Consider the following 47,075-nt stretch of genomic DNA (forward strand, 5'->3'; position numbering starts at 1 on the left):
GCGCGCATGAGCTGGCGGCGGCTCGCGGCGGCGGCGAGGCGGGGGGCCGGGCGCGGCGCGGCGCCCGCGGCGAGGGGATAGTGCTCGGCGAAGATCACGGCGGCCGGGGCCCGCGGCGGCGGGGCGGCGATAGCGGCGGGCGCGAAGGCCTGCGGCCCGACCTCCGCGGCGGCGGGGAGGGCGGGGGCCTTGGCCGGCTCGCGGCAGAGCATGGAGGCGGCGCCGATCACCAGGGCGGTCACGAGGGTCGGCAGGAAGGGCAGCGACAGGCGCCCCTCGGGCGCGCCGGTGAAGCTGCTCTGAACGGAATCCCGCCTCGACATCCGGCCCGACTCCCCTGTGCGGTCTCGCACAGTCAGAATGGCGATCCGTTTGCGGCGGAAGCTGGGCCGACGGCTTTCCCGGATGTAACAAGTTTCGCAGCGTCGGGCGGCGATCGATCGGGGGATCGGCATCCCGACGGGCATGGCCCTTGCCTTGCCCGGCGGGATGCACAAGAACCGCCCAAAGACGGGCACCGATGACAGAGAGCAGCCTCACCGTCGCCGTGATCGACCCCAGCCGGGCACGGGCCGCCATCCTGGAGGAGGGCCTGCGCGCGGCCGGGATCGGCCGCGTCGTGGTGATCCCCGACACCGCCGACCTGCAGGAGCGCGTGGCCGCCCTCGCGCCGGACGTGGTGGTGATCCATCTCGAGAGCCCGAGCCGGGACATCCTGGAGCAGATGTCGGCCGTCACCCGCCACGCGGAGCGCCCGGTGGCGATGTTCGTCGACCGCTCGGACGCGGCGATGATGCAGGCGGCCGTCGATGCCGGGATCTCGGCCTACGTGGTGGACGGGCTGCGGGCGGAGCGCATCAAGCCGATCCTCGACATCGCCATCCTGCGCTTCAACGCCTTCGCCCGCCTCCAGCGCGAGCTGTCCGAGGCGAAGGGCGAGCTCGCCGACCGCAAGCTGATCGAGCGCGCCAAGGGCATCCTCATGAACCTCAAGGGCTTGTCCGAGGAGGAGGCCTACAAGCAGCTCCGCCGCAAGGCCATGAACGAGAAGCGCAAGATCGTCGACATCGCCCGCGCGATCGTCACCACCGCGGACCTGCTGGGGTGAGGGGCTTGGGACGATGAGGCTGCATCTCGGATACGTGCCCCTCTGCGACGCCGCCCCGGTGATCGTCGCGCACGAGCTGGGCTTCGCCCGCGCGGAGGGGCTCGACCTCGACCTCACGGCCGAGCCCTCCTGGGCGACCCTGCGCGACCGGCTCGCCCTCGGCCATCTCGACGCCGCCCACATGCTGGCGCCGCTGGCGCTGGCGAGCGCGCTCGGCCTGTCCGGCCCGCCCGCCCGCCTGCGGGTGCCCCTCTCGCTGAGCCTCAACGGCAACGCGATCACGCTGACCAGGGCCCTCTGGGCGGAGATGGCGCCCGACTCGGACGGTCTCGACGACGTCGCCCGCGCCTTCGCGGCAGCGGTGCGGGCGCGCCTCGCCGCGGGGCGCGGCGTGACGCTCGGCACCGTGCACCCCTTCTCCAGCCACACCTACCAGGTCCGGCTCTTCGCCGAGCGCGGCGGCCTCGACCCCGCCGCGATCCGCCTCGTGGCGGTGCCGCCCCAGCACAGCGTCGAGGCGCTCTCGCGGGGGCTCGTCGACGGGTTCTGCGCGGGCGCGCCCTGGAACGGCGTCGCGGTGGCGGCCGGGATCGGCCGGATCGCGGCGCTCGGCTGCGAGATCGCCCCCGATTCGCCCGAGAAGGTGCTCGCCGTCTCCGACCGCCTGGACGGGGCGACCCTGCCGCTCGTGCGGGCGGCGGCGCGGGCGGCCCTGTGGTGCGCGGAGGCCGGCAACCGGAGCGAGCTCGCCCATTGCCTGGCGCGCCGCTCCTATCTCGGCCTCGACGCCGAGCTGATCGCCCGGACGCTCGAGGGCGATATCGGCCTCGACGGCAGCCGGCGGCGCCACGCGCCGGGCTATCTCCGCCTCGGCGCCCCGGCCCTCGCGCCGGACCCGGACCATGTCCGCTGGCTCGTGGCGCAGATGGCGGCGGCCGGGCAGATCCCGCCGGGGCCGGACCTCCTGCCCGCCGCCCTCGCCCTCTATCGCGACGACCTCTTCGCGGATGCCCGCACGGGCACCTGACGGGCGCACGGAACGGTTGTAGGATTCCGCGAATCCGGCGGAACGGGCGCCGGGTTCCACCGTTATCCTTCGCCATGCCCGGATGCCGCAAACTCGAACCCGTTCCGACCTCCGCCATCCGTGGCGAACGGGTCGCTCTGGCCCGCTATGTCCGGGTCCGGGCCCGGCCGCCCCGCGCGGCCAACGACAACCGCCGCCTCGCGGCCCCGAACCTGTGGCACTGGGCCCTCCTCGTCGGCATCGCCCCCACGATCGGCATCGTCGCGGCGCTCTCGGTCCTGCTCTGAAAATCCGCTCCCGGCACCTCCACGCCTCCTGAGCCGAGGAGACCGGAAAAGCGTGGCCGGCTGCGCAGCACCGGCCGACCCGCGCCGGACAGGCCGCGACGCGCCGTTGCACCGCACCAGCCCACTGCCTGAATCCCGCCCATTCGCCTCATCTTTGTGCAGTGCACGGGCGTGCGGAGGCTGCGTCAGCCCGCACTTGCGGATTCGACAATTTCCAAGCTGCGACATGGGCTTGTGAGCCCTCGCCCCAGGCTGGCACGGAACCTGCTCTGAGGTTCGCGTCCGTCAACGGCGACGGGCAGCACCGTCAGCGAGGCTGCTGATCCGGTTCCTTCGCAGGCGGCGGCGCCGCGCGGGAAAACGGCTCAGCGGCTTTTTTGTTTGGCGGTCCGCCAACCCCTTCCCCCGAGGATCGAGACGCGTCGAGAGATGGTGACACTCCGGATGGATCCGGCGGGCGCCCCTGCTGCGCCCCGCGAACCGGCGCCCCGCGAGCGCCTGGTAGTGGTCGGCAACGGCATGGCCTCGCTGCGCTTCCTGGAGCGGCTGACCGAGGGCGCGCCCGGCCGTTACGACGTCACCTGCATCGGCGCCGAGCCGGTGGCCGCCTATAACCGCGTGCTGCTCTCCTCGCTGCTCGGCGGCGAGGTCGACGAGGCGGCCTGCGCCTTCCGCGACCTCGACTGGTACGCGAGCCACGGCATCCGCCTGATCACCGGCGCGCCGGTCACCGCCATCGACCGCGCGAGCGGCCTCGCTGTCGTCGGCGAGAGCCACGTCCTGCCCTTCGACAAGCTGGTGCTGGCCGTGGGCTCGACGCCGATCCGGCTGCCGAAGCCCGGCATGGACCTGCCCGGAATCATCACCTTCCGCGACCTCGCCGACGTGGCGGCGATCCGCAAGGCGGCCGTGGACCACGCGAAGGCCGTCGTCATCGGCGGCGGCCTGCTCGGACTGGAGGCGGCGGTCGGCCTCGCCCGGCTCGGCGTCGACACCACGCTGCTCCACGTCATGGACCGCCTGATGGAGCGCCAGCTCGACCACGAGGCCGCGGGCCTCGTGAAGCGGGCGATGGAGGCCCGCGGCGTCAAGGTCCTGCTCAAGGCCGACACCGCCGCCGTCGAGGGCGACGGCCGGGTCGAGCGCCTGCGCCTCGCCGACGGCACCGTCCTGCCGGCCGACCTCGTGGTGATGTCGGTGGGCGTGCGCCCCGCGGTGGCGCTGGCCCAGGCCGCAGGCCTCGCGACCGGCCGCGGCATCACGGTGGACGACCGCATGGCGACCTCGGACCCGCGCATCTTCGCGCTGGGCGAATGCGCCGAGCACCGCGGCCAGATCTACGGCCTCGTCGAGCCGGCCTACGAGCATGCCGACACGCTGGCCCGGCACCTGGCGGGCGAGGAGGCGCGCTACCAGGGCACCGCGCTCGCCACCAGCCTCAAGGTCTCGGGCCTGCCGGTCTTCTCCGCCGGAATCGTCGACACGCCAGAGGGCGCCGAGGCCATCGTGATGCGCGACCACGGCGCCGGCCTCTACCGCAAGCTTCTCGTCGCGGAGGGCCGCCTGATCGGCGCGGTCTTCGTCGGCGATATCGGCGAGCAGGCCTGGTGCAAGAGCCTGATCCGCACCGGCGAGCCCGTCGCCGAGCACATCGAAGACATCATGTTCGGGCGCCCCGCGCCCCGACCGCTGGCCGCGTGAAGGAGGCAGGCATGGCTGAAGACTTCAACGCCGAGCAGAGGCGCTACCTCGAAGGGTTCGCCTCCGGCATCAGCGCGGTCCGCCTGACGGGCGGCCTTGCGGCGGGCGGGGCGGCGAGCGCGCCCCCGGCCGAGCCCACCGGGCCGGACGCGATCCACATCAAGGCGCAGGACAAGACCGTCAAGGACGGCGGCAAGCTCTGCGACCAAGAGAAGTGGAAGCGCGCCGAGAGCCCCTTCGAGGGCCACAACCGGCTGATCGCCGAGGCCGCCACCGGCAAGCCGCCGAAGCCCGAGGACAATTTCCGCTGGCGCTACCACGGCCTGTTCTGGGTCGCCCCGAACCAGACCTCCTACATGTGCCGCCTGCGCATCCCCAACGGGATCCTGCACCACTGGCAGTTCGCCGGCATCGCCGACCTCGCCGATGCCCATGGCGGCGCCTACAGCCACGTCACCACCCGCGCCAACCTCCAGGTCCGCGAGATCGCGCCGGAGCACGGCCAGCCCTTCCTCGACGGGCTGACCGATCTCGGCCTCACCGCGCGGGGCTCGGGCGCCGACAACATCCGCAACGTCACCGGCTCGCCCACCGCCGGCATCGACGCGCAGGAACTGCTGGACACGCGCCCGCTTGCCCGCGCCTGGCACAACTGGATCATCAACGACCGCTCGCTCTACGGCCTGCCGCGCAAGTTCAACGTCGCCTTCGACGGCGGCGGCGTGATGCCGGTTCTGGAGGAGACCAACGACATCGGCTTCCAGGCGATCGAAGTGCTGGAGGGTGCCTCCGTCGCCCCCGGCATCTGGATGCGCCTCGTGCTCGGCGGCATCTCCGGCCACAGGGACCTCGCCCGCGACACCGGCGTGGTGCTGAGACCTGAGGATTGCAACGCGGTCGCCGACGCGATCATCCGCGTCTTCATCGAGAACGGCGACCGGACCAACCGCGCCAAGAGCCGGATGAAGTACGTCCTCGACGCCTGGGGCTTCGACACGTACCTCGCCGCCGTCGAGGAGAAGCTCGGCCGCAAGCTCGACCGGGTCGACCCTGCCCATGTCGCGCCGAGGAAGCCCACCGACCGGTTCAGCCATGTCGGCGTGCACGCCCAAGTCCAGCCCGGCCTGAACTGGGTCGGCGTGGTGCTCCCGGTCGGCAAGATGACCACCGACCAGATGCGGGCGCTGGCCAAGATCTCCGCCGAGTGCGGCGACGGCCAGATCCGCCTCACCGTCTGGCAGAACTTCATCTTCTCCGGCGTGCCGGACGCCAGGGTCGCCGAGGTGGAGGCCCGCGTGCTCGCCCTCGGCCTCTCCGTGAAGGCCGCCGGCATCCGCTCCGGCCTCGTGGCCTGCACCGGTGCCCGCGGCTGCAAGTTCGCCGCCTCCGACACCAAGGGCCACGCGATGATCATCGCCGACCATGTGGAACGGACGGTGACGGAGCTCGACGTGCCGGTGAACGTCCACCTCACCGGCTGCCACCACTCCTGCGCCCAGCACTACATCGGCGACATCGGGCTCATCGGCGCGAAGGTCGTCGTCTCGGAGGAGGGCGACACCGTCGAGGGCTACGACATCGTGGTCGGCGGCGGCTTCGCCGAGACCCCGAAGATCGGCACCGAGATCTGGAAGGCGGTGAAGGCCGAGGATTGCCCGGGCCGGGTGGAGGCGCTGCTGCGCGCCTATCTCGCCCGCCGCTCCGGGCCCGACGAGAGCTTCCAGGCCTTCACCAGCCGCATCGGCGCGGAGGCGCTCCGCGACGCCGCCGAGGAACAGCCCGCCCTGAAGGCCGCCGCATGACCCAGCACGTCTCTCCCCCGCTCGTCCTGATCCCCGAGACCGCGCCCTTCAACGAGGACCAGCGCGCCTGGCTGTCGGGCTATTTCGCGGCGCTGCTCGGCCCGGCCGTCGAGGGCGCCACCGCGCTCGCGCCGGGCGAGGGGCCCGCCACCGGTCCGAAGCTCGCCGACAACGACGACGCGCCCTGGCACGACCCCTCCATGCCGCTCAACGACCGCATGGACCTCGCCAAGGACAAGTCCGAGCCGCAGAAGCTGATGGCCGCCATGGCCCAGCAGGATTGCGGCCAGTGCGGCTACAACTGCGCCGACTACGCCAACGCCATCTTCCTCAAGAGCGAGGAGCGCCTGAATCTTTGCCAGCCCGGCGGCAAGGAGACCATGCGCATGCTCAAGAAGCTGGACGAGGAGTTCGGCGCCTCCGGCGGCGCGGCCCCCGCCAAGGCGGACGGCGCCGAGGCGCCGAAGAAGGAGATCGCGCTCGGCCCGCTCGGCTATTGCCGCGAGAACCCGGTCTACGCGACCTTCCTCTCCCGCCTCCGCCTCAACGATCCGGGCGGCGAGAAGGAGACCTGGCACATCGAGATCGACCTCAAGGACACGCCGATCGAGTACGCGGTCGGCGATTCGCTCGGCCTGTTCCCGGCCAACGCCCCCGCCCTGGTCGACGCGGTGATCGCGGAGCTGGGCTCCCGGCCCGAGCGCATCATCGGCGGCCGGACGCTGCGCGACGCGCTGCTCACCGACTACTCCCTGGGCGCGGCGCCGGACAACCTCTACCAGCTCCTCTCGCTCCTCACCTCGGGCGAGGCGCGCCGGAAGGCGCAGGCGCTCTCGGCCGGCGAGGACCCGGACGGCGACGCGCAATATCTCGACGTGCTCGGCGCGCTGCACAAGTTCCCCGGCGCGCGGCCCGATGCCGAGGTCTTCCTCGAAGCCCTCGACGAGTTGCAGCCGCGGCTCTACTCGATCTCGTCCTCGCCGAAGATGGATGTCGGCAAGGTCTCGCTCACCGTCGACGCGGTCCGCTACAATCACCGCTCGCGGCTGCGCCTCGGCGTCGCCTCGACCCATCTGGGCGAGCGCCTGCCCGAGCAGACCAAGGTCAAGATCTACCTCCAGAAGGCGCACGGCTTCGCGCTGCCGGAGGATCTCTCGAAGGACGTGATCATGTGCGGCCCCGGCACCGGCATCGCGCCGTTCCGGGCCTTCCTGCGGGAGCGCGCCGCCACCAAGGCGCCGGGCCGCAACTGGCTGTTCTACGGCCACCAGCGCCAGGCCTCGGACTTCTTCTACAAGGACGAGCTGAACGGGCTGAAGGATGCGCGTGTCCTCAACCGCCTGTCGCTCGCCTGGTCGCGCGACGGCAAGGAGAAGACCTACGTCCAGGACCGCATGCGCGAGAACGGCGCCGAGCTGTGGAAGTGGCTCGAAGGCGGCGCCCATTTCTACGTCTGCGGCGATGCCAAGCGCATGGCCAAGGACGTGGAGCGCGCGATCATCGACGTCGCCGCGCAATACGGCGCCAAGAACCCGGACGAGGCGGTGGCCTATCTCGCCGCGCTGAAGAAGGCCGGGCGGTATCAGGCCGACGTGTACTGAGCCACGGCAGACTCTCCTCCCCCTTGCGGAGAGGAGCCGGAGGTGGGGGTCGCGCAGGATCGAGCGTCGCGGTGCCTCCTGCACCACCCCCACCCCTGCCCCTCCCCGCAAGGGGGAGGGGATCGGCGGCCCGACTCTTGCTGCCGCCCTCCGAAACCCACGCCCGCGAGGAACCTGCCATGACCGCGCACGTGCCCGAGCAGACCGTCCGCACCACCTGCCCCTATTGCGGGGTCGGCTGCGGCGTGCTCGCCACGCCGGACGGCCAGGGCGGCGCCGGGATCGCGGGCGATCCGCAGCATCCGGCCAATCTCGGCCGGCTCTGCTCGAAAGGCTCGGCACTCGGCGAGACGCTCTCGCTGGAGAACCGCCTGCTCCATCCGCAGGTCGACGGCGTGCGCCAGAGCTGGGAATCGGCGCTCGGCACCGTCGCCGGGGGCCTGCGCAAGGTCGCCGAGAACCACGGGCCGGAGGCGATCGCCTTCTACCTCTCGGGCCAGCTGCTGACCGAGGATTACTACGTCGCCAACAAGCTCGCGAAGGGCTTCATCGGCACGCCGCACGTCGACACCAATTCCCGCCTCTGCATGTCCTCGGCGGTGGCCGCCCACCGCCGCGCCTTCGGCTCGGACACGGTGCCGGGCTGCTACGAGGACCTCGACGAGGCCGACCTCATCGTGCTCACCGGCTCGAACGCCGCCTGGTGCCACCCGATCCTGTTCCGCCGCATGGTCGATGCGCGGGCGCGGCGCGGCACCAAGCTCGTGGTGATCGACCCGCGCAAAACCCAGACGGGCGAGGAGGCCGATCTCCATCTCGGCATCCGCCCCGGCAGCGACACCGCCCTGTTCTCGGGGCTCCTCGTCCACCTCGCCGACGCCAACGCCCTCGATGCCCGTTACGTCGCCGAGCACACCGCCGGCTTCGAGGCGGCGATCGACCGCGCCCGCCTGATCGTGCCCGACCGCGCGGCGGTCTCTCGCCTCACCGGGCTGAGCGAGGCCGAGATCGGCGCCTTCTACGACCTGTTCACCCGGACGCAGCGCGTCGTCACCGCCTTCTCGATGGGCGTGAACCAGTCGGCGCAGGGCACCGACAAGGGCAACGCGATCATCAACTGCCACCTCGCCACGGGGCGGATCGGCCGGCCCGGCATGGGCCCGTTCTCGCTCACCGGCCAGCCCAACGCCATGGGCGGGCGCGAGGTCGGGGGGCTCGCCAACATGCTCGCCGCCCACATGCATTTCGCGCCCGAGGAGGTGGACCGCGTCCGCCGCTTCTGGAGCGCGCCCAACATCATCACCGGCGAGGGCATGAAGGCGGTCGCCCTGTTCGAGGCGATCCAGCGCGGCAAGATCAAGGCGCTCTGGGTGATGGGCACCAACCCGCTCGTCTCGATGCCGCGCGCCGACATGATCAAGGAGGCGATCGCGAAGCTCGACCTCTACGTCGTCTCCGAGGTGATGGCGGATTCCGACACCGCCCGCGCCACCGGGCGGCGGACCGTCCTGCTGCCGGCCCTCGCCTGGGGCGAGAAGGACGGCACGGTGACGAATTCCGAGCGGCGCATCTCGCGCCAGCGCCGCTTCCTCAAGGCGCCGGGCGAGGCGCGGCCGGACTGGGCGGTGCTGGCCGATGTCGGCCGCCGCCTCGGGCACGGGCACGCCTTCAGCTTCACCAGCGCCGCGGCGGTGTTCCGTCAGCATGCGAGCCTGTCGGCCTTCGAGAACAACGGCACGCGCGACTTCGACCTCGGCGCGCTCGCCGACATCAGCGACGCGGCCTACGAGACAAACGCCCCCGTGCAATGGCCGCTGCCGAAGCGCGGCGGCAGCAAGGCCCGCCTCTTCGCAGACGGCCGCTTCTACACCTTCGACCGGCGCGCCCGCTTCGTGGCGGTGCAGGCCCCGGCGCTGGCGCAGGCGGTGAGCCCGGAGCGCCCCCTCGTGCTCAATACCGGCCGCGTGCGCGACCACTGGCACACCATGACGCGCACGGGGAAGAGCCACCGCCTCTCGGCCCATCGCGCCGTGCCCTTCGTGGAGGTGCATCCGGACGACGCCGCCCGCTTCGGCCTGACCGATGGCGGCCTCGCCGCGGTCTCCACCGAGCACGGCTCGGCGGAGCTGGAGGTGATGCTGACCGCGGGCGTCGCCCCGGGCTCCCTGTTCATGCCGATGCACTGGAGCGACGCCACCGCCTCCAAGGCCCGCGTCGGCGCCCTCGTGCGCGGCATACCCGATCCCGTCTCCGGCCAGCCCGAGCTGAAGGCGACCCCGGCCGCGGTCGCCGCCGTCGCCTATCGCGCCCGCGGCTACCTGCTCAGCCGCGCGATGGTGGCGAGCCCCCCCGGCTGGTGGTGGGCGCGCGCCGCGGTCGCGGGCGGCTGGGGCCTCCACTTCGCCACGCAGGAGGGCTCGCGCGAGGTCGCGCTGCTGATGCGCGGCCTGTTCCAGGGCTGCGAGCTCGCCGAATATGCCGACCATGCCCGCGGCCGCTACCGCTGCGCGGTCTATGACGGCAGCCGCCTCGTCGCCTGCCTCGCCTACGCCCCCGGCGAGGCCCGGCCCGACTGGGAGGCGGCCAAGGCGCTGTTCGCCCTCGACGCGCCGGAGACGCCCGAGCGCCGGGCGCTCCTCTCGGGGCGCACCGCAGCCGCCACGGGGCCCGTGGTCTGCGCCTGCCACGGCGTCGGCCTCGACGTGATCAACGCCGCCATCGCCGGGGGCGCGCACAGCGTCGAGGCGGTGGGCGCGGCCTGCAAGGCCGGCACGAATTGCGGCTCGTGCATCCCCGAGATCCGCAAGCTGCTCCCCGACGCGCTTGCGCGCTCGGCCGCCTGACCGCACTTTGGACGGATTCCCGTGTCGAAGCCCATCCTCATGCGTAGCCCCCGTGAACCCCGCGAGACCAAGGCCGGCCTGGAGCCGCTGGCGGTGCTCCCCGTCTTCGTGCCGCTCCACGGCAAGCGCGCCGTGCTGGCCGGCTCCGGCGGCGGCGCGCCCTGGAAGGTGAAGCTGCTGGCCGCAGCCGGCGCCGCGGTCGACGTCTATGCGGAGGCGCCGAGCGAGGAGCTGCGCGCGGTGCCGGCCGAGATCGTCTCGGGCCGCGTCACGCTCCACGAGCGGGCCTGGATTCCGGACGACCTCGCCGGCGCGGCCTTCGCCATCGGCGCCATGGAGGACGAGGCCGATTGCGTCGCCTTCGTCGCCGCGGCGCGGGCGGCCGGCGCCATCGTCAACGCGGTCGACCGGCCGCATCTCTGCGACGTGAAGTTCGGCGCCATCGTCAACCGCTCGCCGCTGGTGGTCGGCATCTCGACGGAGGGTGCCGCCCCGGTCTTCGGCCAGACCGTGCGCGCCCGCATCGAGGCGATGCTGCCGCGCGGGTTCAGCCACTGGGTCGCCGCCGCCCGCGACTGGCGCGAGCAGGTCACCGCCCGCTTCCACGGCTTCGCGGACCGCCGCTTCTTCTGGGAGCGCTTCACCGAGCGCGCCTTCGCCGAGCCCGACCGCACTCCGGCCGAATCCGACCTCGCCGAGCTCCTCGGCGACACCGAGGCCGCGCCAAAGGGCGGGGCGGTGACCCTCGTCGGCGCCGGGCCTGGCGATGCCGAGCTGCTGACGCTGAAGGCCCTCAGGGCGCTCCGCAACGCCGACGTGATCCTCTACGACGACCTCGTGGCGCCCGCGATCCTCGACTACGCCCGGCGCGAGGCCCGCACCATGCTGGTCGGCAAGACCGGGCACGGCCCCTCCTGCCGCCAGGACGACATCAACGCGCTGATGGTGCAGCTCGCCCGCTCCGGCAAGCAGGTGGTGCGGCTCAAATCCGGCGACCCCCTGGTCTTCGGCCGGGCCGGCGAGGAGATCGAGGCCTGCCGCGCCGCCGGCATCCCGGTGAATGTGGTGCCCGGGGTGAGCGCGGCGCAGGGCGCGGCGGCTACCCTCGGCGTCTCGCTGACCCATCGCGACGCGGCCCGCCGCCTGCAATTCGTCACCGGCCACGACCGCCGCGGGCAATTGCCCGAGGACATCAACTGGGGCGCGCTTGCCGATCCGAGCGTCACCACCGTGGTCTACATGCCCAAGCGCACGCTGCGCGCCCTGCTGGAGCGCGCGGTCGCCGAAGGGCTCGCGCCCGCGACCCCGGCCCTCGTCGTGTTCAACGCCACACGGCCGAACCAGGCGAGCGTGCGCGGCACGGCCACCGACCTCGCCGACCGGATCGAGGCCTCCGGCCTCGAGGGCCCGGCGATCCTGATGGTGGGCGAGGCCCTGTCCGAGACCCGCGCCGCGGCGCTCGCCGCGGAGGCGGTGGAGAAGGTGGCGGTCTGACCGCGTTTGAGGTTGATCGGAGCGATCCGCGGATCCCCGCTCCCCGCCCAGCGGGGAGAGGAAGTCTCCTGCGGATCAGAGTGATCTGCTCCACCCGCAAGCCACCGGCGACCCCATGCCGGCTTGCCTCGCGCGCCGCCCCGTGCTGTTCCGGCGGGCCCGTGGAGTTCCAGGCCGTATGTCCCCCACCATCCGCCGCGCCCTCGTCCCGCTCCTCGCCTTCGTGCTCGGCCTCGTCGGGCTGGCGGGAGCCGCGGTCTACGCCTTCCTGCCCGACCGCGCGCCGCAGGCCACCGCCAGCGTCGGCGGCCCGTTCAGCCTCGTGGATCAGGACGGCAAGGCGGTCACCGAGAAGGAGTTCGCGGGCGCGCCCCACCTCGTCTTCTTCGGCTTCACCCATTGTCCCGACGTCTGCCCGACGACCCTGCAGCAGGTCTCTGACGTGCTCGTCGCGCTCGGCCCCAAGGGGAAGGCGATGCGCGTCGCCTTCATCACGGTCGATCCGGAGCGCGACCGGCCGCAGGATCTGAAGACCTACCTGTCGAGCTTCGATCCGCGCATCACCGGCCTGACCGGCAGCTCCGAGCAGGTCGCCGCGGCGGTGAAGGGCTACCGCGCCTATGCCCGCAAGGTGCCCGCCAAGGAGGGCGACTACACGATGGAGCACACCGCGCTCGTCTACGTGATGGATGCGCGGAACCGCTTCATCGGCGCGCTCAACCTCGCGCGCCCGGCCGATGAGACCGCGGCGGAGCTGGCCAAGCGGATCTGACCGGGACGGAGGCGGAGCCGCCCGCTGCGGGAGCTGCGCGCCAGCCCGTGCTCGGTCTTGTTCCAGCGGTTCGGGGCCCGGACGAGCTCGAACAGGGCGAGCCAGGCCGCGAGGCTGACGAGGCAGAAATAGACCGGCAGCACAGGCACGAACCAGGCAAGGTCGCGCCAGCCGCGCCGCGCGCAGCCGAGCGCCGCCGGCAGGGTGAGAACGACGAGCCCGGCCCCGAACAGGGTGAGCGCGAGCCCGGTCGGCAGGTTCTCCCAGAAGGCGGGCGAGGGCGGGGCCGCGCGCAGCAGGAAGTCGCGCACCGCCAGGGCGAGGCAGGGAGGGTAGAGCAGGGCGGAGAGCGCGGTGCCCGGCACCAGGGCGAGCGCGCACAGGGCGCGCAGGGGCCCGAGCCGGCGAAGGGTCGCGATCGGGCGGCGGCCATGGGTCAGGCTCGTCTGCATGAAGCCCTTGATCCAGCGCACGCGCTGGCGCAGCCACGCCCGCCACAGGACGGGCGCCTCCTCCACCGTCCCGCTCGGCAGGTCGCCGACCTCGTAGCCCGCCAGGGCGAGGCGGATGCCGAGATCGGCATCCTCGGTGACGTTCCAGGCGTCCCAGCCGTGCAGGTCGCGCAGCACCTGGGTGCGGATATGCGTGGAGGTGCCGCCCAGCGGCATCGGCAGGCGCCAGCGGGCGAGCGCCGGGTTCAGCACTCCGAACAGCCCGGCATATTCCAGCGTGAAGCAGCGCGCGGCCCAGGAATCCTCCGGGTTGTCGACGAGGAGCCGGCCCTGCAGCGCAGCGACCCCGGCGGGCGCACGGGCGAAGCGCGCGGCGGCCTCGCGCAATTGCCCCGGCTCGGGCACGTCCTCCGCGTCGTAGACCACGAGCAAGCTGCCGCGGGCGAGGGGCAGCGCGACGTTGAGGGCCCGCGGCTTGGTCCGCGGCTCTCCCGGCGGCGCCGTCAGCACCTCGAAACGGGCGGGAAAGGGGATCCGCGCCAGCGTCGCCGCGGTCTCGCAATCATCGGCCTCGACGATGAACTTGATGTCGAGCTTGGCCGCCGGGTAGTCGAGGCGGGCGAGCGCGGTGGCGATCCGGTCGGCCACCGCCGCCTCGCGGTAGAGGGCGACGAGCACCGTATAGGTCGGCAGGTCGCGCTCGGGCAGCGGCGGAACCTCCGGGGCGGGTTCGCCCGAGAAGAGCGCCGCGATCCGGAAACCCGTCATCGCCAGGAGGAAAACCTGCGCCAGCACCGTCGCGGCGAAGGCGAGGGCAGGGGGCAGCGCGGCGAACAGGCAGAGCAGCGTGAACAGGACGAGGCCGAGGATCAGGAGCGGGCGGTTCGCGGGCTCCCGCCCGAAGGCCCATTCCGGCGCCCGCCTCTCCAGGGTGTCGGCGGCATAGGCCGCGATCTCGGGGCCGCGCGCCGCGAACACCGCCTCGCGCAGGCGCGTCGGCGTGGTGATGGCCGGCCCGCCCCGCGTGACCGCACCGGCCAGAAGCTCGGCGATCTGGCGGCCGCGCGGTGCCATCACGCAGGGCGCCGCGGCACCGGTCACCAGCGGCGCCAGTCCGGCGGTCAGGCTGTCGGGGAAGCGCAGGCCCGGACCGAAGGGGATCGGCCCGTCGAGGAAGGGGGCGCCGAGGGCACGGGCGAGCGCCCTGTAATAGGGCTCCTCGGCCATCAGCCCGGCATGGAGCAGGGCGGTCGCGGCGTCGGTGCCCGCCGCCCGGGCCAGGGCGGCGGCCCGGGCGAGGAGCGCCGCCGGCACGCCCTCGCGCAGGAGGAAGGCGATCTCGGCCGGCAGCGCATCGGCCTCCGGATCGGACCGGAACGGCAGGAACGACAGCGGAGCGCTCCCGTCTGCGCCCGAACGTGCTAGAAGACGGCACGGGCGCCGCCACCGTCTCCACGCCAGCGGATACCGATACTGTTCTCGCGTCAAGATCCGCCGGGCATGACTTCAACCAGCAGATTCCTCATCGCGGCTCTGCTGCTCTTCGCCGGCTCATCCCAAATGGTTCGGGCCGAACCACCGGCAGTTGCATCCGTTCGTATTCCGAACTTCTGGAACCCGCGCGCCCGCGGCGAGCGGGTGGAGGCGCCCCAGACCGGCCGCGCCGTCCGCTTCCTCACCGACGACGAGTTCCCGCCGCTGCATTTCGCGGGGCCGGACGGCAACCCGACCGGCTTCTCGGTGGAGCTCGCCCGCGCCGTCTGCGAGCGGCTCGCCATCGCCTGCACGGTGCAGGCCCGCCGCTTCGACACCCTGCTCGACGCGCTCGCCCAGCAGCAGGGCGACGTGGTCGCCGCCGCGATCCCGCTGACCCCGGCCCTGCGCCAGAAGTTCCTGGCGACGCGCCCTTATTTCCGCTGGCCGGCCCGCTTCGCCGCCCGCAGCGACCGCGGCCTGCCCGAGCCCTCGGTCGCCGCCCTCGCCGGCAAGACGGTGGGCGTCGTGGCGGGCAGCGCGCACGCGGCCTACCTCAAGGCCGTCTTCCCGAAGGCCGTGGCCAAGGAATTCACGGACGTCGCCGCCGCCGAGGGCGCGCTCAAGCGGGGCGAGACCGACTACCTGTTCGCGGACGGGCTGAACCTCGCCCTCTGGGTTGGCGGCGCCGAATCGGGCCAGTGCTGCGCGATGACCGGCGGCGACTACCTGGAGAACCGCTATTTCGGCGAGGGCATCGGCTTCGTCACCAGGCCGGAGGACGCCGCCCTCTCGCGCGCCCTCGACGACGCCCTGCAGCGGGTCTGGGACGACGGAAAATATGCGGAGCTGTACCTGCGGTTCTTTCCGGTCAGCCCGTTCTGAGGCGCGCGGATTGCGGTAGATAGGTGAGTGCTCCGTCGCAGGCCTCTATGCGACGGCGTGCCGGTGCGGGCGGGCCATGACGCTGCTGACGGATATCATCACCGCGCGGACGAAGGATCGCCACCAGCGCGCGGAGCGGTGCGCCGCGCGCATCCTAGACCAGCTCGGGGCCCTGGACATCGACGCCTCGGTGATCGGCTCCCTCGCCACGGGTCGTTTCGGACTGCACTCGGACATCGACATCCTGATCCGCAGCCCGGTCGATCCTAGCGGGCGCGCGGCGGTCGAGCGCACCGTCGCCGGCATCCTGCGCGGCACCAGCCTTCCCTACGACCTGATCTTCGCCAGCGATCTCACGCCGGCCCAGCGAGAGGTGTTCGAGCATGATCTCGTCATCGCATCCGGCCTTCGCGAAGCTCGGGCCGAAGCTTGAGCGCGCCCAGCGCGAGCTCGACAACCTCGATCGGTTCCTCGCCCAGTACGACGTGTTTCCACCCGAGACGATCAACGTCTGGGGGCGCATGACGGCGACGGCCGCCGCCATCCACAACGTCTATAACGGGATCGAGGACGTCCTCCTGAGCCTCGCCAAGGACATCGACGGGTCCGTGCCGACGGGCGAGACGTCGCATCAGGACCTGCTCGACCAGATGCGCGCCGCACTCGTCGGCCTGCGACCCGCGCTTCTCGATGACGCGCTCTATGCCGCACTAACTGAACTCAAGGGCTTCAGGCACCGGGTCCGCCATCGCTACGGCTTCGATCTCGATCCGACCAAGACGGACGAAAGCCTCGCCCGCATGCGCACAACCTTCCCCGCGATCGTCGAGGCCGTCCGCCACTTGGAGCGGACAGTGAACGCACCGGACGACGGGTTCGCGTGACGACGCGATGCCGCCCACCCTCGCGTTGACCCTCCCGGCCGCTCTCCATAGTTAGGGACGCTTCGAGAACCGACAGGCGACCTCCGTCGCCGGATTTCCAGCGTGCCGCCATGTCCGCCCCGCTCCACCTCGACCCCGACCTGATCGAGGCCGCCGCCCACGCCGCCGCCTGGCCCTTCGAGGAGGCGCGCAAGCTGTTGGCGAGGATCGAGCGCCGACCCAAGCACGAAGTGCTGTTCGAGACCGGCTACGGCCCGTCCGGCCTGCCACATATCGGCACCTTCGGCGAGGTGGCGCGCACCTCGATGGTGCGCCACGCCTTCCGCGTGCTGACGAAGGACGCGGTGCCGACCCGGCTCATCGCCTTCTCGGACGACCTCGACGGCCTGCGCAAGGTGCCGGACAACGTGCCGAACCGCGAGATGCTGCGGGACGCGCTCAACCTGCCGCTGACCAAGGTGCCCGATCCGTTCGGCACCCACGACAGCTTCGGCGCGCACAACAACGCCGAGCTGCGCCGCTTCCTCGACGCCTTCGGCTTCGACTACGAATTCCGCTCGGCGACCGAATGCTACCGCTCGGGCGTGTTCGACGCGACGCTGCTGCTGGTGGCCGAGCGCTACCAGGCGGTGATGGACATCATGCTGCCGTCGCTCCGCGCCGAGCGCTCGGCGAGCTACTCGCCCTTCCTGCCGATCCACCCGGTGACCGGCCACGTCATGCAGGTGCCGATCGACGAGGTCCGGCCCGCCAAGGGCACGCTGGTCTGGCGCGACCCCGCCACGGGCGAGGCCTACGAGACGCCGGTGACCGGCGGCCACGCCAAGCTGCAATGGAAGCCCGACTGGGCGATGCGCTGGGTCGCGCTCGGCGTCGATTACGAGATGGCCGGCAAGGACCTGATCGACTCGGTCAAGCTCTCCGGCCAGATCGCCCGCGCGCTCGGGGCCGAGCCGCCCGAGGGCTTCAACTACGAGCTCTTCCTCGACGAGAAGGGCCAGAAGATCTCGAAGTCGAAGGGCAACGGCCTGACGATCGACGAGTGGCTCGCCTACGGCACGCCGGATTCGCTCGCGCTGTTCATGTACAACAAGCCGCGCGAGGCCAAGCGCCTGTTCTTCGACGTGATCCCGCGCCACGTCGACGAGTATCTCAACGTCCTCGACCGTTACCCGAAGCAGGACGCCAAGCTCCGCCTCGGCAACCCGGTCTGGCACCTGCACGCGGGCGCGCCGCCGACTCTCGAGACGGTGGAAGGCGGCTCCGTCAACTTCGCGATGCTCCTCAACCTCGCGGCGGTGGCCAATACCGAGGAGAAGGGCGTGCTCTGGGGCTTCATCCGTCGCTACGCGCCGGGCACCGGGCCGGAGACGCATCCCTATCTCGACCGGCTGGTCGGCCACGCGCTCGCCTATTTCCGGGACTTCGTGCGCCCGGCCAAGAGCTACCGCGAACCGACGCCGGAGGAGCGCGCGGCGCTGGAGGATCTCTCCGCCACCCTCGCCGACCAGGCCGGCTCGACCGATCCGGAGGCGCTCCAGGCCGTGGTCTACGAGGTGGGCCGGCGGCACTTCCCGGACCTCTCGGGCAAGGCCAAGAGCCCGGACGGGCGGCCCGGCGTGTCGCAGGCGTGGTTCACCACGATCTACAACGTGCTGTTCGGCGAGGCGCGCGGGCCCCGCTTCGGCTCCTTCGTCGCCCTCTACGGCGTCGCGGAGACGCGGGCCCTCATCGCCAAGGCGCTCTCGGGCGAGCTGCTCGCCGAGCACGCGGCCTTCACCGCGAGGCGCAAGGCGGCGGAGTAAGTCCGGGATCCGAGAGGGGTCACCCCTTTGGCGGGGTATCGGGGCGGAGCCCTGATCTTCGATGACCAGGGCTCCGCCCCGGCCCCGCGAGAGGGCTGCGCCCGCTCGACCCGGGCTATCGGCGCAGGGCCTCCGCGACCGCGCGGGCGAGGGCGGCAGCCTGGTTGCGGATGTCGGGCACGGCCGTGCATTCCCAGAGCGCGCCGCGGAGGAGCGGCCCCAGCGTCCAGAGCGGGGCGTCGCCGACGAGCGAGAGGTCGGGCCGCACGTCGAGGCCGATGCCGAAGGGGCCCGGCCGCACGAGGCCGCGACCGATCAGCCGGCGCAGCAGCGGGTCCGCCGTCTCGGCGACGCGGCCGATGCCGCGGGCGTCGAGGAGGCCCTGCACGGGCAGCCGCTCGCTCTCCTGCGAACCGCGAGGCCGGAATTCGACCACGGCCTCGTCCGGCCTGTCCGCGATGGCGAGGATCCGGCCCGCGCGGATCCGCAGCGTCCCCGCCGCGATCTCGGCGGCGATGGCCGCGCCCGCGGGCGGCGCGGCGCGGTGGCGGTGCACGTCCCAGAACGGCCGGAGATGGCGCAGGAAGCGCGCCCGCTCGCGCTCGGGCAGGCCGAGCCAGAGCGCGTCGGTGACCGGGCGCAGGGCGTCGATCACCCCGTGCCAGCCGATGCCGGCGGCGGCGGCCGCGGCGACCTCGCGGCGGATCCGGCCGAGGAGGCGCGTCAGCGAGGCGGAATCGGCGGGCGTGATCTCCGGCTGCGGCCAGACATCGACAGGCGCGTGCACGCTGGAGACCTGCCCGCGCCGGGAGACGGCGACGATGCGGCCGGCGAAGCCGTGACGGCGGAGCGCCAGTACCGCATCGACCATGCTGAGGCCCGTGCCGACCACCAGCACCGCGCGGTCGGGATGCAGGCGGCCGAACCCCTCCGGGCGCCAGGGATCGAGCCGGTGCCGGCTCGCCGGCTCCTCGGGGGCGGCGAGGTTGCCCATGGCCAGCACCGCGGCGGCCACGGGAAAGCGCTGGCCGCCCTCGCTCGTCAGCACGAGCCCTTCGCCCGTCGGCGCGATGTCGGTGATCGCGTCGTTGACGAGATGCAGGCGCGGCGCCGCGCCCTCCGTCACCGCCCCGGTCAGGAGTTCGGCGAGGTAGCGCCCGTAGAGGCCGCGCGCGGCGAAGGTCCCGGCCGGGCTGCGGCGCACGCCCTCGTCCGGCTCGGCGCCCGCGAGCCAGGCCTCGAAATGGCCCGGCCGGTCGGGGAAGGCGCTCATGTTCGCGGCGCGGACGTTGAGCAGGTGGTCCGGGTTCCCGGTGCCGTAGGCGCGCCCGCGGCCGAAGCGCTCGGCCCGCTCGCAGAGCAGCACCGGCCGCTCCGGCGGGAGCTGCGCGAGGAGCTGGATCGCCGCCACGGTGCCGCTGAAGCCCGCCCCGATCACGGCCACGGGCAGGGCGGAACGCGATGGCTCGGACATGGGAACGGAGGCTCGGAGATCGGCGCGGGTCGTCGCGGGCGGGCGCGGGATCATAGGCCGCGGCGGCGGTGGCCGCCATGAAACGGCCCTTCCTTCTCGACGCGCCGCGGCGAAGACCCTCGCTCGCGCGGGCGGGATGCGGGGAAGGATCTCGCCGGGCGCCCCGGACGGGGCGCTATTCGCGCTTGATCACCCGGTCGACCACGAGGTCGGACCAGAAGCCGGGGCGGAAGTCGCGCTTCAGCGCCTCGGGGTCGTAGACGGTCTCGACCCAGGTGATGAAGTCGAGGCCCTTCGCCTCGCCCTCGGCGAGGTAGCGGGCGAAGAACGCGTCGAGAATGCCGGTCTTGGCGAAGCGGAAATGTCCGTAGCGGGCCGAGAGCTGGCGCGCCGCCTCGCGCACCGGCCGGCCCTCGTGCAGGATCAGGTAGAGGGCGGCGGCAAGCCCCGCCCGGTCCGCCCCCGACTTGCAATGCATCACCGCCGGGTACTCGATGCCGGCGAAGACGTCGCGGGCGGCGAGCAGGGTCTCCTTGGCCGGCGCCTCGCGCGAGCGCAGCACGAACTCGACGAGCTTGAGGCCGTGACGCTCGCAGGCCTCGCGCTGGAGCGGCCAGGATCCGTGCTCGCGCCCGCCGCGGAGCGAGATGACGGTGCGCACGCCCTCGCGCCGGAAGCGGGCGAGCTGGTGGGGGCCGGGCTGGGCCGAGCGCCAGAGATCGCCCGCGCCGACCCGGTGGCGGTTGAGATAGGCGAGGCGGAACACCCCGTGGTCGAGGAACAGCATGTTCGCCCAGGCCATCAGCCGCGCGCCCGGGCCGGCGATCGGCCGCTCGAAGCGGGCGATGCGCGCCATGCGCCGGGCGTAGCGCGTCTCGGGCTTGAGAAAGCGGTTGAACACGGAGGCTCTTCGTCATTCCGGGCGGGGAACCGCCTCTACCAGCCGCGACGGAGCGCGGCAATTTTCGGCATCAGGCTTGCCTTGTCTTTGCCGGGATCGAGACTGAACCTTGCGGCCCGCGGCGCCGTTGTCCGCCGGCAGCATCAACGGGAAAGGGCCCGGCCATGAGCACGCGCAGCACCACGAGCATCCGTCGGGCCCGCGACGGCGATGTCGAGGGCCTGTCGCAGGTGTTCGATGCGGCGTGGCGCGAGGCCTATCGCGGCATCATCCCGGGGGTGGCCCTGGAGCGGATGATCGTGCAGCGCGACCGGGCCTGGTGGCGCGGCGCCTTGCGCCGGGGCCGGCCGGTCGCCGTGGTGGAGACGGGCGACGCCGTGGTGGGCTACGCCACCTACGGCCGCGCCCGCAGCCGCAGCATCGGCACCGAGGGCGAGGTCGACGAGCTCTACCTCCTGCCGGAATACCAGGGCCTCGGCCTCGGCCGGCGCCTGTTCCGCGCCGTGCGCAACGATCTCGGCGACCACGGGCTGACCCGGGTCGGCGCCTGGGCGCTGGAGGACAACCACCGCGCCGCGGGCTTCTACGAGGGTCTCGGCGGCCGGGCCGGGCCGCGCGTCCTCGACCGGGTGGGCGGCGTCTCCCTGGCGAAGGTGGGCTACGTGTTCACCTGATCCTCGGGGTTGACGCTCCCGCGCGATCGTCGCGGGACCTGCCTTATGGGCAATTTGATATTCACGGCGTCGGCTTTACAGAGAGCGCCGAAGGGCTCGCTCGACGGTGGGCCGGGAGACGACACCCATGAACATCGACGCCATCTCGGTCGGCAAGAACCCGCCTCACGACGTCAACGTGATCATCGAGGTGCCGCTCGGCGGCGAGCCGATCAAGTACGAGATGGACAAGGAGGCCGGCACGCTGGTCGTGGACCGGTTCCTCTACACGCCGATGTTCTATCCGGGGAATTACGGCTTCATCCCGCACACGCTCTCGGGCGACGGTGACCCGTGCGACGTGCTGGTGGCCAACACCCGCGCCATCGTGCCGGGCGCGATCATCAGCGTGCGCCCCGTGGGCGTGCTGGTGATGCAGGACGACGGCGGCGAGGATGAGAAGATCATCGCCGTGCCCTCGCGCAAGCTGACCCAGCGCTACAACCGGGTCGAGAACTACACCGACCTGCCCGAGATCACGATCAGCCAGATCCAGCACTTCTTCGAGCACTACAAGGACCTGGAGCCCGGCAAGTGGGTCAAGATCGTCCGCTGGGGCGACAGGGCCGAGGCCGAGCGCCTGATCCTTGAGGGCATCGAGCGCGCCAAGGCGCAGAAGTAGTCCTGAAGGACGCCGGGGCGCTGCCCCGGCACCCTGCCCAAGAGACCTCGCCCAAGCGACCCCGCCCAAGGGACACAGTCCCTTGGGAAGCCCCGTTATAGGGGCTCGCCGCGCAGAAGGCGGGGGCCGCGGCTCGCGGCGGCCTCGCCGGCGAAGAAGCGCTTTAGCCCCGGCAACCGGTCGACCATCCCGAGGCCGAGGTCGCGGGCGAGGCGCACGGTCAGGCTGTCGTTCGAGAACAGCCGGTTGAGCCCGTCGGTGGCTGCCGCCATCGCCACCGTGTCGAAGCGGCGGGCGCGCTCGTAATCCGCCAGCACATCCGGGCCGCCCGGGTCGAGCCCGAGGCGCAACGCCTCCGTCACCGCCTCCGCCAGGGCCGCCGCGTCGGCGAGGCCGAGATTGAGCCCCTGGCCGGCGAGTGGATGGATCACGTGCGCGGCATCCCCTAAGAGCGCCAGCCGCTCGGCGCGGAAGCGCCGCGCCACGCCGAGGGCCAGCGGATGCGCGCTCGGGCCGTCCTCCAGCGCGATGCGACCGAGTTCCGGCGTGAAGCGGCGCTCGATCTCGGCGAGCACGTCCTGCGCATCCCCGCCGAGGAGCGCCGGCACGTCGGCCGCCCGCTCCGTCCAGACGATCGAGGACCGGTGCCCCAGCCGGCCGCCATCGGCGAGCGGCAGCACCGCAAAGGGCCCGCTCGGCAGGAAGTGCTGGAAGGCGCGGCCCCCGTGCGGGCGCTCGTGCGAGAGCGTGGCGACGATGCCCGATTGCGGGTAGGCACGGCCGACCCAGCCGATCCCGGCCGCCTCGCGCAGGCGCGAGCGCGCCCCGTCCGCCGCGACGAGGAGGCTCGCCCGCAGGGCGCGCCCGTCACCGAGTTCCACCGCGACCGCGCCGGCCTCCACGGGCGCGCGGCGGATCCCCTCCGGAACTAGATCGACCTCGGCCGCGCGGCAGGCGGAGAGCAGGGCGGCGGCCAGCGGCTCGGCCTCGACCATGTGGGCGAGGGGCTCGCCCGGCTCCCGGTCCGCCTCCGCACCGAAGGTGAGGAAGGCCGGGCGCACCGGATCGGCGAGGCGGCTGTCGCTGATCACCATCTCGGTGACCGCCTGCGCGCCGGGCCCGAGCTCCGTCCAGATGCCGAGGCACTCCAGCATGCGGCGGCCGCCGGCCGCCACCGCGTAGGCGCGGCCCCGGTGCCGGACGGCCCCGGCCTTCAGCGCCGGATCGCAGACCGTGACGGCGAGCGCCGGCCCGTGCGCCCGCTTCAGGGCGAGGGCGAGGGTCAGGCCGGCGAGGCCGGCTCCGGCCACGACGAGGCTGCGGCCGCGGCGCGTCCCGGGGCTTGCCGCCGTCGATCCTGTCATCACGAGCCCTCGGTGGTCCGCCTCGCGGGGGGAGGTGGGGCGCCCGGCCGGTCCGGGCAATGCGGCATGGATTGCCAAGCCGCGGGCCTTATGTCGAATCGCGCGAGCCGGGGGCATCCGGACACAGCAGCAGGACCATGACCGACATCCTCGCCGAACTCCTCGACATCCTCGACCTCGAGCGCCTGGAGGAGGACCTGTTCCGCGGCGTGAGCCCGAAGGTGAGCTGGCCCCGGGTGTTCGGGGGCCAGGTGGTGGCGCAGGCTCTGGTGACCGCGACCCGCACCGTGCCGCCGAGCCGGCCGCCGCACTCGCTGCACGCCTACTTCCTCCTCGGCGGCGACCCGAAGGCGCCGATCGTCTACGAGGTCGAGCGCATCCGCGACGGCGGCAGCTTCACCACGCGCCGGGTCAAGGCGATCCAGCACGGCCGGGCGATCTTCGCCACCTCGATCTCCTTCCACGCGGAGGAGGAAGGCTACGCCCACCAAACCTCGATGCCGCAGGCCCCGGACCCGGATTCGCTGCCCAGCGTGAAGTCCCTGATCGCCAAGGGCATCCCCAACCTGCCGCCCGCGATCAGCGGCTACTTCGCCCGCGAGCGGCCGATCGAGCTGAAGCCGGTGGACCTGCGCCGCTACCTCGAGCCCGGCCCGGCCGAGCCCCATTGCAACGTCTGGCTGCGGGCGGTGGCGCGCCTGCCGGACGATCCGGCGATCCATCAGGCCGTGCTCGCCTACGCCTCCGACATGACGCTGCTCGACGCCTCGCTGATCGCGCATGGGCGCTCGGTCTTCGATCCCGAGATCCAGTCGGCGAGCCTCGACCACGCGCTCTGGTTCCACCGGCCGTTCCGGGCCGATTCCTGGCTGCTCTACGCCCAGGACAGCCCGTTCTCCGGAGGCGCCCGCGGCTTCTCCCGCGGCCAGATCTTCGACCGGGACGGGGCGCTGGTCGCGTCGGTGGCGCAGGAAGGCCTGATCCGGCCGCGGACGCGCTGACGCGGCGCCAATGAGCAAAACCTGCTTCCGAACGCACCAATCTGCATAAAATGCAGGCAAAAGCTTGGCCATAAGCCAGGCATCTCGCGGGTGCGAACGTCTAAAGCATGGGCAGATCAGCGTAATCCCGAAACGTTCCGGCCCGCGGCGTCAAGACCCGGTCATGGCATAGTCCTTGAATGAGCCCGCGCCGAACGCGGGGCCATTCCGGCTCGCCGCGGGCAACCCGGACCGGGTCGCCGCGCCCGTGACGGCGCAGGCCCCGGTTCCAACCGGAAACAGGGGGCACGGCCCATGAAGATCGTGATGGCCATCATCAAGCCGTTCAAGCTGGAAGAGGTGCGCGACGCCCTCACCGGCATCGGCGTGCACGGCCTGACGGTGACCGAGGTCAAGGGCTACGGCCGGCAGAAGGGCCATACGGAGATCTACCGCGGCGCCGAGTACGCCGTGAGCTTCCTGCCCAAGCTGAAGATCGAGGTGGCGGTGCCCTCCGACCTGACCTCGAGCGTGATCGACGCCATCGCGGGCGCGGCGCGCACCGGCCAGATCGGCGACGGCAAGATCTTCGTGATGCCGCTGGAGAAGGCGGTCCGCATCCGCACCGGCGAGACCGACGCCGACGCCCTCTGAGCCCTCCGGCCCAGACCCTTTCCTTTCACCACCGACAAACGCGACCGGGAGTCTCGTGTCCATGAAACTTCGCAATGCCCTCGCGCTCGGGCTGGGAGGAGCGGCGCTCGCCCTCCTCCTGATCGAGCCCTCACTCGCGCAGACGCCGGCCCCCGAAGCCGCGCCGGCAGCGCCCGTCCCGAACAAGGGCGACACCTCCTGGATGCTGATCTCGTCGGCCCTGGTGCTGATGATGTCTGTGCCGGGCCTGGCGCTGTTCTACGGCGGCCTCGTGCGCACCAAGAACATGCTCTCGGTGCTGACCCAGATCTTCGCCATCGTCTCGATCGCCTGCCTGCTGTGGGTGTTCTTCGGCTACAGCCTCGCCTTCACCAACGGCGGCGGGCTCAACGACTTCGTCGGCGGCCTCTCGAAGGCCTTCCTCAAGGGCGTCGATGCCAACTCGACCGTGGCGACCTTCTCCAACGGCGTCGTGATCCCCGAATACGTCTACATCTGCTTCCAGATGACGTTCGCGATGATCACCCCGGCCCTCATCGTCGGCGCCTTCGCCGAGCGGATGAAGTTCTCGGCGCTCGTGGTGTTCACCATCCTGTGGGTCACGCTGATCTACTTCCCGATGGCGCACATGGTCTGGTACTGGGGCGGCCCGGACGCCGTCGGCAACGCCGCCAAGGCGCTCGCCGCCGCGACCGACGAGGCCTCCAAGAAGGCCGCGCAGGACGCCCTCGACGCCGTCAACGCCGATGCGGGCATGCTCTTCAAGTGGGGCGCCCTCGACTTCGCGGGCGGCACCGTGGTCCACATCAACGCGGGCATCGCCGGCTTCGTCGGCTGCCTGATGCTCGGCAAGCGCATCGGCTACGGCCGTGACCTGCTCGCCCCGCACTCGCTGACCATGACCATGATCGGCGCCTCGCTGCTCTGGGTCGGCTGGTTCGGCTTCAATGCCGGCTCCAACCTCGAGTCGAACGGCACCGCCGCCCTGGCGATGATCAACACCTTCGTCGCCACCGCTGCCGCGGCCGTCTCCTGGCTGTTCGTGGAATGGGCGCTCAAGGGCAAGCCCTCGCTGCTCGGCATGCTGTCGGGCGCCATCGCCGGCCTCGTCGCCGTCACCCCGGCCGCGGGCTTCGCCGGCCCGATGGGCTCCATCGTGCTCGGCCTGGTCGCCGGCGCGGTCTGCTTCGTGATGTGCTCCACCGTGAAGAACGCCCTCGGCTACGACGACTCGCTCGACGTGTTCGGCGTGCACTGCATCGGCGGCATCATCGGCGCGCTGGCCACCGGCATCCTGGTGAGCCCGGCTCTCGGCGGCGTCGGCCTGCCGGACTACACCACGAAGCCGGGCGAGCTCGTCGTCGGCCCCTACGACCTCGCCACGCAGCTCATTGCGCAGGGCAAGGCCGTCGGCTTCACCCTGCTCTGGTCGGGCATCGGCTCGGCGATCCTCTACAAGCTGATCGACGTGACGATCGGCCTGCGCGTCACGCAGGAGGAGGAGCGCGAGGGCCTCGACATCGCCGATCACGGCGAGCGCGCCTACAACTACTGACCGCCCCACACCTGGATCAGCGATCACAGGAGGCCCCGGCTCGCGAGAGCCGGGGCCTTCCTGCATTTCGGACCGGACGAATCAGGTCTCGGCGGCGGCGATGCTGTCCCGTCGCATCACGCGGCCGGGAAACGACTATGCAGACCTATGGTCCGATGCGGCGAAGTCCGGGATTAACCCTTTCTTCACGATGCTCGACCCTGCGGCCTCGCAGGAATGTGACCTGGCCGCAACATCGCTGCGCCATCGCGGCTTCGCACCTGCGAATGCCTCTCAAGTAGGCAATTGCTCGCAGTTTGGTTTTGCTCTGCTAGGCCCAAACCGGCAACCTTGTCTGCATAGACAAAAAAGCCAGGGGCTCGAGACCATGACTTCCAAACTGTTCCTGCAGAGTGCGACGGCGATGGCCGCGGTTCTGCTCTGTCTCGGACAGGCTCAGGCCGCCGATATGCCGGTTCCGGCGCCCGCCCCGGCCGCGACGGGCCCCTGCAAGGTCGCGATCACCTTCCCCGCCTTCGGCGGCATCATCAAGCAGAACCCGGATCCGGCCTGCTTCCAGACCGGCATCGGCGAGATCTATGTCGGCGGCGCGGTGACCGGCTACGCCTACAATTACAGCGAGCGCCTGCCGGCCTTCTACACGCCCGTCGTGCCGGGCCAGCGCGACGACCGCGTCGGCCGCGTCGACTTCTCGAACGTGCAGGCCTTCATCCAGAAGGCCGACGGCCCGCTGCAATTCTACGTGCAAACCGGCCTGTACTCCATCCCGGCCCTCGGCTTCCCGACCTTCAGCGCCGTCGACCAGACCAACCTGCTCTTCGGCCCGCTCCCGGTCGTGTTCGGCAAGTGGCAGATCAACGACGAGTGGTCGGTCCAGGGCGGCCGCATGCCGACCAATATCGGCTCCGAGCTGGCCTTCACCTTCCAGAACCTGAACATCTCGCGCGGCCTGCTGTTCAACCAGGAGAACATCGTCAACCAGGGGGTGCAGATCAATTACTCCAGCGGCCCGCTCTCCGCCTCGGTCGCGGTGACCGACGGCTTCTACTCGGGTGAGCTGAACTGGGTCACTGGCGCGGTGGTCTACAAGCTGGACGACGCCAACACGATCGGCATCAACGGCGGCACGCACTTCTCGAGCTACAACAACGTCAGCCAGCCGAACCGCTTCTACTACGCCACCCCGCTGACCCTGCAGAACAGCAGCATCGTCAGCGCGAACTACACCTACGCGGCCGGCCCCTGGATCGTGACGCCCTACATCCAGTACACCAATGTCGAGCGGAACAACGTGCTCGGCCTCGTCGGCGCCGAGACCTTCGGCGGCGCGCTGCTGGCGAGCTACGCCTTCACCGACAACTTCGCGCTGGCCGGCCGCTTCGAGTACATCACCCAGAGCGGCAGCCGCTTCAACCCGTTCGGCCAGACCAACGTGCTCTACGGTGCCGGCAGCTCGGCCTACTCGTTCACGGTCACGCCGACCTTCACCTGGGACCGCTACTTCATCCGCGGCGAGTACTCGCATGTCGAGCTCGTCGACTTCACGGCCGGCCTGGGCTTCGGTCCCGCCGGTACGCGCGGCAGCCAGGACCGCTACATGGTCGAGACCGGCTTCACCTTCTGAGGCCGGAACGGGCATCCCGGCGACGGGATGCCCCAGCACGAAAGGGGCGGCCGCGATCCTCGCGGGCCGCCCCTTTCGCGTCTCGTTCCGGGAGTCGAGAGGGGGCACCCCTCTCGCGGGTCCAGGGCGGAGCCTTGGGAAACCTCGGGGCTCCGCCCCGAGACCCCGCCAAAGGGATGATCCCTTTGGAATCTCAGGATCAGAACCGGACGGGGCGCACGCGCTTCACCTGGGGGATCGCGGCGATCTTCGCGAGCACGGATTCGTCCACGGGGCCGTCCACCGCCACGAAGGCGATGGCGTTGCCGCCCTCCTCGTCGCGGCCGAGATTGAACGTGCCGACATTGACGCCGGCCTCGCCGAGCACCGTGCCGAACCGGCCGATGAAGCCCGGGCGGTCGTGGTTGCGCACGTAGAGCATGTGGGCCGAGAAGGGCGCCTCGATCTCGATGCCGCGGATCTCGACCACGCGCGGCTTGCCGTCGTGGAACACGGTGCCGGCGGCGTCGCGCGGCATGTCTTCGGCATCGACCACGATGCGGACCACCGATTCGAAGTTGCCGAGGCCGCCCTCGCGCTTGATCTCGTCCACGACGATGCCGCGCTCGCGGGCGATGGCCGGCGCCGAGACCATGTTGATCTCGGAGAGGAAGGGCCGCATCACCCCGGTCACCGCCGCGGCGGTCAGCGCGCGCGTGTTCATGCCCGCCACCTGCCCCTCGTAGGTGATGCGGATGCCCTTCACCGGTGCGTCGGTGAGCTGCCCGAGGAAGGAGCCGAGCTGCTCGCAGAGCGCCACGAAGGGCCGCAGCCGCGGCGCCTCCTCGGCGCTGATCGAGGGCACGTTGACGGCGTTGCGCACGGCGCCGGTGGCGAGATAGTCCGCCATCTGCTCGGCCACCTGCAGCGCCACCTTCTCCTGCGCCTCCGCGGTCGAGGCGCCGAGATGCGGCGTGCAGACGACGTTCGGGTGGCCGAAGAGCGGGTTCTCGTGGGCCGGCTCCACGGCAAAGACGTCGAGCGCCGCCCCCGCCACCTGACCGGACTCGAGGGCCGCGCGGAGCGCGACCTCGTCCACCAGGCCGCCGCGGGCACAGTTGACGATGCGCACGCCGCGCTTCGTCCGCGCCAGCGCCTCCGCCGAGAGGATGTTGCGGGTCTTGTCGGTGAGCGGCACGTGCAGGGTGATGATGTCGGCCCGCGCGAGCAACTCGTCGAGCTCCACCTTCTCGATGCCGATCTCGACGGCTCGCTCCGGGCTGAGGAAGGGGTCGTAGGCGATCACCCTCAGCTTGAGGCCGATGGCCCGGTCGGCGACGATCGCGCCGATATTGCCGCAGCCGACCACGCCGAGGGTCTTGCCCGTCAGCTCGATGCCGAGGAAGCGGTTCTTCTCCCAGCGCCCGGCTTGCGTCGAGGCGTCGGCCTGCGGGATCTGGCGGGCCAGCGCGAAGATCAGCGCCACCGCGTGCTCGGCCGTGGTGACGGCGTTGCCGTGGGGCGTGTTCATCACGATCACGCCGCGGGCAGTGGCGGCGGCCACGTCCACGTTGTCGACGCCGATCCCGGCGCGGCCGACCACGCGCAGGCGCTCGGCGACAGCGAGCAGCTTCGGCGTCACCCGGGTGGTCGAGCGGATCGCGAGGCCGTCGTAGCGGCCGATGATCTCGGCGAGGGCGTCCTTGTCCCTGCCGAGGTCGGGGCGGAAATCGGTGTCGATGCCGCGATCGCGGAAGATCTGGACGGCGGCGTCCGACAGGGCGTCGGAGATCAGGACCTTGGGGGCGGGCATCGGCGGCCTCGGGCTCGGCAGCGAGACGCGGGGCGCGCGCATAGCATCGGCCAGCCCGGCCGGGGCGCACCGGTCACGGAACGAAGGGGAGCGCCGCACGCAGCGCGGCGCGGGTTTCGACGGTGTCGCAGGCGAGCCGGCCCGGACGGGCCGCGCCGGCTCGGCGAAGGCGGGTCAGGCGGCCTGGGCGAGTTTCGCCTTCTCCTGGGCGAAGGCCCAGTCGAGCCACGGGGTGAGCGCCTGGAGGTCGGCGGCCTCGACGGTGGCGCCGCACCAGATACGCAGGCCGGCCGGCGCGTCGCGATAGGCGCCGATATCGAGGGCGACGCCCTCGGCCTCGAGCCGCTCGACGATGCCGGAGGCCACCGCCGCCACCGCCGCGTCGCCCCGGGCGAGCACGTCCGGATCCGTGATCACGAGGCAGACGCCCGTGTTCGAGTAGGTGGCCGGATCGGCGGCGAGATGCCCGATCCAGGGGGTGCGGGCGACCCAATCGTGGATCACCTTCGCATTGGCGTCGGCCCGCCCGTGCAGGGCGTCGAGGCCGCCGAGGCCCTGCGCCCAGGTCAGCGTGTCGATGTAGTCCTCGACCGCGAGCATGGAGGGCGTGTTGATGGTGTCGCCCTTGAAGATGCCCTCGATGAGCTTGCCGCCCTTCGTCAGGCGGAACACCTTCGGCACCGGCCAGGCGGGCGTGTTGCTCTCCAGGCGCGCCACGGCGCGGGGCGAGAGGACCAGCATGCCGTGCGCGGCCTCGCCGCCCATCACCTTCTGCCAGGAGAAGGTGACGACATCGAGCTTGTCCCAGGCCAGCGGCTGCGCGAAGGCGGCCGAGGTGGCATCGCAGATCGTGATGCCCTCGCGGTCGGCCGCGATCCAGTCGCCGTTCGGCACCTTCACGCCGGCGGCGGTGCCGTTCCAGGTGAAGACGACGTCGTTGTGCTGGGTGTCGATGGCCGAGAGATCCGGCAGCACGCCGTAGGGGGCCTTGTGGACCCGGGGGCTGATCTTCAGCTCCTTCAGCGCATCGGTGACCCATTCGAGGCCGAACGCCTCCCAGGCCGCGACCTCGACGGTCTTCGGGCCGAGCATGGTCCACATGGCCATCTCGACGGCACCGGTATCGGAGGCCGGCACGATGCCGATGCGGTAATCGTCCGGCACGCGCAGCATCGTGCGGGTGAGGTCGATGGCCTGTTTCAGCTTGGCCTTGCCGAGAGCCGAGCGGTGCGAGCGGCCGAGTGCCGCGTCACGCAGGGCTTCGAGGTTCCAGCCGGGGCGCTTAGCGCAAGGGCCGGACGAGAAATGGGGCACGCGGGGGCGCGCGTTGGGGCGGTCATACATCTCTGCGGATCCATCCTTCCAGATGGGCGCTCCTCGTTGGGGAGGAGTGTCCCGCCGCTGCCCATGCGCTCAAGTGCGCCCGCACGCAAGGGGCTTGAGCGCAACAGCGCGTGAGGTCAGGCCGCGCCCTTCTCCACATAGGCGCGCAGCACCGCGTTGACGCGGCTCTGCCAGCCCTCGCCGGAAGCACGCAGCTTCTCCAGCACGTCCGCATCGATGCGGATCGAGATCGCCTCCTTGGTGCGCGCCGGCCCGCGCTTGCGGATCGCGGCGGCCATCTCGGGGAAGACCTCGGCGAAGGGCCGGGCGGCGCGGACATCCGCTTCGGTCCATTCGGGATTGTCGGAGACCGCGTCCCAATCCTCGCGGGTATAGCCGCGGCCTTCCTTGAAACCGGATCCCGTCATGGGATGACCCTCCGTTCGTCGGATCGCGCGGGACGCATGCTGACGATCGAGATCGCCTCCTGCCCGAGGGGCCGGAACAGGACCGCGATCGGACGGCCGTCATGCGTTTCGAGGGCGAGCAGACGCCGCGAGTGGCTCGGCCGGACGACGGCCGACAGGAAGAAGCCGAGATCGAGCGCGGCGAAATCCAACCCGTGCTTGTCGAGGTCGGCCAAGCGCTTCGGCTCGTCCCAGACGATCTCGATGAGTCGCGTATATACAAGTTTGGGCGGCGTGTTTCAACGAGGCCGCACGGCCGGTCTCAGCTCTCCCGCCCCCGCGCGGCGATCAGATCCGGTCGCCGCTCGGCGGTGAGGCGCTCGGCCTCGGCCCGGCGCCAGCGGGCGATGGCGCCGTGGTTGCCGCCGTTCAGCACCTCGGGAATGGCGCGGCCCTCCCATTCGCGGGGCCGGGTGTAGTGCGGATATTCGAGGAGGCCGCCCTCGAAGCTCTCCTCCTCGCCCGAGGCCATCTTGCCCATCGTGCCGGGCAGAAGCCGCACGCAGGCATCGAGCAGGACGAGGGCCGCCATCTCGCCGCCGGAGAGCACGTAGTCGCCGATCGAGACCTCCTCCAGGCCGCGGGCCGCGATCACGCGCTCGTCCACGCCCTCGAACCGGCCGCAGACCGCGATCAGGCCGGGGCCTTCGGCGAGGGCGCGGACCCGGCCCTGCGTGAGCGGCCGGCCGCGGGGGGACATGAGCAGGCGCGGGCGGGGATCGTCGGCGGGGGCCGCCGCGTCGATCGCCGCGGCCAGCACGTCGCAGCGCAGCACCATGCCGGCGCCCCCGCCCGCGGGCGTGTCGTCCACGCTGCGGTGGCGGCCGATGCCGTGCGCGCGGATGTTGCGGGCCTCCAGATCCCAGGCGCCGCGCGCCAGCGCGTCCCCGGAGAGCGAGAGGCCGAGCGGCCCGGGGAACATCTCGGGATAGAGGGTGAGGACCGTGGCGCGCCACGGAACCGGGTCGGTCGTCATACCGGCGGTGATGGCCTCGCCCCGCACGCGGGTCAATTGCAGTGGCCGGAGCGCGCTCCGCCGAAGTGGATACCGGTTCGGCGTAAGAGCGCGCGTCGAAACAAGCAGGCGGGGCCGGTGCCGATTGCAATGCGATCGGCATCGGCTCCAGTCGCGGCGTTCACCGAATCCTAGCGCCGCCCCGGCAGTCTCGCCCGGCCCCGGGCCGTCGCGATCCGGGCGCGTCCCGGGAGCGCACCATGATCCTCGGCCTCTGGCTCGACCAGCCGCTCTGGCTGATGTTCGGCACGGTCGCCCTGCTGTTCGGGGCGGTGAGCGCGCTGCTCTGCGCGCTGACCTGGGCCGCGCCCACGCGCCCGCTGATGCAATGGCTCGGGACCGGCCTCGTGCCGACCTACTTCACCGCGATCTCCATGCTGCTCGCGCTGATGACCGGCTTCGTCGCCAACGACGCCTGGGAGCGGCAGCGCCAAGCCGCGAAGGTGGTGCAGACCGAGCGGGCCAACGCCCTCGCGATCCGCGACCTCAGCCTCGCCACGGTCTCGGACATGGCGCCGATCCGCAAGGCGCTCTCCGACTATCTCGAAGGCGTGGTCGGGGACGAGTGGGCCCGCATGCGGGAGGGTGCGTCCTCCCCGGCCGCCGGCGCGGCGCTCGGGCGCCTGCTGCAGACGGTGTCCGATCCGAGGATCGGCACCGAGGGGGGCGCAGCCGCCCACGCCGCCCTGCTCGACGCGGCGATGGCGCTGCGCGCCGCCCGCGGCGAGCGCCTCGCCCTCAGCGATGCGCAGGGGGACGAGACCAAGTGGCTGACGCTCCTCGTGCTCGCCGGCCTCACCCTCGTCGCGATCGCGCTGGTCCATCTCGACAGGCCGGGGGCGCAGGCCACGGCGCTGACCTTGTTCTCGGTCGCGGTGGTGACGACCCTCGGCCTGATCGCCGTGCACGAGCGCCCCTTCGACGGGCCGCTCGCCCTCAGCCCCGAGCCGCTGCGGATCGCCCGGGCGGGGATCCCGCCGCAACCATGAGGGAGGTGCTCCATCTCATTGATCGAGCCGCATTTTCTTTCGCGGAACCGGTATCCACTTCCGCGGAAAATGCTCTAGCCCGGATCGTCGGCCGGCTTCTCGCCCGGCGCCGCGAAGAAATCCTCGGGCAGCACCGCGACGATGCGGCGATTGGCGAGGTCGAGGCCCGGCACCGTGGCCTTGGTGAAGGGCAGGAGGGCGGTCGCACCGCCCTGCGCGGGCCGGATCTCCAAGAGGTCGCCGCCGCCGTAGTTCGGCACCGTGACGACGCTGCCGAGCACGGTGCCGGCCTCGTCCACCACGCTCACCCCGATCAGATCGGTGAGGTAGAACTCGTCCTCCTCCGGCTCGCTCAAGGCGGCGCGGGGAATCGAGAGGGTGACGCGGTTAAGGGCTTCCGCCCGGGTGCGGTCGTCGATGCCCTTCACCCGCACCAGCAGGATGTCGGGTGCGGCGCCGGGGGCGGGGCGCACGTCGAGCAGTTCGAGGCTGCGCCCGTCCGAGGCGCGCAAGGCGCCGTAGCCCGCGATCGCCTGCGGCTCGCCGGTATGGGATTTGAGGCGGACCTCGCCGTGCAGCCCGTGCGGGCGCCCGAACTCACCGAGCAGCACGAGGCCCGGATCGGGCGGCGCCGGCTTCGGGGGAGGGCCCTTGCGGGCCGTGGTCACCGCGGCCGGATCGAGCCGGCCGGTGCGCCGCGCGCCATCGCCGTGAGAGGAGGGTCCGGGACGACGGGCCATGCGGGGCGGCAAGTCCTTGTGCAGCTCTCCTCCCCCTTGCGGGGAGGAGCCGGAGGTGGGGGTGGTGCAGGATGGCGCGTCACGGTGCCATCTGCACCACCCCCACCCCTCTATCCCCGCCCCGCAAGGGGGAGGGGAGATCCGAGCAGCTTACGCCGCAGCGTCTTCGGCCGGGGCGGCGGCCTTCTCGGCGCGCTTGGCGGCGCGCTCCTTGGACTTGTCGCCCGGCTCGGCCTTCTGCGGGTTGTTGCGGGCGGGGCGCTTGGCGAGGCCGGCCGCGTCGAGGAAGCGCAGCACGCGGTCGGTGGGCTGGGCGCCCTTGGCGAGCCAGGACTGCAGCTTCTCGGTGTCGAGCACGATGCGGGCCGGATCGTCCTTGGCCTTCATCGGGTCGTAGGCGCCGACCTTCTCAATGAAGCGGCCGTCGCGCGGGGCGCGGGCGTCGGCGACGACGATGCGGTAGTAGGGGCGCTTCTTGGCGCCGCCGCGGGTGAGACGGATCTTGAGGGACATTTCTTACTCCTGATGCTTTGAAATCAAAAACATAATGCAAGTCGAGAGACCGGATCGGAACGATCAGCCGCTCACGGATCCCGTCGTTCTACTTCTTCTTTCCGAACGCGAGACCGCCGAGACCGGGCAGCCCCGGCATCTTCGGCCCGCCGAGTCCCGGAAGACCCGGCATCTTTCCGCCACCCAAGCCGGGCGGCATCGGCGGCAGCTTGCCGCCGAACTGCTTCTCCAGAGCCGCGATCTGCTCCGGCGTCGGCTCGGGCATCCCGGGCGGGAGGCCGGGCATGCCGCCGCCCATGCCGCCGCCGCCCAGGCCGAACATGCTGCCGAGCGCCTGGCCGATGCCGCGCTTGCCCGAGCCCATGGCCTTCATCAGGTCGGCCATGGTCCGGTGCATCTTGAGGAGCTTGTTGATCTCCTCGACCTTCACGCCGGAGCCCGCCGCGATGCGCTTCTTGCGGCTGTTCTTCAGCAGATCGGGATTCTTGCGCTCCTGCGGCGTCATCGAGGAGATGATCGCCCGCTGGCGCTTGAACATCTTCTCGTCGAGGTTGGCGCCCTCGACCTGCTTCTTGATCTGGCCCATGCCGGGCAGCATGCCCATCAGGCCGCCGATGCCGCCCATCTTCTCCATCTGGGCGAGCTGCATGGACAGGTCCTCGAGGTCGAACTTGCCCCTGCGCATCTTCTCGGCGGTGCGCATCGCCTGCTCGGCATCGATGGTCTCCGCCGCCTTCTCGACGAGGGAGACGATGTCGCCCATGCCGAGGATGCGGTTGGCCACGCGCGAGGGGTGGAACTCCTCCAGCGCGTCGACCTTCTCGCCGACGCCGACGAGCTTGATCGGCTTGCCGGTGACCGCCCGCATCGAGAGCGCCGCGCCGCCGCGGGAATCGCCGTCCATGCGGGTGAGCACGATGCCGGTGACGCCGAGGCGCTGGTCGAAGGCGCGGGCGGTGTTGACCGCGTCCTGGCCGGTGAGCGCGTCGGCGACGAGCAGAACCTCGTGCGGGTTGGTCGCCGCCTTCACCTCGGCGGCCTCGGCCATCAGGGCCTCGTCCACCGTGGTGCGGCCGGCGGTGTCGAGCATCACCACGTCGAAGCCGCCGAAGCGGGCGGCGTCCATGGCGCGCTTGGCGATCTGAACCGCCGACTGGCCGGCGACGATCGGCAGCGACTCGACGCCCACCTGCTGGGCGAGCACGGCGAGCTGCTCCATCGCGGCCGGGCGCCGCGTGTCGAGGGAGGCGAGCAGGACCTTGCGCTTCTCGCGCTCGGAGAGGCGCCGGGCGATCTTGGCGGTGGTGGTGGTCTTGCCCGAACCCTGCAGGCCGACCATCAGGATCGGCACGGGGGCGGGGGCGTTGAGGTCCACCGTCTCGGCCTCGGTGCCGAGCATCGCCACGAGCTCGTCGTTGACGATCTTCACGACCATCTGGCCGGGCGTCACCGACTTGAGCACGACGGCGCCGACCGCCTTCTCGCGGACGCGGTCCGTGAAGCCGCGCACCACCTCCAGCGCCACGTCCGCTTCGAGCAGGGCCCGGCGCACCTCGCGCATGGCGGCGGTGACGTCGGCCTCGGTGAGCGCACCGCGGCGGGTGAGCCCGGAGAGGATGCCGGAGAGGCGGTCGGAGAGACCTTCGAACATGCGGCTGGGGTCCGTCCGGCTTACTGGTGCAGCCCGGCCCGCTCGACGCGGCGGGCCTGGAGGTCGGCCTCGAAGGCCTGGATCGCGCGGGCGAACTTGTCCCGGCACTCCGTGTTGCAGAAGCCGACCACGGCGCCGTTGTAGAGCGTCAGCGCGTCGGCCGAGATCGGCTTGCCCGACCAGGGGCAGGTCTCGTTGATCGCATCCGCGATGTTGAGGCTCTCAGACGGCATGGCTCGATTCCTGATACCGATCGCCAACGCCGATGGCGCCCGAGGGCGCAGACGCGCTGTCGGGCGTTGACCTCCGGCCTCATGGGACCGGTCGGCCTCTCGGAATCGACGACGAGCGTCGGTCGGGGAGCGCGGGCCGTACCCGCGGGGCGCCGGGAAGTCAAGGTCGAGGCCCACAACCAGGGGCTTCAGGGCCGCCGGGCGGGCGCAGACTTTACGGATCGTTAAGCATGTTCCTTCACGGATGGTCAGGAACCGCAAGGACTGAACGCCGATGTCGGAACCCGCCCGCCACGTCCCGCCGAGCGAGAGCGGGCACCGCTCCGCCTCAGGCTCCCTGCGCGACTGGCTCGCTGCGATGCGCATGCAGACGCAAGCGGCGGCGCCGGGCCTCGACGCCCAGCCCGAGCCGCGTCCGGCCCGGCCCGAGCCGAGCTGGAGCCCCCGGCTCGTCGAGCCGGCCCCGCCTCCGCCACGCGAGTCCGAGCCCGAGGATTCGGACATCTCGGACCTGATGGCCGAGAACCTGATGCTGCAGGCCAAGCTCCGGGTCGAGGGCGAGCGGCAGGAGGCCCTTCAGGAGCTTCTCGCCCAGGAGATCCGCAGCCTGCGCGGCCATGTGCAGCAGGAGATGGACGCCCTCCAGGCCTTCCGCGTCGAGCGCGAGCAGATCCTGGCCGAACGCGACGCCCTGCGGGGCGAGTGCGCGCGGCTCTCCGCCGAGCGGGACGCGATGCGGGCCGAGCGCGACAAGGCGGAAACCGAGCGCGACGGCCTGCGCCTGGACATCGACCGCCTGCGCGAGGACGGCGAGCTCTGGCGCGCGCGCGCCGAGGCCCTCGCCCAGCCGCTGTTCCAAACCCGGCGCTGAGCCTCCGCACGTGCGAGATCTCTGAATTCTCGCCCTGAAGACGGCTGGCCGTCTTCAGGGCGCAAGCGCGACTGCGCGTCGGCGCCCATGCGCCGGACAGCGCCGAAGCCGGCGCAGACCAAAGAAGCCCAAAAACGCCGAAGGGCCGCCCGGGAGGGCGGCCCTTCCATTGCCGAACCGCAGGTCCGGCCGAAACTGTCCCGAGATCGGGTCTCAGGCGCCCTTAGAGGCAGGCGCCGGAGGCGACGGTCCAGGTCCGGAAAGCCGAAGACTGCGGCTGATGACAATGAGACACTGGATCACCTCCTTTCGTTCGTTGCGGGAGACACGAAGGTAGGCGGCCCCTCGGCGCTTGTGAAGGGCGCCGCCTGCGCCCTCTCGCCGCAATGCAGCGAACGGGGCAGCCTGCCGGGCCGCAGGCTTCCGCGGGCCGGCGTGGGGGCGTAAGAGGGCAGCCCGATCCGAGCCCAAGGCAGCCCGCCGCACCGTGTCCGTCTCCCCGCTGCCCAGCCAACGCCCCGACGACGCCCTCGACCCGGCGGCGATGCGCCAGCCCCTGCCGGATGCGTGGTACTGCGTGGCCGAGTCGCGCGCGCTCAAGGGGAATGGCCTCACCGCGGTCGCCCTCAACGGCGAGCAGCTCGTGCTCGGCCGCGGCGCGGACGGGACGGCCTTCGCGCTGCGCGACCGCTGCCCGCACCGGGGCATGGCACTCTCCAAGGGGCCCTTCGACGGCGACACCCTGATGTGCCCGTTCCACGGCTGGCGCTTCGGCACGGACGGGCGCTGCCGCGCGGTGCCGACGCTCTCGACCCACGATGCCGCCGACTTCTCGCGCATCGCGGTGCAGCGCTTCCCCGTGCGGGAGAGCGCCGGCTTCGTCTGGGTGAACCCGAGCCTGAACGAGGACGGGCCCGTGCCGGCGATCCCCGCGCTCGATTTCGAGCCGGCGGGCTCCCTGGTGGTGGCGCTCGAGGTCGAGGCCTCCTTCGACCTGACCACCCTCAGCCTCGTCGATCCCGGCCACGTCGCCTTCGTGCACGATTCCTGGTGGTTCCGGCCCTCGAAGGAGCTGCGCGAGAAGGTGAAGACCTTCCAGCCGGTGGAGCACGGCTTCGTGATGACGAGCCACGCGACCACGAAGAGCTCGCCGGTCTACCGGCTGCTCGGCGGCGTGCCCGAGGTCGAGATCGAGTTCCGCCTGCCCGGCGTACGGCTGGAGCGGATCATGGCCGGCGCGAAGCGGGTGGCCAACTACACCTTCGCCACGCCGCTCACCGCCAACCGGACGCTGCTGACCAACGCGCTCTACTGGAGCATGCCGGCGCTCAACCTGCTGAAGCCGGTGGCGCGCCCGCTGATGCGCCAGTTCCTGACCCAGGACCAGCAGGTGCTGCAGCACGCCCAGGCCGGGCTCGACCGCAAGCCCACCATGGTGCTGCTCGGCGACGGCGACCTGCCCTCGCAATGGTATTTCCGCCTGAAGCGCGAGGCGCTGGAATCGGCCCGCGCCGGCCGCCCCTTCGTCAACCCGCTGGAGCGGCGGGAGCTGCGCTGGCGCTCATGAGGCCGGCCGGCAAGGCTTCGTTAACCATAAAAGCGTAGCCGTTGCCGGATCGACCTCCTGCGCAGCGACGTGCCGATGCCCCGCTTCTTCATCGACCTGCACGACGGGTCCCAGCCGGTGCACGACGATGTGGGCTTCGAGCTGCCGGACCTCGCCGCCGCGCGCGGCAAGGTGACCCGCATCATGGGCGCGATCGCGCAGGACCTTCAGCCGGATCTGGAGCGCCAGGACTACGTCGCCTGCGTGCGCGACGACGGCGGCAAGGTCGTGTACCGCGCGCGGATGTCGCTGGTGGCGGAGGCGGTGGAGTAGGGCGCCCGCCGCACCATCGCGGATCCCGCGCTTGACGGTGGCGCGCGGCTCGCCATCTCCCAGGCCATGAAACGGCGAAGCCTGCTCACGGTCGCGAGCGCGGCCACGGTGATGACGCTCGGCGGCGTCGGCTACGCCGCGCATCGGCGCTCCCGCAACCCCTATTACCAGGGCCCGAAGAGCGACCATTTCGACGGCCTGCGCTTCCACAGCCCGGAGCAGGCGGCCGACAAGGACCTCGCCGACGTGATCCGCTGGCAGCTCGCGCGCAAGGGCGAGGCCTGGCCGGCGCAGTTCCCGAGCCCCTTCCCGCCGGACCGGCCGCCCGAGCGCGTGCCGGGCCTGCGCGTCGTGCTGATCGGCCATGCGAGCTATCTCGTGCAGGTGGCGGGCCGCAACATCCTGATCGACCCGGTCTTCGCCAAGCGCGCGAGCCCGACGCGCTTCGCCGGGCCGAAGCGGGTCAATCCGCCCGGCATCGCCTATGCCGACCTGCCGCCGATCGACGCGGTGCTGATCACCCACAACCACTACGACCATCTGGAGGGGCCGACGGTCGCCCGCCTCTGGCAGGACCACCAACCCGCGATCATCGCCCCGCTCGGCAACGACGCGATCCTCAAGGGCTACGACGACGGCATGCCCGTCGAGACCCGCGACTGGGGCGAGAGCATCGATCTGGGCCAGGGCCTCACCGTGCACCTGACGCCGGCCAACCACTGGTCGGCGCGCGGGCTGAACGACCGCCGCATGGCCCTCTGGTGCGCCTTCGTCCTGACCTCGCCCAGGGGCGTGCACTACCATGTCGGCGATACCGGCCTCGGCGACGGCGCGATCTTCCGGGAGGTGCGCACCCGCTTCGGCGCGCCGCGCCTCGCGACCCTGCCGATCGGCGCCTACGAGCCGCGCTGGTTCATGAAGCCGCAGCACATGAACCCGGAAGACGCCGTGGAGGCGCTGAAGCTCCTCGGCGCGGACCAGGCGCTCGGCCACCATTGGGGCACCTTCCGCCTCACCGACGAGGGCGTGGAGCGGCCGGCCCAGGCCCTCGACGCGGCCCTCGACGCGGCCGACTTGCCGCGGGACCGCTTCCTCGCGCTGCGCCCCGGACAGGTCTGGTCGGCCGAGGGCTGATCAGGGCGCGCCGCCCTCCGGCACGGCGCGGCCACGCCTGCGGCTCCCCAGGGTGATCCCCGCCGAGGCCGCGATCACGCAGGCGATGGCGAACCATTGCAGGGCCGTCAGATGCTCGCCGAGGACGATGAGCGCCGCGAGCGCGGCGATCGCCGGCTCCAGGCTCATCATCACGCCGAAGCTCTGCCGGTCGAGGCGGCGCAGGGCGAACATCTCGAGCGAGTAGGGCAGGGCGCTGGACGCGATGGCGACCGCGAGCCCGCTCACGAGCACCGGGGCCGCGAACAGGGCGGAGCCCGCCTCCGCCAGGCCGAAGGGCGCGACGACGACGGCAGCCGTCGTCATGCCGAGCGAGACGGCCTGGCCGCCATGGGCCCGGCCGGCGCGCTGGCCGAACAGGATGTAGAGCGCCCAGGCCAGAGCCGCCCCGAGGACGTAGGCGACGCCGACCGGATCGAGGTCGCCCACCCCGTCCGACGCGCCGCCGAGCGGCAGCAGCAGCCACAGCCCCAGCACCGCGAGCCCGATCCAGAGGAAGTCCGCCGTCCGCCGCGAGGCCGCGAGCGCAACGGCGAGCGGCCCCGCGAACTCGATCGCCACCGCCGGTCCGAGCGGGATGGTGCGGAGCGCCATGTAGAACAGCAGGTTCATGAGGCCGAGCGCCGCCCCGTAGAGCAGGATCCAGCCGGCATCGCGGGCATTGAGGCTGCGCCGCCACGGCCGCCAGACGGCGAGCAGGATCAGCGCAGAGAACCCGACCCGCAGGGCCGACACGCCCGCGGCGCCGACCAGCGGGAACAGGCTCTTGGCGAAGGCCGCCCCGGTCTGGAGCGAGACCATGCCGGCGACGAGAGCCACGACGGGCAGGAGCAGGGCGGCGGGGCGGGATTCGGTCACGGATCGGCCGATGCCGCGCGCGGCCCTACAGAATGAAGCGGCTCAGATCCGCGTTCGCGGCGAGGCTCTCCACCCGGGTGCGGACATAGGCCGCGTCGATCGCCACCGTGTCGCCGCCGCGGTCGGTGGCGGTGAATGAGATCTCGTCGATCACCCGCTCCAGCACCGTCTGCAGGCGGCGCGCTCCGATATTCTCCACCGAGCCGTTCACCTCCACGGCGACGCGGGCGAGGGCGTCGATCGCGTCCTCCGAGAAGTCGAGGGTGACGCCCTCGGTGGCCATCAGCGCCACCGTCTGCTTGATCAGGCTCGCCTCGGTAGCGGTAAGGATCTGCTTGAAATCCTCGACTGTAAGCGGCTGCAACTCCACGCGGATCGGCAGTCGGCCCTGCAATTCCGGCAGCAGGTCGGAGGGCTTCGAGACGTGGAAGGCGCCCGACGCGATGAACAGGATGTGGTCGGTCTTCACCGGCCCGTGCTTGGTGGCGACGGTGGTGCCCTCGATGAGGGGCAGGAGGTCGCGCTGCACGCCCTCGCGCGAGACGTCGGCCGAGGAGCGGCCTTCCCGCGCGCAGATCTTGTCGATCTCGTCGAGGAAGACGATGCCGTTGTCCTCGACCTCGCGGATCGCCTCGCGGGTGAGCGCGTCGTCGTCCACGAGCTTGTCGCTCTCCTCGGCGAGGAGCGGGGCGTGGGCGTCGCGCACGCTGATGCGGCGGGGCTTGCCACGCTGGCCGCCGAGCGCCTTGCCGAGCACGTCGCCGATATTGATCGCGCCCATGGAGGCGCCCGGCATGCCGGGAATCTCGAACATCGGCAGGCCCGCCGGGCCGCCGCTCGCGAGTTCGAGCTCGACCTCCTTGTCGTCGAGCTCGCCGTTGCGCAGCTTCTTGCGGAAGCTGTCGCGGGTGGCCGCGCTCGCGGTGGCGCCCACCAGGGCGTCGAGGATGCGCCCCTCGGCCGCGGCCTCGGCCTTGGCCTGCACCGCCTTGCGCTTCTCCTCCCGGGTCAGGCCGATGCCGACCTCCACGAGGTCGCGCACGATCTGCTCCACGTCGCGGCCGACATAGCCCACCTCCGTGAACTTCGTGGCCTCGACCTTCAGGAAGGGCGCGCCGGCGAGCCGGGCGAGGCGGCGGGCGATCTCGGTCTTGCCGCAGCCGGTCGGCCCGATCATCAGGATGTTCTTGGGCGCCACCTCCTCGCGGAGCGGGCCCGTGAGCTGCTGGCGTCGCCAGCGGTTGCGCAGCGCGATCGCCACCGCCCGCTTCGCGTCGTGCTGCCCCACGATGAAGCGGTCCAGTTCGGAGACGATCTCGCGGGGGGAAAACGTGGTCATCGCTTGGGGCCAGCCTCGAGCGCTCATCGGCAAACGGACAAGCCCCGGAATGGGGTCCCGGGGCTCGCCGCGCAAGGGGCTTATGGGCGACCCGGGGCCAGCCTCAGGCCGCGCGCACCCCGCCGATGAAGCCGTCGACCTCGGCGCTGAGGCCGCCAGCGCGGTGAGCCAGCTCGCCCGCCGCCGCCAGCACCTGCTCGGCGCCGGCCCCCGCCTCGCTCGCCGCGCGCCGGACCTCGGCCAGGAACACCGTCACCGCCTCGGTGCCCTCCGCGGCCTCCGAGACGCTGCGGGCGATCTCGCTGGTGGCGACCTGCTGCTCCTCCACCGCGGCGGCGACGCCGAGGGCGATCTCGTGCACGCTGCCGATGGTGCTGTCGACGGCGCCGATCGCGGCGACCGTCTCGCGGGTGGCCTTCTGGATCGTGGCGATCTGGGCGGTGATCTGGTCGGTGGCCCGGGCCGTCTGGCCGGCGAGTTCCTTGACCTCGGCGGCGACGACGGCGAAGCCGCGGCCGGCCTCGCCGGCCCGGGCCGCCTCGATGGTGGCGTTGAGCGCCAGCAGGTTGGTCTGCCCGGCGATGCTCGCGATCAGGCTCACCACCTCGCCGATGCCGGCGGCGCTGCGCTCCAGGATCTCGACCTGCTCCTGGCCGCGCCGGGTGCCCTCGACGGCGCTGGCCGCGGCATCGGCCGTGCGCGCCACCTGCTGGCCGATCTCGCGGGCACTGCTGGCGAGCTGCTGGGCGGCCGCCGCGACCGACTGCACGCTCGACGCCGTCTCCCGCGCGCGGCCAGCCCCGGCCTCGGCGCGTCCGCTCGTCGCATCGGCATTGCCGGCGAGCGTCCGGGCGGTGGCCTCCATCTCGGCCGCCGCCGCGGCGAGGTGCTGGACCAGCTCGCCGACGCTGCCCTCGAAGGACTGGGCCATCGCGTTCATCTCATTGCGCCGCGCCGCCCGCGCGGCGACCCCGGCGCGCTCCTGCTCGGCGCGCAGGCCCTCGGCCGTGCGCATGGCCTCGGCGAAGACCTGCATGCTCGCCCAGATCGCGCCGATCTCGTCGCGGGTCGGCTTCACGGCGGGCAGGTCGTGCTGGCCGCCGGCGAGGCGGCGGATCGCATCGGAGACCGCGGCGAGCGGCCGGGCGATCCGGCGCTGGGCGATCAGGCCGCAGAGCACGGCGCTGCCGAGCGTGCCGCCGATCGCGAGCGCCAGCAGCAGGATCATGCGCTGGTTCACCAGCCGCTCGGTGGCCGCGTCGATCGCCTCGACCTCGGCGCGGCCGCGCTTCACCAGCTCGGTGATGCCCGCCTGGAAGGCGCGGCGGTTGTTCTGGTTGGCGTCGTTGAAGCCGAGATCGGCCGCGGCCTTCGGCGCGACCTCGGTGCCGGCCCGGGCGATCTCGGTGCGCATCGCGGCGAAGGCGGCCGCATCCCGCTTCAGCGCCTCGAACAGCGGCCGGTCCGCAGGGCCGACGATCGGCTCCCAGGTCTTCAGCAGGGCGTCCATCGCGGCGAGGCCCTTGACGATCCCGTCCGCGTATTTGCGCGCCTCGGTGCGGTCGGCGGAGGCGTAGACGCCGCGCGAATCCATCGTCACCTCGGAGGCGAGGCGGTTCAGGTTCGCGCCGTTGAGGGCGCGCGTCGCGGCGAGCTTGGTGTCGTCGATGGCATCGCCGAAGCTGATGAGGGAGCCGATGCTGACCCCCGCCACCATCAGGGTCACCGCGCTGCAGCCCGCGACGAGCGCGAGCAGTTTCGTGCCGATCTTCATGTGCTGGTGCCCCGCTCCCCCGGGGGCACCATGCGCACAATATCTCAAACCATCCTTAATGGCAGGATTTATCGTTCACTCACATCGTCGAGGCTCTCGATCACGAGGCTGCCGTTCGTATAGACGCAGATGTCGGCCGCGATCTTCATCGCGCGCCGGACTATAGTCTCCGCATCATGCTCGCCGTCTTCGAGCGCGCGGGCGGCGGCGAGGGCGTAATTGCCTCCGGAGCCGATCGCCATCACGCCGGTCTCGGGCTCCAATACGTCGCCGGCCCCGGAGAGCAGCAGGCTCACCTCCTTGTCGGCGACCAGCATCATCGCCTCGAGCCGGCGCAGGTAGCGGTCGGTGCGCCAATCCTTGGTCAGCTCGACGCAGGCGCGGGTGAGCTGGCCGGGATACTGCTCGAGCTTGGCCTCCAGGCGCTCGAACAGGGTGAAGGCGTCCGCCGTCGCCCCCGCGAAGCCGCCGATCACCGCGCCCTTGGCGAGCCGCCTCACCTTGCGGGCATTGCCCTTCACGATGGTCTGGCCGAGGCTGACCTGCCCGTCGCCGCCGATGACGACGCGGCTGCCCTTGCGCACCATCAGGATCGTCGTCGCATGCATGCGCGGGGGGGCGTCGTGCTCGGCCAAGGCTGTCTCCGGTGGCGTCGTCAGGTGAGGTCTTCGCGCCGCAGGTAAGCGCTGGCCGGCCCGAATGCCAACGCGGTGCTTGACCTCGCGCCGAAATTGCGCGCTCAGGACCCGCAAACCAACCGACCCCGACCGGGAAAACGCCAAGGAGAGGCGCCATGCCGCCGCTGTCCGAACTGTCCAACGACGCGCTCGCCGACCTGCGCGCCGGCCTCCGCCAGGAATTCGAGGCGCTGAAGGGCCAGGGACTCAAGCTCGACATGACCCGCGGCAAGCCGGCCTCGGCGCAGCTCGACCTCTCGGCCGAGATGCTGGCGCTCCCGGGCAACCGCGACACCACGGCCGAGGACGGCACGGACGCGCGCAACTACGGCAACCTGCAGGGGCTGGCCGAGACCCGCGCCCTGTTCGCGACGCTGATGGGCGCCCCGGCCGACCAGATCGTGGTCGCCAACAATTCGAGCCTCGCGCTCATGCACGACACCATCGTCTACGCGCTGCTCAAGGGCGTGCCGGGCGGCAAGGGGCCCTGGTCGAAGGAGGAGCCGATCAGCTTCCTCTGCCCGGTGCCGGGCTACGACCGCCACTTCGCCCTGTGCGAGGGCTACGGCATCCGCATGATCCCGGTGGAGATGACGGGCGAGGGCCCGGACATGGACGCCGTCGAGAAGGCGGTCGCAGACCCGTCCGTGAAGGGCATCTGGTGCGTGCCGAAATACTCGAACCCGAGCGGCGAGACCTACAGCGAGGCGACCACCCGGCGGCTCGCCGCGATGAAGACCGGCGCGCCCGATTTCCGCATCTTCTGGGACAACGCCTACGCGGTGCATCACCTGACCGCCGAGCGGCCGGCGCTCGCCAACATCCTCGAAGCCTGCTCGGAGGCCGGCAACCCGAACCGCGCCGTGGTCTTCGCCTCGACCTCGAAGGTGACGCTCGCCGGCGCCGGCCTCGCGCTCTGGGCCTCGTCGCCGGAGAACGTGCGCTGGTACCTCGCCCAGGCCGGCCGCCGCTCGATCGGGCCGGACAAACTCAACCAGCTCCGCCACGTCCGCTTCCTGCGCGACGATGCCGGCATCGCCGCCCATATGGACAAGCACCGCGAGCTGATCGGCCCGAAATTCGCGGCGGTCGACGAGGCCTTCGCGGCGCGCCTGAACGGGCAGGGCGTCGCCCGCTGGAGCGCGCCGAAGGGCGGCTACTTCATCACGCTCGACGTGCAGGACGGGACGGCGAGCAAGGTCGTGGCGCTCGCCAAGGAGGCCGGCCTCGCGCTGACGCCGGCCGGCGCCACGCATCCCTACGGCAAGGACCCGCACGACCGCACGCTGCGCATCGCGCCGACCTTCCCGAGCCTCGCCGAGGTGCGCAAGGCGGCCGAGGCCGTGGCGCTCTGCACGCTGCTCGCCGCCTGCGAGGCGCGGCTCGCGGGCTGACACGGACATCCCCTCTCCCCGCTTGCGGGGAGAGGGTCGCGACGACCCCGTCGTCGTCGCGACGAGGCGGCAGCCGAGGGTGAGGGGGCGGTTTCGATAGAGGCTTTTCCGGAGCCGCACCCTCACCGCCGCTCCGGCTCACGCCTCCGCTTCCTGCCTGCACGACAGGGTGCAGGCAGGCCTCTCCCCGCAAGCGGGGAGAGGGGGGCGGGAACCCCTCAGCGCTGGCGGCTCTTCACGCTCACGATGTTGGAGGCCTGGGCCTTCCGCTCTGGGAGGATCTCCTGGACCTTTGCGACGATGGCGGCGGCGTCGAGCCCGGCCTCGGCATACATCCGGTCCGGCGTGTCGTGGTCCTGGTAGGCG

At 71.7% G+C, this 47,075-nt stretch carries 42 protein-coding genes and 1 pseudogene; 25 read left to right on the plus strand and 18 right to left on the minus strand.

Features of this window, described 5'->3' with window-relative positions:
- Window positions 1–323 (minus strand): annotated as a pseudogene (locus MTDSW087_RS23470) (hypothetical protein); the annotation flags it as partial.
- A 197-nt stretch (window positions 324–520) separates the two neighbouring features.
- Here MTDSW087_RS23470 and MTDSW087_RS23475 point away from each other — a divergent pair.
- The 9 genes from MTDSW087_RS23475 (at window position 521) to MTDSW087_RS23515 (ending at window position 12,635) form a co-directional block, all read left to right on the plus strand.
- Window positions 521–1,108 (plus strand): ANTAR domain-containing response regulator, encoded by a 588-nt coding sequence (locus MTDSW087_RS23475; RefSeq protein WP_144767290.1) that lies wholly within the window; start codon window positions 521–523, stop codon window positions 1,106–1,108.
- Between the two features lie 13 nt (window positions 1,109–1,121).
- Window positions 1,122–2,135 (plus strand): CmpA/NrtA family ABC transporter substrate-binding protein, encoded by a 1,014-nt coding sequence (locus MTDSW087_RS23480; protein WP_144767291.1) that lies wholly within the window; start codon window positions 1,122–1,124, stop codon window positions 2,133–2,135.
- A 74-nt stretch (window positions 2,136–2,209) separates the two neighbouring features.
- Window positions 2,210–2,422 (plus strand): hypothetical protein, encoded by a 213-nt coding sequence (locus MTDSW087_RS23485; protein ID WP_144767292.1) that lies wholly within the window; start codon window positions 2,210–2,212, stop codon window positions 2,420–2,422.
- A 429-nt stretch (window positions 2,423–2,851) separates the two neighbouring features.
- Window positions 2,852–4,123: an NAD(P)/FAD-dependent oxidoreductase gene (locus MTDSW087_RS23490; RefSeq protein ID WP_238179079.1), complete on the plus strand. Its 1,272-nt coding sequence runs from the start codon at window positions 2,852–2,854 to the stop codon at window positions 4,121–4,123.
- A gap of 11 nt (window positions 4,124–4,134) precedes the next feature.
- Window positions 4,135–5,925, plus strand: a complete 1,791-nt coding sequence (locus MTDSW087_RS23495; protein ID WP_144767293.1) for a NirA family protein — start codon at window positions 4,135–4,137, stop codon at window positions 5,923–5,925.
- Window positions 5,922–7,526: a sulfite reductase subunit alpha gene (locus tag MTDSW087_RS23500; RefSeq protein ID WP_144767294.1), complete on the plus strand. Its 1,605-nt coding sequence runs from the start codon at window positions 5,922–5,924 to the stop codon at window positions 7,524–7,526. The genes MTDSW087_RS23495 and MTDSW087_RS23500 overlap by 4 nt, the downstream gene beginning before the upstream one ends.
- A 179-nt stretch (window positions 7,527–7,705) precedes the next feature.
- A complete protein-coding gene (locus tag MTDSW087_RS23505) occupies window positions 7,706–10,369 on the plus strand; it encodes a nitrate reductase (protein ID WP_144767295.1) in 2,664 nt (887 codons plus the stop codon).
- Between the two features lie 39 nt (window positions 10,370–10,408).
- Entirely contained in the window at window positions 10,409–11,863 is a 1,455-nt protein-coding gene (cysG, locus tag MTDSW087_RS23510; protein WP_144767296.1) for a siroheme synthase CysG, read from the plus strand.
- Window positions 11,864–12,041: 178 nt separating this feature from the next.
- A complete protein-coding gene (locus tag MTDSW087_RS23515; RefSeq protein ID WP_186383972.1) occupies window positions 12,042–12,635 on the plus strand; it encodes an SCO family protein in 594 nt (197 codons plus the stop codon).
- On the opposite strand, the gene MTDSW087_RS23520 is transcribed toward MTDSW087_RS23515, so the two are convergent.
- Window positions 12,542–14,401, minus strand: coding sequence for a glycosyltransferase (locus tag MTDSW087_RS23520; RefSeq protein ID WP_238179078.1), 1,860 nt, complete (start codon window positions 14,399–14,401; stop codon window positions 12,542–12,544). The genes MTDSW087_RS23515 and MTDSW087_RS23520 overlap by 94 nt on opposite strands.
- 246 nt (window positions 14,402–14,647) lie before the next feature.
- Here MTDSW087_RS23520 and MTDSW087_RS23525 point away from each other — a divergent pair, with 246 nt between their 5' ends.
- The 4 genes from MTDSW087_RS23525 to MTDSW087_RS23540 all read left to right on the plus strand — a co-directional run bounded on the left by MTDSW087_RS23525 (window position 14,648) and on the right by MTDSW087_RS23540 (window position 18,134).
- A complete protein-coding gene (locus MTDSW087_RS23525) occupies window positions 14,648–15,445 on the plus strand; it encodes a transporter substrate-binding domain-containing protein (protein WP_238179090.1) in 798 nt (265 codons plus the stop codon).
- 76 nt (window positions 15,446–15,521) lie between these two features.
- Window positions 15,522–15,878, plus strand: a complete 357-nt coding sequence (locus MTDSW087_RS23530; RefSeq protein WP_144767298.1) for a nucleotidyltransferase domain-containing protein — start codon at window positions 15,522–15,524, stop codon at window positions 15,876–15,878.
- Window positions 15,829–16,329, plus strand: a complete 501-nt coding sequence (locus MTDSW087_RS23535; RefSeq protein WP_238179076.1) for a ribonuclease toxin HepT-like protein — start codon at window positions 15,829–15,831, stop codon at window positions 16,327–16,329. Before MTDSW087_RS23530 ends, MTDSW087_RS23535 begins: the two co-directional genes overlap by 50 nt.
- A gap of 110 nt (window positions 16,330–16,439) precedes the next feature.
- On the plus strand, window positions 16,440–18,134 hold the full coding sequence (locus tag MTDSW087_RS23540) for a lysine--tRNA ligase (protein ID WP_144767299.1): 1,695 nt from the start codon (window positions 16,440–16,442) through the stop codon (window positions 18,132–18,134).
- Between the two features lie 115 nt (window positions 18,135–18,249).
- Here the strand turns inward: MTDSW087_RS23540 and MTDSW087_RS23545 are convergent, their stop codons facing one another.
- Both MTDSW087_RS23545 and MTDSW087_RS23550 read right to left on the minus strand, forming a co-directional pair.
- Window positions 18,250–19,608: an FAD/NAD(P)-binding protein gene (locus MTDSW087_RS23545; RefSeq protein ID WP_144767300.1), complete on the minus strand. Its 1,359-nt coding sequence runs from the start codon at window positions 19,606–19,608 to the stop codon at window positions 18,250–18,252.
- A gap of 175 nt (window positions 19,609–19,783) precedes the next feature.
- A complete protein-coding gene (locus tag MTDSW087_RS23550) occupies window positions 19,784–20,509 on the minus strand; it encodes a tyrosine-protein phosphatase (protein ID WP_144767301.1) in 726 nt (241 codons plus the stop codon).
- A 164-nt stretch (window positions 20,510–20,673) separates the two neighbouring features.
- Here MTDSW087_RS23550 and MTDSW087_RS23555 point away from each other — a divergent pair, with 164 nt between their 5' ends.
- Together MTDSW087_RS23555 and ppa are read left to right on the plus strand one after the other, a co-directional pair.
- Entirely contained in the window at window positions 20,674–21,183 is a 510-nt protein-coding gene (locus tag MTDSW087_RS23555) for a GNAT family N-acetyltransferase (protein WP_144767302.1), read from the plus strand.
- A 127-nt stretch (window positions 21,184–21,310) separates the two neighbouring features.
- Entirely contained in the window at window positions 21,311–21,844 is a 534-nt protein-coding gene (gene ppa, locus MTDSW087_RS23560) for an inorganic diphosphatase (RefSeq protein ID WP_144767303.1), read from the plus strand.
- 95 nt (window positions 21,845–21,939) lie between these two features.
- Here the strand turns inward: ppa and MTDSW087_RS23565 are convergent, their stop codons facing one another.
- Window positions 21,940–23,208, minus strand: coding sequence for an FAD-dependent monooxygenase (locus MTDSW087_RS23565; RefSeq protein WP_144767304.1), 1,269 nt, complete (start codon window positions 23,206–23,208; stop codon window positions 21,940–21,942).
- 137 nt (window positions 23,209–23,345) lie between these two features.
- On the opposite strand from MTDSW087_RS23565, the gene tesB reads away from it, so the two are divergent.
- The 4 genes from tesB to MTDSW087_RS23585 all read left to right on the plus strand — a co-directional run bounded on the left by tesB (window position 23,346) and on the right by MTDSW087_RS23585 (window position 28,021).
- Complete coding sequence (tesB, locus tag MTDSW087_RS23570; protein ID WP_144767305.1) at window positions 23,346–24,209, plus strand: acyl-CoA thioesterase II; 864 nt, start codon at window positions 23,346–23,348, stop codon at window positions 24,207–24,209.
- A gap of 294 nt (window positions 24,210–24,503) precedes the next feature.
- The gene (locus MTDSW087_RS23575; RefSeq protein ID WP_142583679.1) at window positions 24,504–24,842 is read left to right on the plus strand and encodes a P-II family nitrogen regulator; all 339 of its coding nucleotides are present in this window, start codon (window positions 24,504–24,506) and stop codon (window positions 24,840–24,842) included.
- Between the two features lie 61 nt (window positions 24,843–24,903).
- The gene (locus tag MTDSW087_RS23580) at window positions 24,904–26,397 is read left to right on the plus strand and encodes an ammonium transporter (protein WP_144767306.1); all 1,494 of its coding nucleotides are present in this window, start codon (window positions 24,904–24,906) and stop codon (window positions 26,395–26,397) included.
- Between the two features lie 367 nt (window positions 26,398–26,764).
- Window positions 26,765–28,021 (plus strand): outer membrane beta-barrel protein, encoded by a 1,257-nt coding sequence (locus MTDSW087_RS23585; protein WP_144767307.1) that lies wholly within the window; start codon window positions 26,765–26,767, stop codon window positions 28,019–28,021.
- Window positions 28,022–28,220: 199 nt separating this feature from the next.
- Here the strand turns inward: MTDSW087_RS23585 and serA are convergent, their stop codons facing one another.
- The 5 genes from serA to trmD form a co-directional block, all read right to left on the minus strand.
- Entirely contained in the window at window positions 28,221–29,813 is a 1,593-nt protein-coding gene (serA, locus tag MTDSW087_RS23590) for a phosphoglycerate dehydrogenase (protein WP_144767308.1), read from the minus strand.
- A gap of 174 nt (window positions 29,814–29,987) precedes the next feature.
- Window positions 29,988–31,157 (minus strand): phosphoserine transaminase, encoded by a 1,170-nt coding sequence (locus MTDSW087_RS23595; RefSeq protein ID WP_144767309.1) that lies wholly within the window; start codon window positions 31,155–31,157, stop codon window positions 29,988–29,990.
- Window positions 31,158–31,273: 116 nt separating this feature from the next.
- The gene (locus MTDSW087_RS23600) at window positions 31,274–31,564 is read right to left on the minus strand and encodes a BrnA antitoxin family protein (RefSeq protein WP_144767310.1); all 291 of its coding nucleotides are present in this window, start codon (window positions 31,562–31,564) and stop codon (window positions 31,274–31,276) included.
- Window positions 31,561–31,809 carry a BrnT family toxin gene (locus MTDSW087_RS23605; protein WP_144767311.1) on the minus strand — a complete coding sequence of 83 codons (249 nt, stop codon included), beginning with the start codon at window positions 31,807–31,809 and terminating at the stop codon, window positions 31,561–31,563. Before MTDSW087_RS23605 ends, MTDSW087_RS23600 begins: the two co-directional genes overlap by 4 nt.
- Window positions 31,810–31,865: 56 nt before the next feature.
- On the minus strand, window positions 31,866–32,579 hold the full coding sequence (gene trmD, locus MTDSW087_RS23610) for a tRNA (guanosine(37)-N1)-methyltransferase TrmD (protein ID WP_144767312.1): 714 nt from the start codon (window positions 32,577–32,579) through the stop codon (window positions 31,866–31,868).
- A 239-nt stretch (window positions 32,580–32,818) separates the two neighbouring features.
- On the opposite strand from trmD, the gene MTDSW087_RS23615 reads away from it, so the two are divergent.
- Window positions 32,819–33,607, plus strand: coding sequence for a bestrophin-like domain (locus tag MTDSW087_RS23615; protein WP_144767313.1), 789 nt, complete (start codon window positions 32,819–32,821; stop codon window positions 33,605–33,607).
- A 74-nt stretch (window positions 33,608–33,681) separates the two neighbouring features.
- On the opposite strand, the gene rimM is transcribed toward MTDSW087_RS23615, so the two are convergent.
- The 4 genes from rimM to MTDSW087_RS23635 form a co-directional block, all read right to left on the minus strand.
- Window positions 33,682–34,347: a ribosome maturation factor RimM gene (gene rimM, locus MTDSW087_RS23620; protein ID WP_144767314.1), complete on the minus strand. Its 666-nt coding sequence runs from the start codon at window positions 34,345–34,347 to the stop codon at window positions 33,682–33,684.
- 150 nt (window positions 34,348–34,497) lie between these two features.
- Window positions 34,498–34,860, minus strand: a complete 363-nt coding sequence (rpsP, locus tag MTDSW087_RS23625; RefSeq protein ID WP_144767315.1) for a 30S ribosomal protein S16 — start codon at window positions 34,858–34,860, stop codon at window positions 34,498–34,500.
- A gap of 88 nt (window positions 34,861–34,948) precedes the next feature.
- Window positions 34,949–36,511, minus strand: coding sequence for a signal recognition particle protein (gene ffh / locus MTDSW087_RS23630; protein WP_144767316.1), 1,563 nt, complete (start codon window positions 36,509–36,511; stop codon window positions 34,949–34,951).
- A gap of 20 nt (window positions 36,512–36,531) precedes the next feature.
- Window positions 36,532–36,744, minus strand: a complete 213-nt coding sequence (locus MTDSW087_RS23635) for a glutathione S-transferase (protein WP_142583689.1) — start codon at window positions 36,742–36,744, stop codon at window positions 36,532–36,534.
- Window positions 36,745–37,018: 274 nt separating this feature from the next.
- Between MTDSW087_RS23635 and MTDSW087_RS23640 the strand changes: the two genes are divergently transcribed.
- The 4 genes from MTDSW087_RS23640 to MTDSW087_RS23655 all read left to right on the plus strand — a co-directional run bounded on the left by MTDSW087_RS23640 (window position 37,019) and on the right by MTDSW087_RS23655 (window position 40,628).
- A complete protein-coding gene (locus tag MTDSW087_RS23640; protein ID WP_144767317.1) occupies window positions 37,019–37,615 on the plus strand; it encodes an ATPase in 597 nt (198 codons plus the stop codon).
- Window positions 37,616–38,159: 544 nt separating this feature from the next.
- A complete protein-coding gene (locus tag MTDSW087_RS23645; RefSeq protein WP_144767328.1) occupies window positions 38,160–39,182 on the plus strand; it encodes an aromatic ring-hydroxylating oxygenase subunit alpha in 1,023 nt (340 codons plus the stop codon).
- A 75-nt stretch (window positions 39,183–39,257) separates the two neighbouring features.
- Entirely contained in the window at window positions 39,258–39,494 is a 237-nt protein-coding gene (locus tag MTDSW087_RS23650) for a DUF6894 family protein (RefSeq protein WP_144767318.1), read from the plus strand.
- A gap of 66 nt (window positions 39,495–39,560) precedes the next feature.
- Complete coding sequence (locus MTDSW087_RS23655) at window positions 39,561–40,628, plus strand: MBL fold metallo-hydrolase (RefSeq protein ID WP_144767319.1); 1,068 nt, start codon at window positions 39,561–39,563, stop codon at window positions 40,626–40,628.
- On the opposite strand, the gene MTDSW087_RS23660 is transcribed toward MTDSW087_RS23655, so the two are convergent.
- The 4 genes from MTDSW087_RS23660 to hslV form a co-directional block, all read right to left on the minus strand.
- Window positions 40,629–41,468, minus strand: coding sequence for an EamA family transporter (locus tag MTDSW087_RS23660; protein ID WP_144767329.1), 840 nt, complete (start codon window positions 41,466–41,468; stop codon window positions 40,629–40,631).
- 82 nt (window positions 41,469–41,550) lie between these two features.
- Window positions 41,551–42,864, minus strand: coding sequence for an ATP-dependent protease ATPase subunit HslU (gene hslU / locus MTDSW087_RS23665; RefSeq protein WP_144767320.1), 1,314 nt, complete (start codon window positions 42,862–42,864; stop codon window positions 41,551–41,553).
- A 103-nt stretch (window positions 42,865–42,967) separates the two neighbouring features.
- Window positions 42,968–44,638: a methyl-accepting chemotaxis protein gene (locus tag MTDSW087_RS23670; RefSeq protein WP_144767321.1), complete on the minus strand. Its 1,671-nt coding sequence runs from the start codon at window positions 44,636–44,638 to the stop codon at window positions 42,968–42,970.
- A gap of 68 nt (window positions 44,639–44,706) precedes the next feature.
- A complete protein-coding gene (gene hslV, locus MTDSW087_RS23675) occupies window positions 44,707–45,246 on the minus strand; it encodes an ATP-dependent protease subunit HslV (RefSeq protein WP_373321974.1) in 540 nt (179 codons plus the stop codon).
- A gap of 185 nt (window positions 45,247–45,431) precedes the next feature.
- On the opposite strand from hslV, the gene MTDSW087_RS23680 reads away from it, so the two are divergent.
- Window positions 45,432–46,709 carry an aspartate aminotransferase type Ic gene (locus tag MTDSW087_RS23680; RefSeq protein ID WP_144767323.1) on the plus strand — a complete coding sequence of 426 codons (1,278 nt, stop codon included), beginning with the start codon at window positions 45,432–45,434 and terminating at the stop codon, window positions 46,707–46,709.
- The last annotated feature ends 366 nt before the right edge of the window (window positions 46,710–47,075 follow it).

It is taken from the genome of Methylobacterium dankookense (assembly GCF_902141855.1).
GTDB classification, from domain to species: domain Bacteria; phylum Pseudomonadota; class Alphaproteobacteria; order Rhizobiales; family Beijerinckiaceae; genus Methylobacterium; species Methylobacterium dankookense.

What these genes read in the sequence shown, in the direction of transcription:
- MTDSW087_RS23670 (WP_144767321.1), bottom strand. Translation starts at nt 44,638, where the DNA reads ATGAAGATCGGCACGAAACTGCTCGCGCTCGTCGCGGGCTGCAGCGCG.
- ppa (WP_144767303.1), top strand. Translation starts at nt 21,311, where the DNA reads ATGAACATCGACGCCATCTCGGTCGGCAAGAACCCGCCTCACGACGTC.
- MTDSW087_RS23490 (WP_238179079.1), top strand. Translation starts at nt 2,852, where the DNA reads ATGGTGACACTCCGGATGGATCCGGCGGGCGCCCCTGCTGCGCCCCGC.
- MTDSW087_RS23555 (WP_144767302.1), top strand. Translation starts at nt 20,674, where the DNA reads ATGAGCACGCGCAGCACCACGAGCATCCGTCGGGCCCGCGACGGCGAT.
- MTDSW087_RS23545 (WP_144767300.1), bottom strand. Translation starts at nt 19,608, where the DNA reads ATGTCCGAGCCATCGCGTTCCGCCCTGCCCGTGGCCGTGATCGGGGCG.
- serA (WP_144767308.1), bottom strand. Translation starts at nt 29,813, where the DNA reads ATGCCCGCCCCCAAGGTCCTGATCTCCGACGCCCTGTCGGACGCCGCC.
- MTDSW087_RS23650 (WP_144767318.1), top strand. Translation starts at nt 39,258, where the DNA reads ATGCCCCGCTTCTTCATCGACCTGCACGACGGGTCCCAGCCGGTGCAC.
- ffh (WP_144767316.1), bottom strand. Translation starts at nt 36,511, where the DNA reads ATGTTCGAAGGTCTCTCCGACCGCCTCTCCGGCATCCTCTCCGGGCTC.
- MTDSW087_RS23580 (WP_144767306.1), top strand. Translation starts at nt 24,904, where the DNA reads ATGAAACTTCGCAATGCCCTCGCGCTCGGGCTGGGAGGAGCGGCGCTC.
- MTDSW087_RS23600 (WP_144767310.1), bottom strand. Translation starts at nt 31,564, where the DNA reads ATGACGGGATCCGGTTTCAAGGAAGGCCGCGGCTATACCCGCGAGGAT.
- MTDSW087_RS23475 (WP_144767290.1), top strand. Translation starts at nt 521, where the DNA reads ATGACAGAGAGCAGCCTCACCGTCGCCGTGATCGACCCCAGCCGGGCA.
- MTDSW087_RS23680 (WP_144767323.1), top strand. Translation starts at nt 45,432, where the DNA reads ATGCCGCCGCTGTCCGAACTGTCCAACGACGCGCTCGCCGACCTGCGC.
- MTDSW087_RS23540 (WP_144767299.1), top strand. Translation starts at nt 16,440, where the DNA reads ATGTCCGCCCCGCTCCACCTCGACCCCGACCTGATCGAGGCCGCCGCC.
- trmD (WP_144767312.1), bottom strand. Translation starts at nt 32,579, where the DNA reads ATGACGACCGACCCGGTTCCGTGGCGCGCCACGGTCCTCACCCTCTAT.
- MTDSW087_RS23500 (WP_144767294.1), top strand. Translation starts at nt 5,922, where the DNA reads ATGACCCAGCACGTCTCTCCCCCGCTCGTCCTGATCCCCGAGACCGCG.
- MTDSW087_RS23660 (WP_144767329.1), bottom strand. Translation starts at nt 41,468, where the DNA reads ATGGTCTCGCTCCAGACCGGGGCGGCCTTCGCCAAGAGCCTGTTCCCG.
- hslU (WP_144767320.1), bottom strand. Translation starts at nt 42,864, where the DNA reads ATGACCACGTTTTCCCCCCGCGAGATCGTCTCCGAACTGGACCGCTTC.
- MTDSW087_RS23525 (WP_238179090.1), top strand. Translation starts at nt 14,648, where the DNA reads ATGGTTCGGGCCGAACCACCGGCAGTTGCATCCGTTCGTATTCCGAAC.
- MTDSW087_RS23565 (WP_144767304.1), bottom strand. Translation starts at nt 23,208, where the DNA reads ATGACAGGATCGACGGCGGCAAGCCCCGGGACGCGCCGCGGCCGCAGC.
- MTDSW087_RS23505 (WP_144767295.1), top strand. Translation starts at nt 7,706, where the DNA reads ATGACCGCGCACGTGCCCGAGCAGACCGTCCGCACCACCTGCCCCTAT.
- MTDSW087_RS23595 (WP_144767309.1), bottom strand. Translation starts at nt 31,157, where the DNA reads ATGTATGACCGCCCCAACGCGCGCCCCCGCGTGCCCCATTTCTCGTCC.
- tesB (WP_144767305.1), top strand. Translation starts at nt 23,346, where the DNA reads ATGACCGACATCCTCGCCGAACTCCTCGACATCCTCGACCTCGAGCGC.
- MTDSW087_RS23485 (WP_144767292.1), top strand. Translation starts at nt 2,210, where the DNA reads ATGCCCGGATGCCGCAAACTCGAACCCGTTCCGACCTCCGCCATCCGT.
- MTDSW087_RS23515 (WP_186383972.1), top strand. Translation starts at nt 12,042, where the DNA reads ATGTCCCCCACCATCCGCCGCGCCCTCGTCCCGCTCCTCGCCTTCGTG.
- MTDSW087_RS23655 (WP_144767319.1), top strand. Translation starts at nt 39,561, where the DNA reads ATGAAACGGCGAAGCCTGCTCACGGTCGCGAGCGCGGCCACGGTGATG.
- MTDSW087_RS23535 (WP_238179076.1), top strand. Translation starts at nt 15,829, where the DNA reads ATGATCTCGTCATCGCATCCGGCCTTCGCGAAGCTCGGGCCGAAGCTT.
- cysG (WP_144767296.1), top strand. Translation starts at nt 10,409, where the DNA reads ATGCGTAGCCCCCGTGAACCCCGCGAGACCAAGGCCGGCCTGGAGCCG.
- MTDSW087_RS23585 (WP_144767307.1), top strand. Translation starts at nt 26,765, where the DNA reads ATGACTTCCAAACTGTTCCTGCAGAGTGCGACGGCGATGGCCGCGGTT.
- rpsP (WP_144767315.1), bottom strand. Translation starts at nt 34,860, where the DNA reads ATGTCCCTCAAGATCCGTCTCACCCGCGGCGGCGCCAAGAAGCGCCCC.
- MTDSW087_RS23495 (WP_144767293.1), top strand. Translation starts at nt 4,135, where the DNA reads ATGGCTGAAGACTTCAACGCCGAGCAGAGGCGCTACCTCGAAGGGTTC.
- MTDSW087_RS23635 (WP_142583689.1), bottom strand. Translation starts at nt 36,744, where the DNA reads ATGCCGTCTGAGAGCCTCAACATCGCGGATGCGATCAACGAGACCTGC.
- rimM (WP_144767314.1), bottom strand. Translation starts at nt 34,347, where the DNA reads ATGGCCCGTCGTCCCGGACCCTCCTCTCACGGCGATGGCGCGCGGCGC.
- MTDSW087_RS23575 (WP_142583679.1), top strand. Translation starts at nt 24,504, where the DNA reads ATGAAGATCGTGATGGCCATCATCAAGCCGTTCAAGCTGGAAGAGGTG.
- MTDSW087_RS23480 (WP_144767291.1), top strand. Translation starts at nt 1,122, where the DNA reads ATGAGGCTGCATCTCGGATACGTGCCCCTCTGCGACGCCGCCCCGGTG.
- MTDSW087_RS23640 (WP_144767317.1), top strand. Translation starts at nt 37,019, where the DNA reads ATGTCGGAACCCGCCCGCCACGTCCCGCCGAGCGAGAGCGGGCACCGC.
- hslV (WP_373321974.1), bottom strand. Translation starts at nt 45,246, where the DNA reads ATGCATGCGACGACGATCCTGATGGTGCGCAAGGGCAGCCGCGTCGTC.
- MTDSW087_RS23645 (WP_144767328.1), top strand. Translation starts at nt 38,160, where the DNA reads ATGCGCCAGCCCCTGCCGGATGCGTGGTACTGCGTGGCCGAGTCGCGC.
- MTDSW087_RS23530 (WP_144767298.1), top strand. Translation starts at nt 15,522, where the DNA reads ATGACGCTGCTGACGGATATCATCACCGCGCGGACGAAGGATCGCCAC.
- MTDSW087_RS23615 (WP_144767313.1), top strand. Translation starts at nt 32,819, where the DNA reads ATGATCCTCGGCCTCTGGCTCGACCAGCCGCTCTGGCTGATGTTCGGC.